The organism is Pseudomonas sp. TH15, assembly GCF_016651105.1.
In the GTDB taxonomy this organism is placed as follows: domain Bacteria; phylum Pseudomonadota; class Gammaproteobacteria; order Pseudomonadales; family Pseudomonadaceae; genus Aquipseudomonas.
Genome location: NZ_JAEKEL010000001.1, coordinates 4,994,393 through 5,050,947, shown reverse-complemented (window position 1 = coordinate 5,050,947; position 56,555 = coordinate 4,994,393). Strand labels below are relative to the sequence as shown.

The following is a 56,555-nucleotide window of genomic DNA, read 5'->3' as shown; positions in this document are numbered from 1 at the left end:
GCAGGCGGATGGTGTCGATTACTGGGACGGCGAATAACGTGCGGGTCCCTGTGGGAGCTAGCCTGCTGGCGATGACATTGGCACATTAAGAGGATGTGTCGCTGAAAGACCGCTATCGCGAGCAAGCTCGCTCCCACATTTTTTGACGATGTGTGCCGGTTATTCGAGGCGCGCCAAGCGCTCTTCCAGCGCCGCTATCCGCGCTTCAAGCTCTTCGATCCGCTCAACCGACACGCCGCCACCGGCACCACGTTCCACTGGGTTCTGCCTTGCCGCGAGAATCACCTCAATATCCGCCGGGTCGCCCAGTGCATGCATATAACGGTCTTCACGCTGACCGGCCTGACGCGGAATCAGCAACGCCAGACCCCGGGCAATCAAACGCTCGAGCTGATGCACCACCTGTTCCGCATCTTCGAATTCATGCATGCGACCGCTGCGGGTCAGCAGTTCATTGACCGTTTGCGGGCCGCGCAGAAACAACAGCCCGGTCAGAATCACCTGGGCTGGCACCAGTTCCAGCGCCTTGTCCACCTTGTGTTCCCAACGGTCGGCACGGCTGCCCATTACCAATTTGGTGAAGCCGCGGCCTTCCAGGGCGCGCAGGCTCTGGCCGACCTGGCCTTGGGTGAGGTTCATCACCGGTTCGCGGCTGGTTTTCTGGTTGCAGGCGATGACCAGGGCATTGAGGGTCAGCGGATAGGTTTCCGGGCTGGTGGCCTGCTTCTCGATCAACGAGCCCAGGATGCGGATTTCCGTGCTGTTGAGGCGCGGTTCGTCGAAGGTCGTTTCTTGCTCAGTGCTCATCGCGCTTTTCCCTTTGCTGTCAAAGCGTGCAGTCGAAGCCGCCTAGCGTAATCCTTGCTGGATAAAAGACAAGCCGCAGGGCGCTCGGGCATGGCTATAATCGGCGCATGTTTCAACCCCGCCACAACACGAGACTGCCATGACCATTTCCCTGTACGCCGCTTCCGTCCCGGTTTTCAAACAAATGCTCAACGCCCTGAGCGACGTTCTGAACAAGGCCGAAGCCCACGCTACCGCCAAGAACATCGACCCGAACGCTTTCCTGCAAGCCCGTCTGTACCCGGACATGTTCCCGCTGGTGCGTCAGGTGCAGATCGCCGTAGATTTCGCCAAGGGCGTTTCCGCGCGTCTGGCTGAAGTCGAGCTTCCGAAGTACGACGACACCGAAACAACCTTCGCCGAACTGCAAGCGCTGATCGCCAAGGTTCTGGCCTTCATCGGCGAGTTCAAGCCTGAGCAGATCGATGGCAAGGAAGGGATCGAGATCATCACCCGTCAAGGCACGCCGAAAGAGAAGCGCTTCACTGGCCAGGCTTACCTGCTGACCTACGGCCTGCCGCAGTTCTTCTTCCACGTCACCACCACCTACGCACTGCTGCGTCACAACGGTGTTGAAGTGGGCAAGCGTGATTACATGGGCGCGTTCTAAACCACCCGGCTACAAAAAAGCCCGCCAAGGTTTACGCCTTGGCGGGCTTTTATTGCTTTTGTGCAGGAGCGAGACTGCTCGCGATCGCGGTGTGTCAGCCAGCGGGTACTTGTCTGACATTCCGCAATCGCGAGCAGGCTCACTCCTACAGGGTCACGCCGTGCGCTGCGCTTTTTCGTCTTCACCCAAACACGCCGCGGCGGTGAACAACACATCGGTGGACGAATTCAACGCCGTCTCCGCCGAGTCCTGCAGCACGCCGATGATGAAACCCACGGCCACCACCTGCATGGCGATTTCACTCGGAATCCCAAACAGGCTGCACGCCAGCGGAATCAGCAACAACGAACCGCCCGCCACACCCGAGGCGCCACATGCGCAGATTGCCGCGACGACGCTGAGCAAAATAGCGGTCGGAATGTCCACGGCAATCCCCAGCGTATGCACGGCGGCCAGGGTCAGCACAGTAATGGTGATCGCCGCGCCCGCCATGTTGATGGTCGCGCCGAGCGGGATCGACACCGAGTAGGTGTCTTCGTGCAGGCCCAGGCGTTTGCTCAATTCCAGATTGACCGGAATGTTCGCCGCCGAACTGCGGGTGAAAAACGCGGTGATGCCGCTTTCCCGCAGGCACATCAGCACCAGCGGATACGGGTTGCGGCGCAGTTTCCAGAACACGATGATCGGGTTCATCACCAACGCCACAAACACCATGCAGCCCAGCAATACCGCCAGCAGGTGCACGTAGCCGATCAAGGCGCCGAAGCCCGAGGTGGCCAGGGTCGAAGCCACCAGCCCGAATATCCCCAGCGGCGCGAAACGGATTACCAGGCGCACGATCAAGGTCACGCCGTTGGATAAGTCGCCGAGTACCTCGCGGGTCGTGTCACCGGCATGGCGAATGGCAACACCCATGCCGATCGCCCACGCCAGAATGCCGATGAAGTTGGCATTCATCAGCGCGCTGACCGGGTTGTCGACCACGCTCAGCAGCAGACTTTGCAGGACTTCACTGATGCCGCCTGGTGCGGTCACCGCAACATCGTGCGTCGCCAGGACCAACGTCGACGGGAACAACGTGCTGGCGACGACCGCGACCACGGCAGCGGCGAAGGTGCCCAGCAAGTACAGAAACAGAATCGGCCGGATGTGGGTTTCCTGACCGTGCTTATGGTTGGCGATCGAGGCCATGACCAGCACGAACACCAGAATCGGCGCAACGGCTTTCAGGGCCGACACAAAGACTTTGCCAATGAACGCGGTGGACTTCGCCACTTCAGGGGCGAACAGGGCCAGGGCAATGCCTGCGATCAAACCGATGATGATCTGCGTGACCAGGCTGGTGCGTTTCAAACGGTGCAATAGGGAAGGGGATGAAGCGCTCATAACGGTATCTCTGATTTTTTTGGGTGCAGGGTTCCGTGGGTCATGCAGCAACAAGCCGGGCAGGCCACATGAAAAGAACCGAGGGGGTAACGCGACATCAATGCCAAAAAACTGGCCGATGAACAGGGTGTACGAATCGCAGGGCGCGGACTTTATCACAGGGTAGTCTTGATCCTTCAGACCTGTGACGATCTGCCGCCCGGTTGTTTAAGCGGATATGTCCGAGCTGAGCCACCGCTGTCGGAAACACTCTGATAAGATTCACCATCCTCATTTTCAAATCCGCCAGTGGGCCTTCAGGCTGTCGCTGGCGTCGTCGTTTTTCTGGAGTTCCACATGCTTCTGCCCATTCTTCTGTTGTCTGCCGCCGGTTTCACGGTGCTGACCACAGAGTTCATCATCGTCGGCCTGTTGCCGGCGCTCGCTCGGGACCTGGACGTCACGATTCCCCAGGCGGGATTGCTGGTGACCTTGTTCGCCTTCACCGTGGCCGCGTTTGGCCCGTTCCTGACTGCGTACTTCGCAAGGTTCGAGCGGCGCAAGCTGTTTATCTCGATTCTGATCATGTTCGGCGTGGCCAACACCGTTGCGGCATTAGCGCCGAATATCTGGGTGATGGCTTTCGCCCGGTTAATCCCGGCGTTGGGGTTGCCGGTGTTCTGGGCTTTGGCCAGTGAGACAGCGGTGGACATCTCCGGACCGGATCATGCCGGGCGGGCCATTTCCAAGATCGGTTTCGGGATTGTCTGCGCGATGGTGTTCGGTATTCCGGTGGGCACGCTGATTTCCGATGCATTCGGCTGGCGCAGCGCCTTCGGCATTTTGGCAGTGATCGCGTTTGCCAAAGCCTTGCTGCTGTATATCTACTTGCCGAGAACCATCCTGCATCAGAATCAGGTGAGCTTTCGTTCACAGTTCAAAATCCTGCGCAGCCCGTTGATGATCGGTCATGTGCTGCTGTCGATCCTGGTGTTTACCGGCATGTTCACTGCTTATACCTACCTGGCGGACATTCTTGAACGCCTGGCCGGTTTCAACGGCACGCTGGTGGGTTGGTGCCTGATGGGCTTCGGTGCGGTGGGGTTGATCGGCAACTGGTGGGGCGGCCGCGCGGTGGATCGTCATCCGCTGATCGCGTCGATGATGTTCTGCGCGTTCTTGATTGCCGGCCTGATTGCCTTGGTGCCGAACATTCAGTCGCCGCTCGGTCTGGCGGCGGCGATGGGCATTTGGGGGATCACTCAGGCTGCGCTGTTCCTGGTCAGCCATGTGCGTTTGATGAAGGCTGCGCCTGAGGCGCCGGCCTTTGCTGCGTCGCTGAACATTGCCGGGGCCAACCTGGGGATCGGTTTGGGCGCCATGGTTGGCGGCCGGGTGATCAACGCTGTTGGTCTGGGCTTCCTCGGCTTTGCTGCCGCCGGATTCATTTTGCTCTCGGTATTCCTCGCCATGGTGTTGATGACACTCAAGCCGCGCGAAGTGTGCGCAGAGGCCTCATAACGCGGTAAACAGCTCGCGTCGGGCACCTTCGGTAATCGCCACAATGCCGGGGTGCTTGACCTTGCGCTCCACCGAAATGGCGTAGAACGACTCGGTGACCGCGTCGGTCTGGCCGATCAACTCCACGCCGTATTGGCGTTTCACCTCGTCGGCAATCACGCTCGGGCCGATAAAAATCCCGCTGCCGGATTGGCCGAAGGCCTGCATCAGCGCGCTGTCGTCGAACTCCCCAACGATACGCGGTTGAATCTGCTGCTCGGCAAACCAACGTTGCAAACGACTGCGCACCACTGTTTCCGCCCCGGGAATCAGCAAGGGTGCGCCGTGCAGGCTACGGGGGAAGTCCTGACCGTACTGCGCCGCCAGTTCTGGAGTCCCGAAGAAGCTGATCCCGCATTCCCCGAGCTTCTGGCTGTAGCCCTTGATGTCCAGGTGCGAAGGCATCGGGCTGTCGGAGATCACCAGGTCCAGGCGCTGGATCGCCAGGTCGGCGAGCAAACGTTCCAGTTTGTCCTCGCGGCAAGTGATGCGCAGCGGCTCGCTCAACTCCATGGTTGGCGCGATCAGCCGATAGACGATGGATTTGGGCACCACGTCCGCCACGCCGACCCGAAACAGAATCTGTTGTTCATTGGGCTGGGCGCGGAGCATCAACTCCAACTCTCCACCGAGCTGGAACATCTGCTCGGCATACGGCAAGGTCTGGCGCCCGGCCTCGGTGAGTTCCAGATTGCGCCCGACCCGCCGAAACAATTCGATGCCGTAGGTTTGTTCGAGCAAGGAAATCTGCCCGCTGATGGTCTGCGGCGTCAGGTTTAGCTGCTCACAGGCGCGCACGATGCTGCCAGTCTTGGCCACCACCCAGAAGTAATGCAGCTGTCGATAATTCAGCATGTGCCAACATCCCCCCGTAGGAGCTGCCGAAGGCTGCGATCTTTGCTTTTAAAAGATCAAAAGATCGCAGCCTTCGGCAGCTCCTACACATCAAGTGTTCAGTTCCAGAAGTTATGAGTTCGTATAAACCGAAGTATAACCGCTAAAAATACGAATTTTCCTGAAGTGTTTGTCTCCCTAGAATGCCTCGCTATCGACAGCGCGCCTTTTCGCGCTTGTCCGTTCTATCGAGGAAAGCCCCATGAAACTTACCGCTACGGCGCTGTTGATCACGTCTTTACTGGTATTGGCCGGTTGCGACCAGGCAGAAAAGAGTGCCCAGCAACTGATGGGCAAAGCCGCCGAAACCGCCAAGCAGGCCATCGACGATACGCATAAAGCCGCAGAGCAAGCGATCAGCGATGCCTCCGGCGGGCTGATTGGCAAGAAAGAACAACCGGAGAAAGAGTCGGAAAAAACCGAATCTTCGTCCCAGGAAATCTAAACCGTCTTAAAACGAGTCAGGACTGACCCATGGAATACCTTTTAGAACTTGCTGCAAGCCTCACCGCCTGGGTCGCCCTGGCCACGTTGATCGTCATGGAGATCGTGCTCGGCATCGATAACCTGATTTTCATCTCGATCCTGACCAACAAGTTGCCGATGCAGCACCGCCAGAAGGCGCGGCGTATCGGTATCGGCATGGCACTGATCCTGCGACTGGCGCTGTTGAGCACCATCGCTTTCATCGTGCAGTTGACTGAGCCGGTTATCGATATCCTCGGCCAGGTGTTCTCCTGGAAGGACATCATCCTGATCGCCGGTGGCCTGTTCCTGTTGTGGAAGGCAACCACCGAGATCCATCACAGCATGGACCCGGCGCCGGAAGATCCGAAGTCGGCCACCTCTGGCGTGAGCCTGGGCTTTGCGGCGGCGATTGGTCAGATCCTGATGCTGGACATGGTGTTTTCCATCGACAGCATCATCACTGCCGTCGGCATGACTGAGCATTTGCCGATCATGATCATCGCGGTGGTGGTGTCGGTGCTGGTGATGTTGTTGGCTGCTGACCCGCTGGCCAAGTTCATCAACGACAACCCGACCGTGGTAATGCTGGCTCTGGGCTTCCTGATCATGATCGGCATGACGCTGATCGCCGAAGGCTTCGGCGCCCACGTACCGAAAGGCTACGTCTACGCTGCCATGGCATTCTCGGCAACGATTGAGGGGCTGAACATGATGTCCCGGCGGGCAAAGCAGAAGCGACTGACTGCTGAAGCTTAACCGGCGCTGAAAAAGAAACGGCCGCCTGTGCTCGAAAGAGCCCAGGCGGCCGTTTTTGTTCGGCTGTCCTTAGTGCGCGGTGGCGGGACGTGTCGCTGGTTGGTCGGCTTTCGCCGCGGGCGCCGATTGCACCGGGTGATGATAGTGACGTCGGGTAATGCGCAGTACTCCCCACAACATGGCGGCGGCGACGGTCAGCCAGCCGGATATCAGCATTACGATTGTCAATGTCAGGCTCATCGGTGCCTCCTCTTTGCCCTGCTGCGGGCGTACACGCTATTCAAATGACAGTCTAGTCGCTGCCATGTTTCAGGCTATTGACCAAAGGTCTCCTGTCACCAACCCGTTCGCTCTATCGAAAGCAAACGACTACCGCTTAAGGCTATACCGCTGCGGCGCGGCATCCTATGATCAACAGCCAAGCCGGGAGTACGGTTGCCTGGCGTCTGAACAAGAGAGTGATGATGGTGCGGGTATTTTCTCGAATTCGAGCTGCGGTACTGGTAATGGGCTGCGTGGCCGGGCTGGCGGGTTGCGCCGGTAGCGTGGCGCCTGAGGTCAAGCGTCTGCCGGAACGTGTGGAGCTCAGCGGTACGTTCTACCGGGGCAAGGCCAATGAAAGCGGGCCACAAGTCCTGGCCAGCCTGCTGTCCCAGCAAGGTGTCGTGATTACGCCAGGGTTGCTCGAAAAGCCCCTGCATTTGCCGGGCGCCGAGGCGCAGTTGCAGCAGAACATGCAGAATCTGGCCCGCGAGTACGGCATGGTGGTCTATCCCGTCGACAGCAATCTGCCTGCGCTATTGACCCAGGTCGCGGCCGGTTATCCGGTGATGGTGCGTTTCACCGAAGGCTCGGCGTTCTGGGCCGAGCCGCGGTACGCCATCCTTGCCGGGTACAACCGTCATAAGCAGACGGTGTTGTTGCGTTCGGGGATGAACCATCGGTTGCTGATGAGCTTCAGTTCATTTGAGTCGTCCTTCAAGGACGCTGGCGGCTGGGCCATTCTGATACAGAAACCGTCGCAGATTCCCGCGGCCGTCGACCGTCAGCGTTGGCTCAAAGCCGCCGATGAGCTGGCGCAGGCCGGTCAGGAAAACGAAGCTGCTCAGGCCAGGAAGGCGTTGGCTGCGCACTGAGTTTCCGTTCGTCATCTGCCGGGCACGTCTGTGCCTGGCAGGCCTCTTACCTCTATAACCCGATTTCGCGGGTGCATCAGGAGGCGAGCATGGCAGATTCCCCATCCCCAAAAGGCCCTCATTCGTCCGAACACTCTACGGGCGACGATTTAGGTTTCGATCCGGATTCGCCGGATCTCGATGATCCGCAGGTCGATCCCGTCGGCCCGGCCAAAGCACCCAAAGACGTGAAGCCGGGTGAGGACGACAAGAAGCCGGCCAAGCCCTATGACCCGTTAGCCAATCTGAAACCTTGATGTGAGGTGCGTATGAGTACCGATTCAAGCTTTGATGATCAAAAACCCGACAGTGTGCCGACAACGCCCGAGACAGAGGTTGATCCGGTGCTGGATCCTGACAGTCCGCTGCGTGATCCGCTGGCGCGGCCGAATGTACTGACGCCGGATTCTGTGCGCGATCCGAGCAAGGGGGATGGCATTCCTGATGATGATCAGATGCCATTGCCGAATGATTGAGTCTTTCAGGTCGTGAGACTTCTCACTGGGACAGTGGATGTCCCCTTGTTAAGAGGCACTATTCACTTAGCTGTGGAGCGGGGATAAATCCCCTCGCCACAGGTGAGGGGATATCCGATGGTGTGCTGGACTACTTCGAGGCTTCAACCACGCCGCTCTGGCGCGACTTGAGGTTTTTCTCCGCTTTGTATTGCTGAGCTACCGCTGGAACGCTGGCGCTCTTGCCGGTTTCGACCCAGCTACGGATCCGCGTGGCATCGGCAAAGTGCGTGTACTTGCCGAACGCATCGAGAATCACCAGGGCAACCGGGCGATTGGCCATGGTGGTGACCAATACCAGGCAGTGGCCAGCGTCGTTGGTGAAGCCGGTCTTTGTGATTTTGATATCCCAGTTGGCCTTGTTCACCAAATGATCGGTGTTGTGGAAGCCCAAGGTGTAGTTGGGTTTACGGAACGAGACAGTCGTTTCCTTGGTGGTAGTCAGTTCGGTCAGCAACGGATACTTACGGGCGGCGATCAGCAATTTGCTCAGGTCGCGGGCCGTCGAGACGTTACGCGGGGAAAGCCCGGTCGGTTCGACGAAGTGAGTGCTGCTCATGCCCAATGCCTTGGCCTTGGCGTTCATTGCCGCAATAAACGCGACGTAACCGCCCGGGTAGTGGTGGGCGAGGGTAGCGGCGGCGCGGTTTTCTGAGGACATCAGGGCGATCAGCAGCATCTTCTTGCGTGGCAGCTCGCTGTTGAGCTTGACCCGGGAGAACACACCTTTCATTTCCGGTGTGTGGCTGATATCGACGTTGATGTATTCCTCCATGTTCTGATGGGCTTCAACCACCACCAGGCCGGTCATCAGCTTGCTGACCGAGGCGATCGGTACAACCACGTCCGGGTTGTTGGAATAAATGATTTTATTGGTCTGCAAATCCATCAGCAAAGCGCTGCCGGAAGCAATCTTCAATTGTGAGGCGTCTCGGGGTGCTGCGGTGGTCTCCGCAGCATCGGACATTGGCGTGATAACAGTCCCTGTAAATGCAAAAAATAGGCTCAGGATGGAAAGACGGATTTTCACGCGGGCGAACTCATAAGGGTGGATATGCCGTTTTTGTAACGGGCTATTTCTTAAAAAGCGACGCATTTTAGGAGTATGGCTGAAGAACTGTCGATGGTTGTTTGATTGACCTGAAAATCTCGTGAAAAGGCCTGTAAAAAGAGGGGTTTCCGGCGAACGGTTATAGTTTTTTCTCAGATATGAAAAACCCCGCACAGGGCGGGGTTTTTGTATTGCCGAAAATACGCTTCAGACGTGCAGGGTTTCGGCTGCGTACAGAGTGTTTTCCAACAGGCAGGCACGTGTCATCGGGCCGACGCCACCCGGTACCGGGGTGATCCAGCCGGCGCGGGGCAGGGCGGTTTCGTAGATTACGTCACCGACCAGTTTGCCGTCTTCCTGACGGTTGATGCCGACGTCGATCACGATCGCGCCTTCCTTGATCCACTCACCCTTGACCAGGCCCGGCTTGCCGGCAGCAACCACGACCAGATCGGCGCGGCCGACGTGGCCTGCCAGATCCTTGGTGAAGCGGTGGGTGACGGTGACGGTGCAGCCCGCCAGCAGCAGTTCCATCGCCATTGGACGACCAACAATGTTGGAGGCACCGACAATCACTGCGTCCATCCCGTAAAGATCCACACCGGTGCTTTCCAGCAGGGCCATGATGCCTTTAGGGGTGCAGGGGCGCAGCAGCGGAATGCGTTGAGCCAGGCGACCGACGTTATAAGGGTGAAAACCGTCGACGTCTTTATCCGGACGAATGCGTTCCAGCAATTTGGACGCGTCCAGGTGGGCAGGTAAAGGAAGTTGAAGCAGAACGCCGTCAATTGCCGGGTCGTCGTTCAGGCGATCGATCAGATCGGTCAGTGCTTCTTGAGTGGTTTCAGAAGGCAGGTCGTAAGCCTGGGAAAGGAAGCCGACCTCTTCACAGTCTTTACGCTTGTGCGAGACATAAACCTGAGAGGCAGGATCGCTGCCGACCAGGATCACCGCGAGGCCGGGGGTGCGCAGGCCTTGCTGGCGACGTTCGGCAACTCGTTTGGCGATCTGCTGGCGCAGGCTGGCGGCGATCGATTTGCCGTCGATTAGTTGTGCAGTCATTGCGCGTGGTTAACCATCGAGAGGGGAAAAAAAGAGAGCGCATTCTCGCATGCCAAGAGGTGAGGGCAAAGGCGCTTGGTCTGCAAATTCCTCTAAGCCCTTTAATTAAATGAATTTTTTTTAAAAAGGATTTGACTGCCTTTGGGGCGCTCTATACTATTCGTCGCACTTGTCGGGCACAGCCTAGCACTGGATGAGAAGGTCGAGCGGGATTACGGTTCTGCAAGACTGGAAGCACTTAGTTTGTAGTCCTCCAAGAGTACAGATTAATAAGGCGCCCGTAGCTCAGCTGGATAGAGCATCCGCCTTCTAAGCGGATGGTCGCAGGTTCGAGTCCTGCCGGGTGCGCCATTAGGCAGCTTTGGCACAAGTAGCGCAATATGGTGGGCGTAGCTCAGTTGGTAGAGCACGGGATTGTGACTCCCGTTGTCGAGGGTTCGATCCCCTTCGTCCACCCCATATTTTAAAAGGCGCCAGATTAATAGTCTGGCGCCTTTGCTTTAAAAGCTTCAAGCGCGGATGTGGTGGAATTGGTAGACACACTGGATTTAGGTTCCAGCGCCGCAAGGTGTAAGAGTTCGAGTCTCTTCATCCGCACCAAATACAGCTTCACTCAGGCCGTTGGCTTGAAGGGGGCGCAGCAAGGAAGTTTTTTGGCTTCTTTGTGAGGCACTATGGTGGGCGTAGCTCAGTTGGTAGAGCACGGGATTGTGACTCCCGTTGTCGAGGGTTCGATCCCCTTCGTCCACCCCATATTTCGAGAGGCGCCAGATTTAACAGTCTGGCGCCTTTTTTGTTTTAGCGGTTCGAGTGATCAGCGGCTGCAGGTTCTGGGTCGCAGGGGCGGGGTGTTTCGTCGTATTTATGTTTCTCGATGATGCCGCGCCACCCGCCGGCCTTGCTCGCAAGATCGGCTGTCAGGGAGATAATTGGCAACTTCTTCTATATAGAAGGGTTGGTGCAGAGCCCTGGTTTCATTGGCTGTATTTGCTAACAGGGCGAGGCGCAACCGTTTGTCCCTCGCCTATAAATTGCCTGCTGCTTTTTTACCCGTTTTCAGTAGGGTGACTTCTTGAGTTTGACCCACTAGAATGCATGCCCTTGATTCTGGGGTCGGAAACGGCCGGCTAACGTCTGTGCAACGAGGAATATCCATGCAAGTTTCTGTTGAAAATACTTCTGCTCTTGAGCGCCGCATGAGCATCACCGTGCCGGCTGAGCGCATCGAGACTCAGGTCAACAAGCGTCTGCAGCAGACCGCGCAAAAGGCCAAGATTGCTGGCTTCCGTCCAGGCAAAGTGCCAATGAGTGAAATCAAGCGTCGCTTTGGCGCTGATGCACGTCAGGAAGCCGTAGGCGATGTGATCCAGTCCTCCTTCTACGAAGCTGTTGTTGAGCAGAAGCTGAACCCGGCTGGCGCTCCTTCGATCGAGCCTAAGTCGATCGAAGCTGGCAAAGATCTGGAATACGTCGCAATTTTCGAAGTGTTCCCGGAGTTCACTGTAGCCGGTTTCGACGGTATCGCCGTTGAGCGCCTGAGCGCTGACGTGGCTGACGCTGATCTGGACAAAATGCTGGACGTGCTGCGCAAGCAGAACACCCGTTTCGAAGTGGCCGATCGCGCTGCTCAGAACGACGACCAACTGAACATCGATTTCGTTGGCAAGGTTGACGGCGAAGTGTTCGCTGGCGGTTCCGCCAAAGGCACTCAGCTGGTTATCGGTTCCGGCCGCATGATCCCTGGTTTCGAAGACGGTCTGGTTGGCGCTAAAGCCGGCGAAGAGCGCGTTCTGAACCTGAGCTTCCCAGAGGACTATCAGAACCTCGACCTGGCTGGCAAAGCCGCTGAGTTCACCGTTACCGTGAACACTGTTTCCGAGCCAAAACTGCCAGAGCTGAACGAAGAATTCTTCGCTCAATTCGGCATCAAGGAAACTGGTCTGGAAGGCTTCCGCACCGAAGTTCGCAAGAACATGGAGCGCGAACTGCGTCAGGCGATCAAATCCAAGGTCAAGAATCAGGTAATGGACGGTCTGCTGGCCACCAACCCGATCGAAGTGCCTAAGGCTCTGCTGTCCAACGAAGTTGACCGTCTGCGCGTGCAGGCTGTTCAGCAGTTCGGCGGCAACATCAAGCCTGACCAACTGCCGGCCGAGCTGTTCGAAGAACAAGCCAAGCGCCGCGTTGTTCTGGGTCTGATCGTGGCTGAAGTGGTCAAGCAATTCGACCTCAAGCCAGACGAAGCCCGCGTTCGCGAAATGATTCAGGAAATGGCTTCGGCCTACCAAGAGCCTGAGCAGGTTGTGTCCTGGTACTACAAGAACGACCAGCAACTGAACGAAGTCCGTTCGGTTGTGCTGGAAGAACAAGTTGTGGATACTGTTCTGCAGAAGGCTAACGTGACCGACAAATCGGTCTCTTACGAAGAAGCAGTCAAGCCGGCAGAAGCTCCACAAGCCGACTGATCGCTTTTTGCGGTAAGAAGTAATCACCATAAGCCAGCCTTCGTGCTGGCTTATGCGTATTCAAGACATAACTATTTGGGAGTGACTGCAGAGCATGTTCCGTAATTCGTATATTCAGCAGAACTCTGATATCCAGGCCGCAGGCGGCCTGGTCCCGATGGTTGTCGAGCAGTCTGCTCGTGGCGAGCGCGCTTACGACATTTACTCGCGCCTTCTCAAGGAGCGAGTGATCTTTCTGGTTGGCCCGGTAGAGGACTACATGGCCAACCTGATCTGTGCGCAACTGCTGTTCCTTGAAGCGGAAAACCCGGACAAGGACATCCATCTCTATATCAACTCCCCGGGCGGTTCGGTGACGGCGGGCATGTCGATCTACGACACCATGCAGTTCATCAAGCCAAACGTGTCGACCACCTGTATCGGTCAAGCGTGCAGCATGGGCGCGTTCCTGCTGACGGCCGGTGCCCCTGGCAAGCGTTTCTGCCTGCCGAACTCGCGTGTGATGATTCACCAGCCATTGGGCGGTTTCCAGGGCCAGGCGTCGGATATCGAAATCCATGCCAAGGAAATCCTCTTCATTCGTGAGCGTCTCAACACGCTGATGGCCAAGCATAGCGGGCACACTCTTGAAGAAATCGAGCGTGACACCAACCGCGATAACTTCATGAGTGCAGAAGCTGCGCGTGAGTATGGGTTGATCGATGAAGTGATCAGCCAGCGCCCCGCTTAAAATAAGCAGCTCAAAATAGGCTAGGTCGGCTGCTCCGATCACCAGCGGGCTTGAAAAAGCCCGCAATAGCCTTCATCTTGTGTTGCAAGCCTATCGGATTTGGATCGAACGAATGACTGACACCCGCAACGGCGAGGACAACGGCAAGCTGCTCTATTGCTCCTTCTGTGGCAAAAGCCAGCATGAAGTGCGTAAGTTGATTGCCGGCCCCTCGGTCTTTATTTGCGACGAGTGCGTCGACCTGTGCAACGACATCATCCGTGAGGAGGTGCAGGAAGCCCAGGCCGAGAGCAGCGCGCATAAATTGCCTTCGCCTAAAGAAATCAGCGGCATCCTTGATCAGTATGTAATTGGTCAGGAACGTGCGAAGAAGGTTCTGGCCGTAGCGGTGTACAACCACTACAAGCGCCTGAACCAGCGTGACAAAAAGAATGACGACGTCGAACTTGGCAAAAGCAACATCTTGCTGATCGGCCCGACAGGCTCGGGTAAAACCCTGCTTGCCGAAACACTGGCTCGTTTGCTGAACGTTCCGTTCACCATCGCCGACGCAACCACCCTCACCGAGGCGGGTTATGTAGGTGAAGATGTCGAGAACATCATTCAGAAGCTGCTGCAGAAGTGCGATTACGACGTAGAAAAAGCCCAGATGGGCATTGTCTACATCGATGAGATCGACAAGATCTCGCGTAAGTCTGACAACCCGTCGATCACCCGGGATGTTTCCGGTGAAGGCGTGCAGCAAGCCTTGCTCAAGTTGATCGAAGGCACGGTCGCTTCCGTTCCGCCACAAGGTGGTCGCAAGCATCCGCAGCAGGAATTCCTGCAGGTCGACACCCGTAACATCCTGTTCATCTGCGGTGGTGCGTTCTCCGGTTTGGAGAAAGTCATTCAAAACCGTTCCACCAAGGGTGGCATCGGTTTCAACGCAGAAGTGCGCAGCAAGGAAGAAGGCAAGAAAGTCGGTGAATCCCTGCGTGAAGTCGAGCCTGACGATTTGGTCAAGTTTGGTCTGATTCCGGAATTCGTCGGCCGTCTGCCGGTACTTGCCACGCTGGACGAGCTTGATGAGGCTGCTTTGATGCAGATCCTCACCGAGCCGAAAAATGCTCTGACCAAGCAGTACGCCAAGTTGTTCGAGATGGAAGGCGTGGACCTGGAATTCCGGGCCGACGCACTGAAATCGGTCGCCAAACGTGCCCTGGAACGCAAGACCGGTGCCCGTGGACTGCGTTCGATTCTCGAAGGTGTATTGCTCGACACTATGTATGAAATCCCCTCGCAGTCCGAGGTGAGTAAAGTAGTGATCGATGAAAGCGTTATCGAAGGCAAGTCCAAGCCACTGTATATCTACGAAAACAGTGAGCCGACTGCCAAGGCTGCGCCAGACGCTTAAGCGTCGCGCTGCTGGAATAAAGGAGGGGCCTTCGGGCCCCTTTTCTTTTAAAGCGTTTTAACACCCTCTTTGCGCTTGTTTTTTTTGAAAGCAGCCCCCATCTTGGTTTCAAGCTTACTTCCATCTGTTTACGGCCTTATGGCCGCCGTAGAGGCGAAATCATGAAGACAACCATCGAATTGCCTCTCCTGCCATTGCGTGATGTTGTGGTTTATCCGCACATGGTTATCCCGCTGTTCGTGGGGCGCGAGAAATCCATCGAAGCCCTCGAGGCTGCGATGACGGGCGACAAGCAGATCCTTCTGCTGGCTCAGAGAAACCCTGCTGACGACGATCCCGGTGAAGAAGCACTTTATCGCGTAGGTACCATCGCGACCGTTCTGCAACTGCTCAAGCTGCCTGACGGCACCGTCAAGGTTCTGGTCGAAGGTGAGCAGCGGGGCGCCGTGGAGCGCTTCAGCGAAGTGGACGGTCACTGCCGTGCCGAAGTCTCGCTGATTGACGAAGTCGACGCGCCGGAACGTGAATCGGAAGTGTTCGTTCGCAGCCTGCTGGCTCAGTTCGAACAATATGTGCAGTTGGGCAAGAAAGTCCCGGCTGAAGTCCTGTCCTCGCTCAATAGCATCGACGAGCCAGGCCGCCTGGTCGACACCATGGCCGCGCACATGGCCCTGAAGATCGAGCAGAAGCAGGAAATCCTCGAAATTATCGATTTGTCGGCCCGGGTCGAGCACGTTCTGGCGTTGCTGGATGCCGAGATCGATCTGCTGCAAGTCGAAAAACGTATTCGCGGTCGCGTCAAAAAACAGATGGAGCGCAGTCAGCGCGAGTACTACCTGAATGAGCAGATGAAGGCCATTCAGAAAGAGCTCGGCGACAGCGAGGAAGGCCACAACGAAATCGAAGAGCTGAAAAAGCGCATCGATGCCGCTGGCCTGCCCAAAGATGCCTTGGCCAAGGCCCAGGGCGAACTGAACAAGCTGAAACAAATGTCGCCAATGTCTGCGGAAGCGACAGTGGTGCGTTCGTACATCGACTGGCTGGTTCAGGTGCCGTGGAAGGCTCAGAGCAAGGTGCGTCTGGACCTTGCCCGTGCAGAAGACATTCTCGACGCCGACCACTACGGTCTGGACGAAGTCAAAGAACGCATCCTCGAATACCTCGCCGTGCAAAAGCGCGTGAAGAAAATTCGTGGTCCGGTGTTGTGCCTGGTCGGTCCTCCAGGGGTTGGTAAAACCTCCTTGGCGGAGTCGATTGCTCACGCCACTAACCGCAAATTCGTCCGTATGGCCCTCGGTGGTGTGCGTGATGAAGCGGAAATTCGTGGTCATCGCCGTACTTACATCGGTTCGATGCCAGGAAGATTGATTCAAAAGATGACAAAGGTGGGGGTTCGCAACCCGCTGTTCCTGCTCGATGAAATCGACAAAATGGGCAGCGACATGCGCGGTGACCCGGCGTCGGCGTTGCTGGAAGTGCTCGACCCTGAGCAGAACCACAATTTCAACGATCACTATCTGGAAGTCGACTACGACCTATCCGATGTGATGTTCCTTTGCACCTCCAACTCCATGAACATTCCACCGGCGCTGCTGGACCGGATGGAAGTGATTCGTCTGCCGGGTTACACCGAAGACGAGAAGATCAACATCGCCGTCAAATACCTCTCGCCCAAGCAGATTGCTGCCAACGGCTTGAAGAAAGGCGAGCTGGAATTCGAAGCCGAAGCGATCCGCGACATCATCCGCTATTACACTCGCGAAGCCGGTGTACGGGGGCTTGAGCGCCAGATTGCCAAGGTTTGCCGCAAGACGGTCAAAGAGCATGCAATGGAGAAACGCTTCTCGGTGAAAGTCACCGCCGAGATGCTGGAACACTTCCTGGGTGTGCGTAAATTCCGCTACGGCCTGGCTGAATCCCAGGATCAGATCGGTCAAGTGACCGGCCTGGCGTGGACTCAGGTGGGCGGTGAGTTGCTGACCATCGAGGCTGCCGTCGTACCGGGTAAAGGCCAGTTGATCAAGACCGGTTCGCTGGGTGATGTGATGGTCGAATCGATCACCGCAGCCCTGACCGTTGTCCGCAGCCGTGCCAAGAGCCTGGGGATCCCCCTGGACTTCCACGAGAAGCGCGACACGCACATCCATATGCCGGAAGGGGCGACCCCGAAGGACGGCCCTAGCGCTGGTGTAGGCATGTGCACGGCCCTGGTGTCAGCATTGACCGGGATTCCTGTACGCGCAGACGTCGCCATGACCGGCGAAATCACCTTGCGTGGCCAGGTATTGGCGATCGGCGGTTTGAAAGAAAAACTGCTCGCTGCACACCGTGGCGGGATCAAGACGGTGATCATTCCTGAAGAGAACGTACGCGATCTGAAGGAAATTCCTGACAATATCAAGCAAGATCTACAGATTAAACCGGTTAAATGGATTGACGAGGTCCTGCAAATTGCGCTGCAATACGCGCCGGAGCCCTTACCGGATGTGGCTCCTGAGATAGTTGCAAAGGATGAAAAACGCGAGTCTGACTCTAAGGAAAGAATTAGCACGCATTAGTACGCATTTGCCTGGGGGGCTTCCTTGACAGCTTTTTAGAGCCCTTGTTATAAAGCGGCTCTTAAGTGTCTGTAGGCCATTCAGCACTCGTTTTTGCTTTCACCAAAAAACTTAGAATCATACTCAAAATAGATATAAGGGGACTTAGAGTGAACAAGTCGGAACTGATTGATGCTATCGCTGCATCCGCTGATATCCCGAAAGCTGCTGCTGGCCGTGCGCTGGACGCTGTAATCGAATCCGTCACTGGCGCTCTCAAGGCTGGCGACTCTGTTGTTCTGGTTGGTTTCGGTACTTTCTCCGTAACTGATCGTCCAGCTCGCATTGGTCGTAACCCACAGACCGGTAAGACGCTGGAAATCGCAGCTGCTAAAAAACCAGGTTTCAAAGCCGGTAAAGCACTGAAAGAAGCTGTCAACTAAGTTCGATTCAGGTTTTTGCCTATCCGGGTCGGGGTCATGCCTGACCTGGCAGCGGAGCGGTAGTCCAGTCAGCATATCGCTGATCTGAGACACCGAGGGTCGCATGTTCGAGCCCTCGGTCCGCTCCGTCAGTTACGAGAAGGCGCATCCTCGGATGCGCCTTTCTTCTATCCGGATTCTACCCACGCTCCACGGTTGCCTAACTTTGAAGTTCAACCGTTTCTGGGGGACGCATGCTGCAGAATATCAGGGACAATTCACAAGGCTGGATTGCCAAGACCATTATCGGGGTCATCGTTGCACTGATGGCTTTGACCGGTTTCGATGCCATTTTCAAGGCCACGACGCACAGCAATGATGCGGCCAAGGTCAACGGCGAAGAGATCAGCCAGAACGAGCTGAGCCAGGCTGTCGACATGCAACGCCGTCAGCTGATGCAACAGCTTGGTAAGGATTTCGACGCTTCCTTGCTCGACGAAAAAATGCTGCGCGAATCGGCCCTCAAAGGCCTGATCGATCGCAAACTGCTGCTGCAAGGCGCAGAGAAATCGAAATTCGCTTTCTCCGAAGCTGCTTTGGACCAAGTGATCCTGCAGACGCCTGAATTCCAGGCTGACGGCAAGTTCAGTTCTGAGCGTTTTGACCAGGTGATTCGTCAGTTGGGCTACAGCCGCATGCAATTCCGCCAGATGCTGGCTCAGGAAATGCTGATCGGTCAGCTGCGCGCTGGCCTGGCGGGTAGTGGTTTTGTCACCGACGCACAGGTTCTGGCCTTCGCCCGTCTGGAAAAACAGACTCGCGATTTCGCTTCCTTGAACATCAAGGTTGACCCGGCAGCTGTGAAGCTGACCGACGATGAGGTCAAGGCTTACTACGACGAGCACGCCAAGGAATTCATGACGCCGGATCAGGTGGTCATCGATTACCTGGAGTTGAAGAAGGCTTCCTTCTTCGACGAAATCAGCGTTAAAGACGAAGACCTGCAAGCGGCCTATCAGAAAGAAACCGCCAACCTGGCCGAACAACGCCGGGCTGCGCACATTCTGATCGAAGTGAACGACAAGGTCACCGAGGCGCAAGCCAAGGCCAAGATCGAAGAAGTTCAGGCGCGTCTGGCCAAAGGCGAGAAATTCGAGGCTCTGGCCAAGGAATTCTCCCAGGATCCGGGTTCGGCGAACAACGGTGGTGACCTCGGTTACGCCGGTCCTGGTGTCTACGATCCAGCGTTCGAAAAAGCCCTGTACTCGTTGACCAAGGATCAAGTATCCCAGCCAATTCGTACCGACTTCGGTTTCCACCTGATCAAGCTGTTGGGTGTTGAAGCGCCGGAAGTTCCAACGTTTGCCAGCCTCAAAGGCAAGCTGACCCGCGAGCTGAAAACCCAGCAGGTCGAGCAGCGTTTCGTTGAGGCGAGCAAGCAACTGGAAGACTCCGCGTTCGAAGCTTCTGACCTGGCCCAGCCAGCGCAGGACCTGAAACTGACCGTTCACACTTCCGCACCGTTCGGTCGTGAAGGTGGCGAAGGTGTTGCGGCCAACCGTGCCGTAGTCACTGCAGCGTTCAGTCAAGAAGTACTGGATGAAGGTGCCAACAGCACCGCCATCGAACTGGACCCGGAAACCGTGATCGTGCTGCATGCCAAAGAGCATTTGAAGCCTTCGCAGTTGCCGTTGGAAAGCGTGGCTGCCAGCATCCGCACGCAATTGGCCAAGGAGCACGCCAGTGCTGCCGCCAAGACCAAGGCTGATGAGCTGATCGCCAGCCTGCGCGATGGCAAGACACCGCTGGACAAGGCGATCGACGGCCAGAACTGGAAAGTCACCGCAGCAGCCACTCGTGCGCAGGAAGGGGTTGACCCAACCGTGCTGCAAGCGCTGTTCCGCATGCCTAAGCCAGCCGCCAAGGACAAGCCGACGTTCAGCAGCGTGACCCTGGCCGATGGTAGCCTGGTGATCGTGCGTCTTAACGGCGTGAACGAAGCCACAGCGCCGACCGATGAAGAGAAGGCTCAATACCGTCGCTTCCTCGCTTCGCGTGTTGGCCAGCAAGACTTTGCGGCCTACCGCAAGCAGTTGGAAAGCGAAGCTGACATCAAGCGTTACTGATGGCTGACTGAGTTTTGCGCGACACAAGGACCCCGGCCGAAAGGCTGGGGTTTTTTGTGGGTGAAGCAAAAGATCGCAGCCTTCGGCGGCACCCACAGACGCGTAGGAGCTGCCGAAGGCTGCGATCTTTTGATTTTTGCCCCTGTCCATCGGGAATCCACAACCCCGCGCGACTTTTCCTGCATATAACGGTCAACACACCTGTAACCGTTTTAAGACACTAATCGATGCGCACCTAAGCATCGTTCTGTAGCACAATACGCCCCGGACCGTTTCCCCTCAGGATGTTCAATGTTTAAGTCAATTCCCATGCGTGTCGTCGGGCTGGCGCTGGTGCTAGCCGCTGCTGCCGGTTGTTCGTCGAAAAAAGCCGCCATCTATGAGCATGAGAACTTCGACGACTCCGGAACGTTTTCACGCAACTACCCGGTGAGCGATGCACAGACCTGCGAAGCCGCTCGTCGCGCCTTGCTCAGCCAGGGCTATATCATCACCAGCAGCGATCCGAAACTGGTCAGCGGGCACAAGAGCTTCCAGCAGACTGGCGAGACCCACATGGAGATCAGCTTCAGTGTGGTCTGTGCCGATGACGGCACCGAGGGGCACCACGCGACCATGTTCGCCAACGCCTTGCAGGACCGCTACGCGCTGAAGAAGACCAACAACTCTGCCAGCCTCGGTGTAGGCGTGTTGGGCTCGGTGTCGATGCCGATCGGCTCCTCCGATGATTCGATGGTCAAGGTCGCCAGCGAAACCGTGTCCTCGGCCAAGTTCTACGAGCGTTTCTTTACTCTGGTGGAGTTGTTCCTGCCGCCGGAAGCGAAGAAAGCGGCGCACATCGTCGAGAAGCCTAAAACTGACCTGGGCGTACCTGAACCCAAAGCTGCTCCTGCGCCAGCGCCGGCGGCATTGGTGCCGACGCCAGCCGCCGAGCCTGCAGCAACGCCTGCTCCGGCTGCTGAACCAGCTCCGGCCCCGGCCGAAGTGGCGCCGGTGAGTTCGGAGCCGGTGGTTCCGCCGGCAGAGACGGCGCCGATCACCCCGGCGCCAGTCGCTGAACCAGCTCCTGCCGCGGAGACCATCACTCCGCCGGCCAACCCGGACATCCCACCGCCGTCCGAGCCGATCCCGGCGATGCCTGCGTCCGGCCAGTGATCCGATCCCGTGTAGGAGCTGCGGCACGCTGCGATCTGTTGATCTTGTCCTAAAAACAAGATCAACGGATCGCAGCGTGCCGCAGCTCCTACGCGAGTATTTCGTTACATTCTCCGGACAAAAGTCCCGCGATAAATTCCTGACCGTCTGCTACGTTTTATTGATGAAGGCCGTGTTTCATTTTTCCTTCATACGGGCACTTTATGCTCGGGGCACGGGTCGATTGATCAGGCCATTTTTCAGCGAGCAGTACGGGGGATTACACGATGGACGATTACCAAGAAGAACTGCTCGAGTACCAGGCCTTTGAACTGGATCCGCCAGAGCCTGCGGAAGACGCTACCGAGCTGTAAGGGTTTGCTTGCCGCTTGTGGCTGTGGGCTTGCAGTTGCTCTTATGCCGTTTTGCGATGACTGCGGCGAAATTCGCCGGGTGTCTGGCCGTTCCAGCGTTTGAAGGCCCGTTGAAAGGCTTCGGCTGAGGCAAAGCCGAGCAGATAAGCGATTTCCCCGAACGCCAGTTCGGTATCGCGGATGTAGGTCATGGCCAGGTCGCGGCGCGTGTCGTTGAGAATTGCACGAAACTGCGTGCCTTCCTCGGCGAGTTTGCGACGCAAGGTCCAGGTGGGCAGCTTCAGGCGTGCCGCCACTTCTTCCAGGTCGGGTTCCCGGCCACCGTTGAGCAACGGCCCCAGTAACTGAGTGATGCGTTCACGCAGGCTACGGGTGCGTGTCAGTTGCTCCAGTTCCCGTTCACATAATTGCAGCAGGTGCCGCCAGGTGCTCGGGCAATGTTGCGGGTTGCGCTGGGCGAGGCTGGCCAGGCTCAGACGCAATTGATTGTGTTCGGCGCCGAACTGGATCGGGCAATCAAACACGTTGTAGGCTTCTCTATACTGCGTTTCTTCGAATTCGATCTCGATGCGTTCGGCCCGCAGCGGGGCAGGGCTTACGCTGGACAATTGCTGCAACCAGCCTGCGATGATCGAGTCCACCACGAAGCGGTTGTAGGCGTTGTAAGGGCTGATGGAATAGAACCGCAGCCATGCGCCCCGGGCGTCTTCGTGGAAACTCGACTGGCCGCGATAGTTGGACCCGTACAAGGCTTCGAAGCGAATCAGGCAACGCGCCGCTTCCCGCACCGTCGGGGCCTGGGCGGCGGTGACACCGGCCAGGCCCGCCTGACTCAAGCGACTGAGTTGACCCATGCGCAAGCCCAGCGCCGGGTCACCGGTCAGTTGAATCGCCCCGTGGCCCAGGCGCATATAGCGCGGGATAGAGAGCCGGGCGCCTGCTTCGCTCAAGCGAGCGGCGTCGAGGCCGTACTGGTCGAGTAATGGCTGAGGGTCAGCGCCATGGCTGCGCACAGCGTCGGCCAGGCTATGAACAAAGCCCACCGACAGATCCCCGAGGCGCATCGGCAGCGGTTTCATCGTTTATAACCAGAGGTTCAACAGGCGCGCACCCCGGACATTGCTGTCGGCGGAGTGCTGGCCGTTGGCGCTGAGAAAGCTCTGACCGGCGCTGCCCTTGTCCCAGAACTGCCCGCGCAGGAACACGCTGATGCCGGCGATGGCCTGGCTGCTGGGTGGTTGGGCGATCAGGGTCAGGCGATGCCAGGCCTGGCCTTCGCTGAGTTCGCCGGCCTTGAGGCTGACGGAGCTTGGCGTCGACAGGCCCTTGTAACCGCGCCACGGCTTGTCCCAGGTTCCGTGGCCGACGATGTACGCCGGGACCGCCACCAGTTGCGCGCCTTGTTCGTCGAGTTTGCGGTAGTTGTCCGGGTACCAACTGTCGCTGCCGATCAAGATGCCCAGGCGTCCGGCCGGGGTATCAACAACGTTGATCGCGTGTTTATCTTCGGCTTCCAGTACATCGCGCTGATCGAAGATCGGGTGCATCTGCCGCTGCGGCTGGCCGATCGGCAAACCGTCGCGACCGAACACCACACTGCTGTTGAACAGTGCGCCGTGGCCGATTTTCAACGTGCCATCGATAACGCTGGGCTCTGGCAGCACGATGGAGCCGGCTACCAACGTCACGTGGAATTCTTTCGCCAAACCACCAAACAGAGCCTGGTAATCCTTGGCCATGCTTTTGGCTTTCATGCGCAGGTGGGCATCATCGAGACGGCTGGCGCCCTTGGCGCTAATCAGGGCGCGGACGAACTGCAATGGATTGCTCGCCGCCAGCCAGTTCATCGCTTCCTGGAGCGTGCTGGCCTGGTACAGCTCATCTTTCTCGCCGCTGACCATCAGCCAGGTGCCGACATGTTCCGGCAGCACGACGATGGTTTTTTCATTCAGCAGGCCCTGGTCCTGGGCTTTTTGCAGATAGGCCGCGAGCTTGCGGTGCAGGCGCTCGGGGCTTTGGTAGTCGGTGGGGAACAGCTCGGGCTGGATACCCAGCAGGTTGCCGCGATCGGCCGGTGTGCCTTGATCGACCGCCAGATTGATTCGCAGGTCCGACAGGTAATGACCCGCCGGACGGTCCGCGGCCCACATGGCGTAGGTCGTGAGGGCGGCGATCAACGCCATGGAAAATGTCAGGTACAGAAGTTTACGCATGGGAAAGCAGTCAACGGCCGTGTGCGGGATTCGTCGACTAGGGTAGGGCCCACGCCGACGCTTGCCAAGGGGCGCTGCACATTTGGATCAATAAGTTGTCAGTTACGGTCATTGAGAGACGGCGGCGCGACTCTTAGTCTGTCCAACATGACTGACGGGGGCCGAAGAGCTCCTGCACTTTTTCCGTGATCGCTCGATGTGGAGTTACCGATGGCCGCCGCTCATTACCCGCACCTGTTGGCCCCGCTGGACCTGGGTTTTACCACGCTGCGCAACCGCACCCTGATGGGCTCGATGCACACCGGGCTTGAGGAAAAGCCCGGTGGCTTCGAGCGCATGGCGGCGTATTTTGCCGAGCGTGCCCGAGGCGGCGTTGGCCTGATGGTCACGGGCGGTATTGGCCCGAACGATGAGGGCGGCGTTTACTCCGGCGCGGCCAAACTGACCACCGAGGAAGAAGCCCTCAAGCACCAGATCGTCACCCGCGCGGTGCATGAGGCGGGTGGCAAGATCTGCATGCAGATCCTCCACGCCGGTCGTTATGCCTACAGCCCAAAGCAAGTCGCACCAAGTGCGATCCAGGCGCCGATCAACCCGTTCAAGCCCAAAGAGCTGGACGAGGAAGGCATCGAGAAGCAGATCAGCGATTTCGTCACCTGCTCGGTGCTGGCACAAACCGCCGAGTACGACGGCGTCGAGATCATGGGTTCCGAAGGTTATTTCATTAACCAGTTCCTCGCGGCCCACACCAACCACCGCACCGACCGTTGGGGTGGCAGCTACGAAAACCGCATGCGCCTGCCGGTAGAAATCGTCCGCCGCGTACGCGAAGCAGTCGGTCCGAACTTCATCATCATCTACCGCCTGTCGATGCTCGACCTGGTGGAAGGTGGCAGCAGTTGGGAAGAAATCGTCACGCTAGCCAAAGCCATCGAGCAGGCCGGCGCGACCATCATCAACACTGGCATTGGCTGGCACGAAGCGCGGATTCCGACCATCGCCACCAAAGTGCCGCGAGCGGCGTTCAGCAAGGTCACGGCCAAGCTTCGTGGCTCGGTGAGCATTCCGCTGATCACCACCAACCGTATCAACACCCCGGAAATCGCCGAGCAGATTCTGGCCGAAGGCGATGCCGACATGGTGTCCATGGCGCGGCCGTTCCTCGCGGACCCGGACTTCGTCAACAAGGCTGCCGCTGGCCGCGCCGATGAAATCAATACCTGCATCGGCTGCAACCAGGCCTGCCTGGACCACACCTTCGGCGGCAAGTTGACCAGTTGCCTGGTTAACCCGCGGGCCTGCCATGAAACCGAGCTCAATTACCTGCCGGTGCAGCAGATCAAGAAAATCGCCGTGGTCGGTGCCGGCCCTGCGGGTCTGTCCGCTGCAACCGTGGCTGCGGAGCGTGGCCATCAGGTGACGTTGTTTGATTCGGCCAGCGAAATCGGTGGTCAGTTCAACATCGCCAAGCGCGTGCCGGGCAAGGAAGAGTTCTTCGAAACCCTTCGCTACTTCAACCGCAAGTTGCAGACCACCAATGTTGAGGTGTGCCTGAACACCCGCGTGGACGTGGCGCAATTGGTCGCCGGCGGTTACGACGAGATCATCCTTGCCACTGGCATCGCGCCGCGTACCCCGGCAATTCCCGGCGTCGACAACGCCAAGGTGTTGAGCTACCTGGACGTGATCCTCGAGCGTAAACCGGTGGGCAAACGCGTCGCAGTGATTGGCGCCGGAGGTATTGGTTTCGACGTCTCGGAGTATTTGGTTCACGAAGGGGTTGCCACCAGCCTGGACCGTGAAGCGTTCTGGAAAGAGTGGGGTATCGATACGCATCTGGAAGCACGCGGCGGCGTGGCCGGCATCAAGGCCCAGCCTCATGCGCCGGCCCGCGAGGTGTTCCTGCTGCAACGCAAGAACTCCAAAGTCGGCGACGGCCTGGGCAAGACCACTGGCTGGATTCACCGGACCGGTTTGAAGAACAAGCAGGTACAGATGCTTAACAGCGTTGAATACCTGAAAATCGACGACGAAGGCCTGCACATCCGCATCGGCGAAACCGGCGAGCCGCAAGTGCTGCCGGTGGACAACATCGTGATCTGCGCCGGGCAGGACCCGTTGCGTGAGTTGCAGGACGGTCTGGTGGCGGCCGGGCAGAACGTGCATTTGATTGGTGGCGCGGACGTGGCGGCGGAGCTGGATGCCAAGCGGGCGATCAATCAGGGTTCGCGTCTGGCAGCCGAACTTTGATTTCGCAGGCCTAGCGTGCCAATGGCTATCGCGAGCAGGCTCACTCCTACAGGTGGACGCATTTCAAATGTAGGAGTGAGCCTGCTCGCGATGGCTGCTTATGAGCGACTAGAATGCTGGCTCTGTCCAGATCGAATCGACGCTCATGTTTTTGCCTCCCTCCGATTGGCTACCCCAAGCCCCTCTCGAATTACTCTCGCTCGACTGGCTGGCCGCCGCCAATGTTGAAGTGGCGATCCTGCGCCTGGACCAAATCGACCCGCTGATCAGCGGCAACAAGTGGTTCAAGCTCATCGAACACCTCAACGCCGCCGACCGTACCGGTGCCGACGGCATCATCAGCCTCGGCGGCGCTCACTCCAATCACCTGCACGCATTGGCTGCAGCAGGCAAACGCTTCGGCTTCAAAACCGTTGGCCTGCTGCGCGGTCATCCGCAAGACACTCCGACCGTAAAGGATCTGCAAGACTTCGGCATGCAGCTGCACTGGTTGGGTTACGCCGGTTACCGCGCGCGGCACGAGCCGGGTTTCTGGCAGCCGTGGCAGGTGCAGTACCCGACATTGCAAGCGGTGCCTGAGGGAGGCGGCGGAATACCCGGGGCATTGGGCTGCGCAGCGCTTAAGGTTCAGGTCGATGCGCAATTGCGCAATCTGGGCTGGAGCGATTACCACGGTTGGTGGCTGGCTTGCGGCACGGGGACGACATTGGCGGGGCTGGTGCTGGCCGAGGGCGGTGAGCACCCGGTGTATGGCGCGTTGGCGGTGCCGGAGGCTCACGGTGTGGCGCCGCAGGTTGAGGCAATCCTCCAGGAAGCAGGGATGGCCAATGCAGGGTATGAATTGATCGATGCCTGTCGTGGCGGTTTTGCCAAGGTCGATGCCGGACTGCTTGAATTTATCGACCGTAGCGAGCAGGCGAGCGGTGTGCCGCTGGAACCGCTTTACACCGCCAAGGCGTTATTGGCGCTCAAGAGTCACGTCGAGGCGGGCGGATTTGCCTGCGGCACTCGGCTGATTTTCGTCCATACCGGCGGATTGCAAGGGCGCCGGGGATTCAACCGCGTCCCCTGATTGCAGCGTATTTCTGTCATGAGTGGATTTATTGTGAAGAGGGGATAAATCCCCTCTTCACAATGAATCCAGCTGTTCCAAAAGCGTTTTAGCCGCGTTTGGGCATCATCCGCAGCAGCGTGTTATCGCCCACCACGTAATGGTGATAAATCCCCGCCAGCGCATGCAGGCCGATCAGCCAGTACCCGATGGTGGCGATCAGCACATGCCAGTGCTCCACTTGCTTGGCGTAGGCCTTGTCCTCACTCACCAGCAGCGGCAGGTCGAAACCGTAGAACATCACCTGATGCCCCTCGGCGCTGGTGATCAGCCAGCCGAGAATCGGCATGCTGATCATGAACAGGTACAACGCCCAGTGCATCAGCCGCGCGAGCACGGTCTGCCATTGCGGCGAAGCCGGGAAGATCTTCGGCGCCGGGCCGAGGCTGCGCGCGAGCAGGCGAAACCATACCAGCACGAACACGGTCAGGCCGAGCATGTAATGCACTTCGCGGATCAGCGTGCGCCCGCCACTGCCCTTGGGAAAGATGCCGCGAAATTCCATGCTGGCGTAGACCAGCACCAACAACACCAGCATCAGCCAGTGCAACAGGACCGACACGGTGCTGTAACGCGATTCGGAGCTTGTCCACGGCATACGGTGTTTCCTCACAGATCAGGGTCGATACCGGCCGTTCTTGTGCGACGGCATGCTTTAACTGTAATCCGCTTTGGCGGATTTGCCTGAAGCTGATCGGACTTTCAATGCTCTGAATCACGGGTTTCATCAAAAAAACGCCAGCGTCGTGTGGACGCTGGCGTTTTTGTTTGCAGTGGGCAGGGCAATCAGTTGGTTTGCGGCATTTCGCCGTTGGCCAGACGCTTGTTGATATCGGCTATCACTTGCGGCAAATCGCCGATGGTGTCGATCATGTAATGCGGGCGTGAGCCTTCGAACATGGCGTGGATACGCTTGCGCTCGCTGGCCAGTTCCTCGCTGCCGAGGGCCTGATAACCCGCGTAGTCCAGGCCCAGCGCGTTACCGGAGCAGATCAGCGCCACGGTCCACATGCCGGCGCGGCGACCTTCAAGAATGCCCGGCACGGTATCGTCGATCTTCACGCAGGCCGCAACATCATCGATCCCCAGGGCAATCACGTTGGCCAGGGCCTGAGCCGGCCATGGACGGCCGTTCGGCACCTCGTCGGTGGCGACCACGTGATCGGCGATGTAGCCGTTGGTGGCGGCCAGTTCCACGACTTTGTCCATGACCTGTTTCGGGTAGCCGGAGCAGGAGCCGATCTTGATGCCTTGCTGGCGCAGATTGGCGATAGTTGCCAGAGCGCCGGGGATCAGCGCCGAGTGCTCGGCGATTTTTTCGATTTGCAGCGGCATGAAGCGCTTATAGATGGCGGTGACGTCATCGTCGGTCGGTGTGCGGCCGAACGCCTTGCGATAACGCTCGGCGACTTGCGGCTGATCGCACAGGGTGCGGATGTGGTCCCACTTGCCCATGCCCATCGGCCCGCGAGCTTCTTCAATGGAAACCTGAACGTCGAACTCGGCGAAGGCTTCGACAAAAATCTGGGTCGGCGCGAACGAACCGAAATCGACCACGGTGCCGGCCCAGTCGAGGATGGCGGCTTGGAGTTTGGTTGGGTTGGTGTAGTTCATGGTGATCAGAATCCTGTGGCAACTGGCTAATGAAGGGCTGCTTTTGGTGGGAGCGGGCTTGCTCGCGAAAGCTGTGTGTCAGTCGACATCAATGTTGAATGTCAGACCTCTTTCGCGAGCAAGCCCGCTCCCACAAGGGATGGCGGTGTGATTTAGATTTCGAGGACTTCCATTTCCTGCAGCACCTCGGCAATCGCCGCCACGGCCGCGTGCATCTCTGGCGGATTGACGTGGCCGATGCAGCCGACACGGAAGGTCTCGACCTGGGTCAATTTGCCCGGATACAGAATGAAACCCTTGGCCTTGACCCGTTCGTAGAATTCCTTGAACTGGTAGCGCGGGTCTTTCGGCGCATGGAAGGTGACGATGATCGGCGCCTGGATCGCGGCCGGCAGGAAGCTGCGCAAACCAAGTTTGGCCATGTCATCGAGCAGCACCTGGCAGTTGTTGGCGTAGCGCTGATGCCGCGCCGGCAAACCGCCTTCTTCGTTGTATTGCAGCAGGGCTTCGTGCAGCGCCGCGACTACGTGGGTCGGCGGGGTGAAGCGCCATTGGCCGGTCTTGGCCATGTAGGTGTGCTGGTCGAACAAGTCCATCGCCAACGAATGCGAGTTGCCGGCGGCATTCGCCAGGGATTCTTTGCGAGCGAAGACGAAACCCATCCCCGGCACACCTTCCAGGCATTTGCCCGAGGCGGCGATCAGCGCGTCGAACGGCACCTGCTGCGCATCGATTGGCAGGGCGCCAAAGGAACTCATCGCGTCGATGATCAGGCGCTTGCCCTGTTGCGCAATAACCTGAGCGATTTCCGGCAGCGGGTTGAGGATGCCGGTGCTGGTTTCGCAATGGATCAGCGCGACGTGAGTGATGCTCGGATCAGCCCGCAGCAGGCGATCAACGTCAGAAGCGGTGGTCGGTTCGTCTTCGGCGGTTTCGAAGGTGCTGAACGGGCGGCCGAGCACTTCGCAGATCTTCGCCAGGCGTTTGCCGTAGGCGCCGTTGATCAGCACCAGGACTTTACCGTCGCGAGGCACCAGCGTGCCGATCGCTGCTTCGACGGCGAAGGTGCCGCTGCCTTGCAGGGGTACGCAGTGGTGACTGTCGGCACCGTTGATGATCGCCAACAGTTGCTCGCAGAGGCTGGCGGTCAGTTGGTTGAAGCGGTCATCCCATGAACCCCAGTCGACCATCATCGACTGACGGGTGCGGCGCGACGTGGTCAATGGGCCGGGGGTGAGCAGGATGGGTTCGGCAGTACTCATTCTCGTGTCCTCGCAATCGATGGGATGAACCTACGGGGCTTAAATTGCAATTTGCCGTCGCATCAATCAAATTGTTTGTTGTTATGCCAGCCATCAGCGAGATTTATTCATGAATCTGTTTCAGCTTCGCGCATTCGACGCGGTGGCCCGCGAGGGCAGCTTTACCCGGGCCGCCGCGCGACTGTTCATCAGCCAGCCGGCGGTCACCGGGCACATCAAGGCGCTGGAGGAGCACTACCAGATCACCCTGTTGCGCCGTACCGCCCGGCGGGTGGAGTTAACGGAGGAGGGCACCAAACTGGCGGCGATCACCCGGGCGATGTTTGGTCTCGCCGAAGAGGCGCAGGTGATGCTGGAAGCCAACCGGCAATTGCTCACCGGGCGTCTGGAAGTGGCGGCGGACGGGCCGCACATGGTCATGCCGATGCTCGCCAGTTTGCGGGCGCGGTATCCGGGAATTACCGTGAATTTGCGCTTGGGTAACGCTCAGGAAACCTTGGCGGCGTTGTTGTCCGAGCATGCCGACGTGGCGGTGCTGACCGAGGTCGAACCGCGCAAGGGCCTGCATCTGCAAGCGTTGAGTGAATCGCGCATTTGCGCGCTGGTGCCGGCGGCGCACCCGTGGGCGACGCGATCTTCAGACGTGAAACTCAAAGAGTTGGATCAGGTGATCATGGTGTTGCGCGAGCCGAGTTCGATTACTCGGCGTACATTTGATGAGGCGTGCAGTCAGGCGAAGGTCAGCCCGCGGGTGTTGCTGGAACTGGATAGCCGTGAGGCGGTGACCGAGGCTGTCGCCGCTGAATTAGGCGTAGGGGTGGTGTCGTCGGTGGAAGTCAGCCATGACCCGCGGGTGGCGGCGGTGCCGATTTTGGGGGAAGGGTTGGTCAATCGGCACATGATCGGGTGCATGGAACGGCGGCGGGATTTGCGCTTGATTCAGGCCTTCTTCGGCTTGGCCCCAGCCTGAAACACCGTGGCGCTCCTTTCGCGAGCAGGCTCGCTTGTATGTTTAGACTTGAAGGGGTGGGCTGGACTACAGACTCGATTCTGACTCTGACCAGTACAGACCGTGGGAGACTTCTCGTCCCGCCCTTTCTACCCAAAGCGCCGATAAGGAATTCATCGGTAAACCGACGATAGAGACAAGCCAGCGCAACGGTAGACCCCAACAAGCTCTTAAACCCTAGCTCCGAGGATTCGTCATGACAATCCTTACTTCGCAGACGGTTGTTGGTATCGATATCGCCAAGGCCGAAGTCGTTGTCTATCGTGCTGACCTGGAAACAATTGAGTCGGTCAAAAATGATCGAGCCGCCCTCAAACGTTGGCTCAAAACTTTGCCTGCGCAAAGCGCTATCGCTGTTGAAGCCACCAACATCTACCACTTGGAGACTGTTGATCTGGCTCATGCGATGGGGCATCAGGTCTATGTCGTAGATGCCTATCGAGTTAGCCATTATCGTCGCGGGGTCGGTCAACGGGCCAAAAATGATCCCTGCGATGCCCGCGTGCTCGCGCGTTATTTGACGAATGAGCAATGTAAATTGCGGCTTTGGAACCCGCCACCCAAGGCCTATACCGTACTGAAAAGCTTGCTGCACAGACGCGCGACGTTAATTCAGAACCATACGGGGCTTATGTTGAGCTGGGCCGATGAACCCTTGCTGAAAAAAGAGCGTGCCGCTCAGCAAAAAGCATTCGAACGATCCGATCAGGTCATTCAGAAACTGCTGCGCAAGGTCAGCAAAGAGGCGGGTATTGAAGACAATATTGACCGCTGCAAAGCGATCGAAGGCGTGGGAGAACTGACGGCGACTGGGTTGGCAACGACCTATATGCGCGGTGACTTTGCCAATAGCGATGCCTTCATCGCGTTTTTGGGTATGGATCTGACAGTGGACGATTCGGGTAAAAAGAATGGCCCGAGATTCCTGACCAAAAAAGGAGACCCGGAGATCCGTCGGTTGACGTACAACGCCGCGATGGCGGCGAGTCGCTCAACGAAGTGGAAACCATTTTACGAGTCTTACCTGGCCAGAGGCTTCTCGAAAACACAGGCGTTAGTGGCCCTTGCTCGCAAGCTCTGTCGAGTGGCATTCGCCCTGATGAAAAATCAGGGCGAATACCGATTAGCCTGAGATTTTAGGGTTGCTGGCCAACATAGAATCTCCCACATTCGACCGCGTTTTTTCTGGAGGAACCGGTTCCAACGTGGGAGCGAGCCTGCTCGCGAAGGGGCCGGCCCTGATTACGCCAGGCTCTCGCGAACCATGTCGAGAAACGTCGCCACAACACGCCGCGAACTCTGCTCACGCAAACACACCAGTGTCTCCGTCAGCCGTCGGGTGCAGTCGATGATGGGCAACGCACACACCCGCGAATCCGCACCAAATTCCGCCGCCGACACCACCCCGACGCCAATGCCGACGACAACCGCCTCGCGCGCCGCTTCTCGGCCTTCGACCTGAATCGCCGGACGAATGCGAAACCCCGCCCGGGCCATTTCCTCTTCCAGTGTCTGCCGCGTCACCGAACCGTGCTCACGCAACACCAGCGGTGTGTCATCGAGATCCGCCAGGCAGATTGATTCACGCTCGGCCCACGGATGATTGCGCGACACGAACGCCACCATCGGATCGTTACGCAGTGGCACGCACAGCAAGCGTTCATCGCTGACATCGCGCCCCAGCAACGCCAGATCCGCCTGATAGTTGAACAGGCGAAACAGCGACTCATCGGTGTTGCCGGTTTCGATTTTCACGCTGATGCCCGGATAGCGTTCGCAGAACCGCGCGATCTGCGGCAACACGTGCACCGGCGCATCCACTGCCAGAATCAGGCTGCCAGTCTGCAAGGCCTGGGACTCCTGCAACAGCTCCTGGGCCTCTGCCTCAATCACAAACAGGCGCTGGGTGATCGCCAGCAAACGCTCGCCGAGGTCCGTCAGGCGCACGGAACGCTTATTGCGGTGAAACAGCAAGACGCCAAAACGCTCTTCGAGTTTGCGCACCTGGTCGGAAATCGCCGGTTGCGTGAGGAAAAGGCGCTCGGCGGCTTTGGTGAAGCCGCCGTGCACGGCCACGGCGTGGAAGGCTTTGAGCTGGGCGTGGGAGACCGACATCGAACCTCCAGTAACAAGCTGAACTTATATTGGAAATACGATAAATCGATTTCACTTATTAATCAGTAATTGTTTTTATCGGCCTCAGCCCCGGTGACTGGTCAGTCGAACAGCATCGGGCGCCATGAGTCTGTGCGTGCAACAGCAGGACTCATCTGACCGATATCGCCTCAGGGAAGCAGCGATATCGAAGTGCTCAACAATAAAAAAACAGGCGTTATTTCTTAATTTCTGCCGGCACACTCACACCCTGAGGTCAGAACCACAATGAACAATCCCATCGGCACCATCAAGCGTTGGCGCGTGCAGATCTTCGCGATCACCTGGCTCGCTTACGCCGCTTTCTACTTCACCCGCAAAGCGTTTTCCGTGGCCAAACTGGGGATCGGCGAAGACCCTACCTTCCTGCTCGACAAAATGGCCATGGCCAACCTCGACGCGATCTATCTGGCGGCCTACGCCATTGGCCAATTCACCTGGGGCATCCTCGCCGATCGCTTTGGCCCACGGGTCGTGGTGCTCGGCGGGTTGCTGATTTCCGCCGCGGCCGCGGTGGTGATGGGCAGTTTTGCCACGTTGCCGATCTTCGCTACTTGCATGCTGATTCAAGGGTTGGCCCAGTCCACCGGATGGTCGGGACTGTGCAAGAACCTCGGCAGTTTCTTCCCCGCCGAACAGCGCGGGCGGGTGCTCGGGTTGTGGAGTTCCTGCTACGCCTTTGGTGGATTGGTGGCTTCACCATTCGCCGGTTGGTGGGCCTACACACTGATCGGCACCTGGCACGCGGCGTTCTTTTCCAGTGCGGCGGTGGTCGGCGTGGTGGCGGTGCTGTTCTTCTTTCTTCAGCGCAACAAGCCTGAAGACGTCGGCTTGCCCGCCGTGGAGCCAGAACCGGAGTTGAGCGTCGAAGCGGCCTACGCACAAAGCCAGATCAGCGTTTGGGAGCCGTTAAAGGAAATCCTGCGCAACCGCACCGTGCTGGTACTCGGGCTCTCGTACTTCCTGCTGAAACCGGCGCGTTACGCGATTTTGCTCTGGGGGCCGGTGATTGTTTTCGAACAAATGCCCTCGGTGGGCAAGGTCGGCGCGGCGATCATTCCCACGTCTTTTGAACTGGCCGGGCTACTCGGGCCGATCATGATCGGTTTGGCCTCCGACAAGCTGTTCGGCGCCCGGCGGATGCCGGCGTGTGTGATCAGTCTGTTGGCGCTGACGGTTTCCCTGGCGCTGTTCATGGGTGCCTTGCACACCGGCAGCGTGTTGATGGTGGTGGCGCTGTTGTTTGTCATGGGCCTGACCCTTTACGGGCCGGACTCGATGATCAGCGGCGCGGCGGCGATTGATTTCGGCACGGCCAAGGCCGGCGCCACGGCGGCGGGTTTTGTGAACGGCTGCGGTTCGGTCGGGGCGATTCTCGGTGGTTTACTGCCGGGCTATTTCGATTCGGTCACGGTGTTCATCGTCTTCGCCGGTTGCGCGATGTTCTCGGCGTTCGTGCTGATCCCGCACTGGAACAGCCGCCCGGCGGGCTTGCAAACCGACTCCACCTTCGTGCCCAACCAGCCGATCAGCATCAAACCCCTGCGTACCTGAAACCCTTTTCCTCGCGGCCTGCTGCACTGGCGGCAGGTTGGCGTGTGGACATCTGACTGGAGAATCCCGATGAGACCCTTTTGGCTGGAGCAAGCCTTGAAGGCCGATGCATCCGCAACTTGCCCGGCGCTGGACGGCGACACCCGCGCCGACGTCTGCATCGTCGGCGGCGGCTACACCGGGCTGTGGACCGCGATCATACTCAAGGAGCAAAACCCCGAACTCGACGTGCTGCTGATCGAAGCCGACATCTGCGGCGCCGGCGCCAGTGGGCGCAACGGCGGATGCGCACTGTCGTGGTCGGCCAAGTACTTCACTCTTGAACGGTTGTTCGGCGTCGAAGAAGCGGTGCGGCTGGTCAAGGAGTCGGAGCGCAGCATCCACGCCATCGGTGCGTTCTGCGAACAGTACGGAATCGATGCCGATTACCGCCTCGACGGCACTCTTTACACCGCGACCAATCGCGCCCAGTGCGGCTCGACCGACGCGGTGATCGCCGCGCTGGAACGCAACGGCATCAACTCCTTTACTCAGCGACCGGTGGCGGATGTGCAGCGCATGGCCGGGTCCGGCAAACACCTGGAAGGCTGGTTTTCCCCGGCAGCGGCTAGCGTACAACCGGGCAAACTGGTGCGCGGCTTGCGCCGGGTGGCGTTGCAACTCGGTGTGCGGATTCATGAAAACACCGCGATGACCGGGCTGGAGGAGGGCACGCCGGCGGCGATTCACACTCCGAGCGGCGCCGTCCGTGCAGATCGAGTGGTGTTGGCGATGAACGCCTGGATGGCCCGGGCCTTCCCGCAGTTCGAACGCAGCGTGGCGATTGTCTCCAGCGACATGCTGATCACCGAACCGCGCCCGGAGTTGCTCAGTGAAATCGGCTTGACCAGTGGCGTCACGGTGCTTGATTCGCGGATTTTCGTGCACTACTACCACAACACCCCGGACGGCCGGATCATGCTCGGCAAGGGTGGCAACACCTTCGCCTACGGCGGGCGGATGTTGCCGGTGTTCGATCAACCGTCGCCCTATGCCGGTCTGTTGCGCAGCAGCCTGACGGACTTCTTTCCGGCATTTGCCGAGGTCAAGGTCGAGGCCACCTGGAACGGTCCCTCGGATCGTTCGGTCACCGGTTTGCCGTTCTTCGGCCAGATGAGCGCCAGCGGCAACGTGTTTTACGGGTTTGGTTATTCCGGCAGTGGCGTCGGTCCGTGCCACATGGGCGGGCAGATTCTCGCCTCGCTGGTGCAGGGCCTGGACAACCCGTGGACCCGCTCACCGCTTATCAACGGCCCGCTGGGCTATTTCCCGCCGGAGCCGATCCGCTACCTCGGTTCGCTGATGGTGCGCAACGCGATCCGCCGCAAGGAACATGCGGAAGACCACGGCCGGCGCCCCCGTCATCTGGACGTGCGCCTGGCAAAATTTGCGGCAGCTGCCGGCAAAGCCGACAAAGGCTGAGCGCTGTAAACACTCAAAAAATGCTCCGCGTTGCACCGATAAACACAACCCTGCTCCTGCGTGGATTCAGGAGCGGTTGATCAGCCACTCGAGTAACAAGCTGCTGTCGCTGGCTGGCGGCGCTTCCCTCGGTGGATCGTCGCGTAGCGCTCCCATGCACAGAATTGGTCGATCCGGGTCACTGTCGAGAAAGCTCACCCAGACTTCGCTGCCTGCGCGGGGCAGTTCGTGTGCAGCAATCCGGCCATGGGCGGTGGTCAAGGCGATTGGCAGCCAGATCCCTTGCTCACACCGGGCCGTTGGTGCTGGCCACAGACTGACATGGATTCGTCCTTGTTCATCAAGCGTGGTCGGCTGCCCAAGGGCACCGAGGACGCGGGCCAGGTGATAACCGGGAATGCTCGGTCGCGGCTGTTTAAGCGCCGGGCGAAAATCCGTTGACCAGGGCAGGGCGGTGAAGTCGTTGTGATAGCGATACGCGATGGGCGTCGGGTCAAGAATCGACGGCTGTTGCCCTTTGTGGCGCAGTTCGGTGATCAACCACTGTTCGTTGAACCCGCTGACAGGGTGGTCGGTGACTTGCAGCAAGTGACCACTGCGCAAATCGGTAGCGTCGCTGCGGCCATGGATCGAACGATATTGGCAGCGCTGGCGTTCGAGATGGCGACGACTGCGTTGTTCCGCATGGCGTTGTTGCGCAGACACCGACGTCACACCTGGCTGGGCCACGGTTTGATTGGCGGCATCTTCGCTGACGGCCTGTTGCCCGCGGTTGCGCACCGGATGCAGGACCGTGAGCTGGGTACTGTCATGGCGTTGAAACAGGCTGCTGACACCCGGCGATTGCTCTTGGTCATCGCTATTGAAGGGGATCATTGTGGGGGCTTGAGGCAGGCTCAGGCTGTCGTCGGCAAACACCACGACATGCCCGCCGGGCCCATGTTCAAAGTGATAGTGAATGCCTTCTTCCTCGCACAACCGTTGCAACAGCGCCAGGTCGTTTTCCTCGTACTGGATACAGAACTCACGACACGGATAGGTACCGACGCTCATCTCGATGCGCCAACTGCCTGCCGGCAGGCCATGTTCGGCGAGTAACTGCGCGAGGATCGATGGCACGCTCGACTGCACAAATAGGCGACGTCGCAGCGCCTGCGCCAGGCCTTGCAGATAGGGCACCAGCACCAATCGATAGCCGACGCGGTGGGTGCCGCGATGTTCGCACGAGACGTTGTGGATCAGGCCATGCACGCCGTGATGTTCGCCCATGCGCAGAAACGCCGGCTGATTCAGCAGCGTATCTGGCGTGACGGCAGGCGCCAGGCCCATCACTTCCACTTCGAACCGGAACGGCTGATTCAGCGCTTCCTCGCCACGAAAGCGCAGCACCGGCAGGCATAACCCGCTATCGGTCAGGGTCAAGGTGAAGGGACTTTCCTTGTCGTTGTGCATCGCGTGTGCTTCTGCCATGTCATACGGGGCGCAGAGGGTACGAAACCACAGCCCTGAATAGTCATCGCAAATCGACTTTTCAGAATCCTCCTACAAGCACTGTTGAAGATGTCGACGCGTCCTGTCGGTGTACAGGATGGAATTTTTGGTCGATTGCCGACTTTAGGCCGTATAAACTTGCCGCCATGCGTCGGCCAATAGATGTCTCGGCGCCACAGATCAAGAGAGTGAGTAATGGGCGCACAGTGGAAGGTTAAACACAAAGAAGCGGCATCCAACGCCAAGGGCAAGATCTTCGGCAAACTGGTGAAAGAAATCACCATTGCTGCGCGTAACGGCGCTGATATCACCACTAACGCACACTTGCGTCTGGTGGTTGAACAGGCCAAGAAAGCCTCGATGCCCAAGGAAACCCTCGATCGCGCGATCAAGAAAGGCGCGGGCCTGTTGGGCGAAACCGTGCAATACCATCGCGTGACCTACGAAGGCTTCGCCCCGCATCAGGTGCCGCTGATCGTTGAATGCGTGACCGACAACATCAACCGTACCGTCGCTGAAATCCGCGTGGCATTCCGCAAGGGCCAATTGGGCGCGTCCGGTTCGGTGTCCTGGGACTTCAACCATGTCGGCATGATCGAGGCGTCCCCGGACAGCCCTGACGCCGATCCGGAAATGGCCGCCATCGAAGCCGGCGCCCAGGATTTCGAACCGGGTGAAGAAGAGGGCACGACCCTGTTCCTGACCGAGCCTGCAGACCTGGACGCGGTGCAGAAAGCCCTGCCTGAGCAAGGTTTCACCGTGTTGTCGGCCAAATTGGGCTACCAGCCGAAGAACCCGGTCAGCGGTTTGAGCGACGAGCACATGGCTGAAGTTGAAGCCTTCCTCGAAGGCCTCGATAACCATGATGACGTGCAGGACATGTTTGTCGGGTTGGCGGGTTAAGCGTTTACAGCATTGACAGCTTTGTTGTTTGACAGGCCGTCTTCGCGAGCAAGCCCGCTCCCACAGTTGATCTGTGTTGGTCACACATTATGTGCACGACACAAAACCACTGTGGGAGCGGGCCTGCTCCGGGCGGCGATCCGACGAATGACTGCGAAGCGGTCACCGGCCATTCAATTCCCGCACAATCTCGCTAAAGCCCGGCCGCGCCAGTACATCTGGCTGACAGCAACGCTGCTCAAGGTCCTCCAGCGTCACCCGAGCTTCGTCGCTCAAGCCTGAGTCGATGCGCGCCAGCAGTTCCCCTAACAGCACCCCGAACGCCCGCACTTCGATCCGTTGCAGCGCGCGAGTTTCAAGGTTGTCCGTGGTGGCGTGGAAAGACGCACCGCCAAAGTCGCCCAGCAGACAGTCACCGTGCTCGTTCCACATAATGTTGTGGCCGTAGAGATCGCCGTGGGTGATGCCTTGTTCGTGCAAGTGCTCTGCCGCGCTAGCGATGCCACGGGCGATGCGCAATGCCACGTCCGCGCTGAACCGAGTGTCATCGGTGTAAACGTCACGGCTGCAGGACGCCAGGCTTGGCAACGCCGCGAGGTTGCGATAACTCGGGTCAATCAAATGCATCACCAGCCCGGCCTGGGCTTGCGGATGGTCGACAATTCGCCCTTCGATGCGGATCAGGTTGGGGTGCAGGCCTGCGGTGATGCAGGCGTTCATTTCGTGTAGCGGCGAGCCATCGCTGGTCATTTCGCCTTTGTACAGTTTTACCGCGACCTGAGTATCCGCTTGCCCCGGTCGTTGCCAGGTAGCGCGATGAATCACCCCCGAAGCGCCTTCACCGAGTTTTTGCTCAAGGTGCAGCTCTGACCACGGGATGCTCGGCGTGGCCTCAAGGGCGGCCGCATCGGCTTCGGTTTCCAGCGGGTTACCGGCGTAGGCCAGCCAGGTCAGGGCCGGCAGGCTCAGCAGCCACTCAGGCAGTTCGGTGAAGCGGTTGGCCGAGATGCGCAACAGTTCCAGTCGATGGCATTGAACCAGGCTTTCGGGCAATTGCTGCAAGTGGTTGCCGGCGAGCATCAGTTTTTGCATGAGCGGACGTTCACCCAACTCGGTCGGCAGTTCGCTGATGCGGTTGTCGGTCAGGATCAGCCAGCGCAGCAGCGGCGGCAGGGCGGCGGCCGGCACCTGTTCGATGCGGTTGGCCCTGAAGCCGATCATGCTCAGCGCGGCGCATTGACCCAGGCAGGCCGGCAGCTCGGTGAACTGGTTGTCCGAGCAGAACAGAATTCGCAGACGAGTCAGGCGGTGCAGGTCGTCCGGCAGGCTGCTCAAGGCGTTGCCGCTAAGGTTGAGTATCTCCAGCGAATCCGCCAGGTCGAAGATTTCCCGGGGGAACTCGGTCAGGCCGCAGACCAGGTCCAGACGGGTGATGCCTGCCAGCTCACCGGCTCGCAGTTGTGCAAGGGTGTGCATGTAGGTGTTCACTTTTGAAAAGGACAAGCGCAAGGCGCCGAAATGGCCAACATGATAACGGCAGATGCCAATGCAGGTGTAGGCGCTGCCGCAGTCTGCGATCTTTTGATTTGGCGGCCCCGAGGATCAAAAGATCGCAGCCTCGTTGCACTCGACAGCGCCCACAGATGCTGGCGTCAGGCTATTGGGGGGACCACCTGCAACTGCCCTAACCGGCTGCGCGTGCGGCCCATGTCGATGGCATCGCCGCCGAGGCTTTCGCATAGCGACAACCGACCAAGCAGCGTCAGGTGTTTGTCCTGATCGTAGAGCACGTCGATCAGATTGATGAAGCGTTGTTGCGCGGCGATCGAGCAATCAGCCAGTTCGGGCAAGTCGTCGATGATCCAGTGATCGAAACGCTGACACAATTCCAGATAATCCATCACCGCTGTCGGCTGCTCGCACAGATCATCGAAGCTGAAACCGATACGCCGGCCCTCGCAAAACCGCGCTTGAAAATGCCGTGTGCCGACCATTATCGAGCGTGGCGCTGCATCCTGCGGCGGCAGGTTCAGGGTCGCGCGCTGCGCCGCTGTGCCCGGCCACACGTAATGGCCATGGGTAAAGACTTGATGCACCCGGTTGCGCGCCTGACTTCGGTAATCGTGCTCGCCACCCACTTCCAGGACCTGCATGCGCGTGTTGATCAGGTCGATCACCGGTTTGAAACGCGCATGGTAGAGCGGGTTCGGCAGCAAACCTTCGGGTGGGTAGTTGGAGGTCACCAGCAGCAGGATGCCACGGCGGAACAACGCCTTGAACAGCCGGGTGATGAGCATCGCATCGCCGATGTCGTGGACGTGAAACTCGTCGAAACACAACACCCGACAATCCAGCAACAACTCATCAAGGGTGTTCGCCAAGGGATCAGGTTGGTCACGATGGCTGAACATGCCCTGATGCAGCTGCGCGAAAAACTCATGAAAGTGCAGGCGCTGTTTTTGCGCGAGGGGGATGGCCTGGAAAAACCCGTCCAGCAACCAGCTTTTACCGCGACCGACAGCGCCGTACAGGTAAAGGCTTGGCGGTCTTTGTGCGGTGGCCGCGAACAGCAGGCTGGCTTGCTGCGCCATACAGTCGATGACCCGCTGCTGGCTGTGACTGAGCGTGTAACCCTGGCTGTGAGCCTTGTTGCGGAAATAATCGCGGATCGACTGGGCGCTGGCGTCATGGCCCACATTGGCGGGCAAACCTTTGCCGAACAAGCGGCGCAACGCCGGCCAGCGCTGGGTCAGTCGCGAACGTTTTGGCAGTCGAACGGGCACTGTCCGGTTACTCCGAGTGGGTCAAGCCGGCTTACCGAGCGCGGCGGCACAGTGTAACCAGACGTGGAATCGTCCTTCCAGCACCGGCAGGCGAGACTGGGCGATCACTGAACAGGATTGCATAAGACGTCTGGCTATTTTGCGCGACATCGTTTGCTGGGTTGCCAACCTTTCGAAACATATCCCGGCCGATAGATGGATCCAATACGACTGGCGGATTCGTCGACCGTTGCTAACCTGAAACACAGTAACGACATCCGGACGGTCCCTCACAAGGAGTGAGGCAGTGAATGTACGTGGGGTCATGGGTCTGCTGGGCGTGCTGATAGCGCCAGTTGATGCGGCGGATCTGCAGGTCGAAGTGCGCGTTGACGTGCTGCGCGGCTGCCAGTTGATCGGCCAGCAGCGCGGGGCCGGTATCGAGCAACTCGGCGTGCTTGATTTCGGCAGCACGGCGCGGCTCGATGACCCGGCGGGGCCACTGGGAGCGGCGTTGACCCATCAACGCTTGCCGCGCCTGGAGTGCAATCCGGACACGCCTTATCAGATGCGGGTCGATGGCGGTTTGCATGGCGGTGTGGGAGAGGTGCGCTATATGGCCGGAGCGGCTGGCAGCAAGCCGATTCCCTATCGTCTATTTCAGGACGCCGCACGGCGGGTGCCACTGGTGGTGGATGTACCGATCAGTGGACGGGTGCCGGACAGCGGCACGGTGGAGTTGCCGCTGTATGCGCGGATCGAACAACTGGCTGAAGTGCCGCGGGTCAGCCGTTATTCCGATCTGATCAAGGTGACGGTCACGTGGTGACCGCAGGTTTTAGTCAGCAACCCGCAGGATTGGGTTGTGCACGGAAGGGGCGTTCAAAGAACGCAATGGTCGGATGAACCTGAAGGAGTAGGGACAGGCGCAATGACAAGCAAGCACTGGATGGTTATCGCCGTGGGCGTACTGTTTTTGCTCGCCGAGGGCGCCCAAGCGGCGGTCAGCGGGCAGATCCACGCGCGGCTGGTTATCATCGCCGGTTGCGAAGTGACCAATGGCGCCAGCCCCGGCAGCCCGGTCAGCGATTTCGGCAGCCTGGATTTCGGCCAGCAAGGCCCGACCTGGACCAAGCCGATCAAGGCCAGCCTCAGCGACGATGGCAGCGGCAAGCTGAATGTCGCCTGCAACCCTTCGGTCACCGGGTTCACCGTCAGCATCGACGGCGGCGCCCATGGTGACGGTACGACCCGACGCCTGAGCAACGGCAGCCAGACCCTCCCTTATCAATTGTTCCTCGATGCCTCGGGCAGTCAGAGCTACAGCATCGGCCAACAACACAATTTCGCTGTGAACAGCGCTGCGCGGATACCTATCCCGGTATTTGGCTCGGTGGTGGCGAATACCCGCGCGGTTCCGGCCGGTGTCTACACCGACACCCTGACGGTGACGCTCGATTGGTAAACCCGTAGAGGACGGACACCATGCACATGCTTGTATCAAGGATCGGTTTGTCATTGCTCGGCCTGGCGCTGGTGTCCAGCGCTCAGGCCGCAACCACCGTTACCGGGCAGATCAGTTCCACGCTGATCCTGACCAGCAGTTGTCTGGTCAACGGCACGGCCGGTACCACTGGACTTAATTTCGGTACCGTGAACTTCGGCACCACCACCAGTTTGTTCACCGAAGCCGACGGCCAGGTGCTGGGCGGTGGTGGCGGGGCGCTGTCGGTTCAGTGCTCCAGTGGCACCTCGCCAACCATCACCGTCGGCGCTGGCAGCCATGACGCGCAGTCCACGGGTGGCACCCGAGCGTTATACGACGGCGTCGCCAATTACGTGCCTTACGACTTCTATACCGACGCCGCTCACTCTCAACTGCTGGCCATCAACGGTGTGATCAACCTGACCGCCAGTACCGGCCAGACGCAGGCGGTGAACATCTATGGCAAAGCCGTGGGCAAGGCGGGACTGCCGGCCGGCACCTACACCGATACCGTTTCAGTCCAACTGACCTTCTAGTGCGATGGCCCGCCATGGCTGTGCGGCGCTGCTCCTGCTGTGTGCGGGCAGTGTGCCGTTGCCGCTGGCGGCGGTGACGAGCCAGAGTTTCCAGGTCAGTGCCACGGTGACCGCCGGTTGCCTAGTGGTGGGCGGGGTCTCGAACTACGGCAGCCTCAACTTTGGCAGCCAGTTGGCCTTGGCCACCAGCACGGTGCAGGTGTCATTGACCGGTGGCGTGCAGTTGCAATGCACGCCAGGGGTGACCCTGAACATGACGGTCGATGGCGGTCAGTACAACAGCAGCGGGCGGCACATGCAGCTCACGACCGGCAGCAACCGGGTGGCGTACTCGCTGTTTAGCGATGCGGCATTCAGCCAGAGCCTGGGGATCGGCCAAAGCGTGGCGGTGGCTTACACCGATGCGAACAACATCAGCCTGCCGATTTACGGTCAGGTGCAGTTGCCGGGCAATCAGCCTGGGGGGACGTACAGCGATGTGCTGCAGGTGCAGCTGTCGTGGTAATGCGGCGTTTTGAAAAGGAGCAGCACATGTGGTCACAGGTCTTGCGCTGTACGGGGCTGGCGATGGTGTTACTCGGGACGGTCAAGGCACAGGCCGCCAGTTCGGTGCTGATCTGGCCGATCGATCCGGTGTTGGAGGCCGATCAACAGGCCAGTGCCTTGTGGCTGGAAAACCGTGGCAGCGAGACCGCCAACCTGCAAATCCGGGTGTTCGCCTGGAGCCAGAGCGGCTTCAACGACCAGTACCAGAACCAGCGCGACGTGATCGGCAGCCCGCCAGTGGCGAAGATCGAACCGGGCCAGAAACAATTGGTACGACTGACCCGCACCCGGGAGATACCGCCGGGGCAGGAGCTGGCTTACCGCATCATCATCGACGAAATCCCCTCGGCCAAACCGCCTGCTGCTGAAGATGGCAAGACCGCTGCGGCGATCCGTTTCCAGATGCGTTATTCGGTGCCGTTGTTTGCCTACGGTGCCGGGTTGTGGAGCAAGGAGGACACCACCCGCCAACGTGATCCCAAGGGCATCGGCCTGCCGGACCTGAGCTGGCGCACCGTGGCGGTGGACGGTCGTTCGTATGTGGAGGTGCGCAACCAAGGCGCGGTACATGCGCGATTGACCGATGTCGCGCTCAAGCAGGGCGGCCAGACCAAACCGCTGGTGGAAGGTTTGCTCGGTTATGTGTTGCCCGGCGCAATCATGCGCTGGCCCGCGCCGGGGTCGATGGCCGGGGACCCGGCGTTGCAGGTGCGGGTGAATGGGGCGAGCCAGGTGCAGAGCATCACCCCGGCGAAGTAAAGGCTCGACCTGGTTTTGTGCCGGATGAATTCGTGGTCAGCGGCCACAGGGGCGTGGCCAGCCTGCCATCGAGGGTGGATGTATCAGGAGGATTGAGTCCATTGACGGACATAAAGCGCGAATGAGCCAGCGTTGGGCTCGCAGTTTCCAGTGTCCGTTGTGGGCGGCGACCTGCGCGTGTTGGCTGGTGATCATCCCTCTAGCCGAGGCCGGCGACTTGCCGCCTCCGCCCAGCGGCATGGAGGCCGTGGCCGATGCACAGTTGTTTCTGGAGTTGGTGGTCAATCAGATGAATACCGGGCGAGTCGTGGCGGTGGATCAGCGGGGCGGGCGATTTTTTCTGCCAGCCTCGGCGCTGCGCGACAGTGGCATGAAACTGCCGGAAAACATCAGCGCCGAAGTTGACCTCGACAGCTTGCCGGGCCTGCACAGCGAGTACGACAGTGTCGGTCAAAGGCTACTGCTCAACGTGCCGCCGGACTGGTTGCCGGAGCAATTCGTCGGCAACCGCCAAGCCTACCCGCGCACCCCGGCACTCAGCAGTTTCGGGGCCTTGCTCAACTACGACCTGTACCTCAACGACACCGATGATGCCGGCACCTACCTCGCGGCATGGAACGAAGTGCGGCTGTTCGACAGTTGGGGTACGCTGTCCAACACCGGGCAGTACCGCCGCACCTTGTCGGGGGAGGCGGTCAGCACGTCGAACAATGGCTATCTGCGCTACGACACCACTTGGCGATACTCCGATGACGAGCGGCTGCTGACGTATGAGGCCGGGGACCTGGTCAGCGGCGCCTTGCCCTGGAGCAGTTCGGTGCGCCTTGGCGGGGTGCAGTTGTCCCGTGACTTCGGTGTGCGCCCGGACCTGGTGACCTACCCGTTGCCGCAGTTTGCCGGTGAAGCGGCGGTGCCGTCCTCGGTGGATTTGTTCATCAATGGCTACAAATCCAGCAGCGCCGACCTGCAACCGGGGCCGTACACCCTGACCAATATTCCGTTCATCAATGGCGCCGGCGAAGCGGTCGTCGTCACCACCGATGCCTTGGGCCGGCAGGTCTCGACCACGGTGCCGTTCTACGTCACCAGCAGTTTGCTGCAAAAGGGCTTGAGCGATTTTTCCGTGGCCGCCGGGACCTTGCGTCGGGACTACGGCCTTCGAGATTTCGGCTACGGACCAGGCGTCACGTCCGGCAGTTTGCGTTACGGCCTGAGCGACAACTTCACCCTCGAAAGCCACGCCGAAGCCTCGGACTCCCTGACCCTTGGCGGCTTGGGCGGCAACCTGAGGCTGGGCAATTTCGGCGTCCTCAATACCGCGCTTAGCCAGAGCCAGTTCGACGGCGAAAGCGGCCAGCAATTGAGCCTCGGCTATCAGTACAGCAGCCAGCGCTACAGCTTCTCGTATCAACGTATGCAACGACGTGATCAATACGCCGACCTGACGGTGATCGACACCCCTTACACGACCCTGAGCAAACGCAGCGAACAGGCAACCCTGAGCCTTAACCTTGATTCCTGGGGCAGCCTCGGTGTCGGTTATTTCGACGTGCGTGCAGCGGACGAATCGCGTACCCGTTTGCTCAACCTGACCTGGAGCAAACCGCTGTGGCGCGATACCAGTTTCTATCTGTCGGGCAACCGCGAAATCGGTGACAGCAACTGGGCGGTGCAGGCGCAACTGGTGATCCCGTTCGACCTGCACGGCAGTCTGGCGATCAGCAGCGAACGCAGTAAGACCGGGCAAACCCAGCAGCGGGTCAATTACAGCCGAGCCGTGCCGACCGAAGGCGGGGTGGGTTTCAACCTCGGTTACGCTCAGGGCGACGCGCCGACTTATCGTCAGGCCGACCTGACCTGGCGCCTGCAATCAGTGCAACTGCAAGCCGGGGTCTACGGCACCAGCGAGGCTGAAACCCGTTGGGCCGATGCCAGCGGCTCGTTGGTCTGGATGGACCGTCAGTTGTTCGCTGCCAACCGGATCGACGATGCATTTGTAGTGGTCAGCACCGACGGCTATGCCGACATTCCCGTGCGTTACGAGAATCAGTTGGTCGGCCAGACCGACCGCAACGGCCACCTGCTGGTGCCGTGGAGCAGCGCGTATTACCGCGGTAAATACGAAATCGACCCGCTGAACCTGCCAGCCAACGTGCGCAGCCCTAACGTCGAACAGCGGATTGCAGTGCGGCGCGGCAGCGGTTATCTGCTGGAGTTTCCGTTGAGCCGGATAGTCGCCGCGAGCATCGTGCTGGTGGATGCACGGCAGCAAGAATTACCCCTGGGCAGTGGCGTCGTGCATGAGCAAAGCGGCACGCAAACCGTGGTCGGTTGGGACGGGCTGGTGTACCTGGAAAATCTTCAGGCGCAAAACAGTCTGCGGGTGACCCTGGCCGACGGGAAGACCTGTCAGGTGCAGTTTGCCGTGGACATGAAACAGGATCAGATTCCGTTGATCGGGCCGTTGGTGTGCAAATGAAGGGGTTGGCACTGCTGGCGCTCTGGCTGCCGGGTTCGGCGTGGGCGTTGTGTTCGGTGGTCAGCACCTCGCCCGTGGCGTTCGGCTCGTTGAGTTCGATTGCGGTGCGCACCACGTCGCAGTCCAGCTCCACCACCAATGCGGGGTTGAGTTGCACCGGGTCGTTGCTTTCATTGTTAACCAGCACCGACCATTTCTATGCCACGGTCACCTCCACGCAAACCGGGTTGCTCGGTCCGACCGGCGACATCATTGGCTACACGCTGTACGGCAACAACTCCACCAGTTACCCACTGACCCGCGGTGTGGCGTTCGACTTCGCCCGTAACGGCATTATCGATTCGCTGGGTTTGCTCGGCAGCGTGGTGCCGAAAACCGTGCCGATTTATCTGGGGACGACCATTGGCAGCAACGTCGCGGCGGGCATCTATAGCGAAACCCTGAGCATTGCCTGGAGCTGGAATTACTGTTCCGGCATCGGCATTGGCAGCGTGTGCCTGGGGCGTGACATCGGCAGTGGCAACACCACCCTGACGGTTAACCTGACCGTGGCCAACGACTGCACTATCACCGCGCCGAACATCAGCTTCGGCAGCGCCCCGGTGATCAGTGCGTTTACTGCGGTCACCGGCCAGACCATCAACCTCGCTTGCACCAAGGGCAGCGCTTATACCGTGGGCCTGAGTGATGGTCAGCAAGCGATCAGTGTCGGTGGGCGACGGCGGATGATATCCGGCAGTAATTACCTGGCCTACGACATCTTCAAAAGCGCCGGCACCACCCGTTGGGGCAGTGTCGGCACTGCGCGCCGGGCCAGTTCCGATGCCGAGGTCAACCCTGGCAACGGTTTGGGCGCCGGGAGTCAGGTCTTCAATTACAACGCCAAAATCTACACCGACCAGACCACACCGCCAGCGGGGACGTACCTCGACAGCGTAGTGCTCGACGTCGGTTTCTGACGTCACGCGATCCTTTGCAAGCGCGAGCAGGCTCACGCCTACAGGGAACCGCAGTGGTTTCAGAATGGCAGGGATGGCGCCGCCGGGGAATCGCTCGGGCTGACCATCGCGTAGTTGTACCCGGCCCCCGACCAATACTCGGCCTGCAAGTCCCCGTCACTGCGACTGCCCCGCGGCAGCAAGTAATTTCTCGGTCCCGGTGGTCGCACGTAGAAGCTGATTTTGTGCCCTGTCGGGTCTTCGTAGACCACCATCGCCGCCGGCCCTTGTTCGGTGCTGAGCAAGCGCCCGCTCACCGGTTTGAAGCCTGCGCCCGAAAGGTCAGGCAGGCGATTGGCCTTGGTGAAGTAACGGTCGAGCCAGCCTTGCATGTCGCCGTCGTCGCTGACTTTATAATCGGCCGGCAGCATGCCTTGCTGCGCAATCAAGCGGTAAGCCTGGATCGCATCGGTCATCGGCGCCTGGGTACTGACGAGGGTCATTTCCCGAGCCTGCCAGCCACTGAGTCCGCCAATGCTGACGGCGATCAGCAGCATGGCAGCGCTGGCCAGATGTCGTCGCGACTGACGCTTGAGGCGCTGGCGAATCAGCGCCGGGTCCAGTTCCGGGTTGGCCGGTCGCTGCAAGGCGCCACCGAGGGCTGCACGCAGTTGTTGGGCATCCTGCTGCCAGGCGCGGACCTGGGCGGAAATTTCCGGGTTGCTGGCCAGAAAAGTCTCCACCAGGCGTCGGTCATCATCGCTGAGTTGGTGATCGACGTAGGCGTGCAGGTCACGCTCGCTTGGGGGCATGCTGATCATTTGAGTCTCCGCAGAGAAGGACGGGTGATTTCGCCGTCGCTGAGTTCGCGCAAGGCCTGGCGGGCGCGGGACAGACGGGACATCACGGTGCCAGTCGGGACACCGAGGATCTCGGCGACCTCTTTATAAGTCAGACCTTCCACCGACACCCAAAGCAGCAGGGCGCGCTGCTCAGTGCTGAGCTGATCGAAGGCTTGCAGGGTCGATTGGGCTATCACCGTGCGCTCGGCTGACGGCTGGGAATCGTCTCGACCGGTAAAAAACTCGAGCATCCGTGCATAGCGTCGGGAGCGTCGGTGAGCGTCGAGAAACTGTCGATACAGAATCGAAAACAGCCAGGCGCGCAGGTCGCCGTCGGGGCGTTTGTCGCTCCAACTCGACAGCGCCCGCTCAAGGCTGGCCTGGACCAGATCGTCGGCGCTGCTAGGGTTGCGCGTCAACGACACGGCAAACCGGCGCAATCTGGGAATGATTTCTCTCAGTTGTTCGTCGATATCGTTCATGAAGTTCTGACTAGTCACTACGCTGTGGACTAGGAAGACGCCCGGCACTCGAGGTTATTCCACGCCTGTAAAAATAAATACGGTGCGATGGAATAAACCGGTTTGGGGCGCGTCTGCTTGGTTCTTCTCACTTGTGGCCGATGGCCCTGGAGTCTTTCATGGTAGATCGCTCATCACCGCCCACCCGGCCGCCGCTGAGTACCGCCAGCCTGATCTTGCGCGTGGCCGGCATCGGCGTCATTGTCGCGGCCGCGGCTGGGGCTTTTGCCTACGTCAACGGCACCTTTGACCCACAGCGCCTGACGCCGAACAAGCTGATCAATGTGCTGGAAACCAACAACGGCGTGCATCCGGGGTTCCGACGTAACCACTCCAAAGGCGTGTGCGTAATCGGGCACTTTGAAAGCAGTGGCGAGGCGCGCAGCTATTCCACGGCCCAAGTCTTCAATGAAGCACAGACTCCGGTGGTCGGGCGTTTCGCGTTGCCTTCCGGCAATCCTTACGCGCCGGACACCGCCGTGCCGATCCGCAGCATGGCGTTGCGTTTCACCCAGGCCAACGGCCAACAGTGGCGCACCGGGATGAACAGCATGCCGGTGTTCCCGGTGGGTACGCCCGAAGCGTTCTATCAACTGCAACAGGCCCAGTCGCCCGATCCGGCCACAGGTAAACCGAATCCGGCTGCCGTGCCGGCATTCTTTGGTTCGCATCCGGAAACCGCGCCATTCCTGGCGTGGGTCAAGACTGCCAAACCGTCGGCCAGTTATGTGACGGAAACCTACAACAGCGTCAACGCGTTTTACCTGGTGAACGCGGCCGGGCAGAAGCAGGCGGTGCGTTGGAGCATGGTCCCGGTGGTTAAAGACGCAGCGGGTGCCACGGCCCCTGAGGGTGGCGATTTCCTTGAGAAAGATTTGGTGCAGCGGATTTCCGCAGGACCGCTGCGTTGGCAGTTGAACATCATCCTGGCCAACCCAGGCGACCCGGTGAATGACGCCAGCAAGGCCTGGCCCGATGGCCGCAAAGTCCTGAACGCCGGGACGTTGGTGCTCGAAGCGACCCAGCCGCAACTCAACGGCGAGTGCCGTGACATCAACTACGACCCGCTGGTGCTGCCGGCCGGGATCGAAGGTTCCGACGACCCATTGCTCGCCGCGCGTTCAGCCGGTTACGCGAGTTCCTACCTGCGTCGCACCAGCGAAGTCAGCCAGTTGCCCGCCGCCAAACAGGAGGCTCAACAATGAGCGCCCAACCGAAGCATTTCGCCCCGCTGGCGCGGCTGTTGCACTGGCTGATGGCGCTGATGATCATCGCGATGCTGTTTATCGGCGCGGGCATGGTGGCCTCGGTGTCCGAGCGCCATGAGTGGCTGATTCACTTGCACAAACCCTTGGGCATTGCGATTTTGCTGTTGGTGATCGTGCGCCTGGCGGTGCGTTTCTCGACTCAACAGCCACCGTTGCCAGCGGATCTGCCGGGTTGGCAGGCGCTGGCGGCCAAGGCGTCCCATGTCTTGCTGTATGCGTTGATGCTGATATTACCGCTGCTGGGTTGGGCGATGATTTCTGCGGCCGGGGACCCGGTGATGCTCAGTAGTTCGTTGCAGTTGCCATCGATACTGCCGGCAAATGCACAGGTATTTGCGTTTTTGCGCAAGGCTCATAGGTATCTGGCGTATCTATTACTCCTGACGGTGCTGCTGCATTTGGCTGCGGCGTTGTTTCATGGCTGGGTACGCCGGGATGATGTGCTGGACAGCATGTTGCGGGGCAAGGATCGCCGTTAACCGGCTGGCGTGGCGCACTGGGCCGGTGCGCCGCTTTTCAGGGTCAGCCACCAGTACGCCAGGGCAACGGCGTTGATTCCGGCGCCGAGCCAGCACACGCCAATCCACCCAGCCCACGCGTACATGGCCGTCGAACCAATCGACCCCAGCGCACTGCCAATCGAGTAAAACAGCATGTACCCGGCAGTGAGGCGACTTTGCGCTTCGGGCCGCACGTTGTAGATCATGCTCTGGCTGGTGACGTGCACTGCCTGCAAGCCCAGATCCAGCGTGATCACCCCAAGCAGCAACGCCCACAGCGACGATTGGGTGAACGCGATAGGCAACCACGAAGCCAGCATCAACAACAGCGACAGGCCGCTGGTCCATTGCCCCAGACCGCGATCGGCCAGATGTCCGGCGCGGGCCGCCGCCAGTGCTCCGGCGGCACCGGCCAGTCCGAATAATCCGATTTGCGTGTGGGACAACGACAGCGGCGGGGCGCTCAGGGGTAACACCATGGGCGTCCACAACACCATGGCGCTGGTGAAGGTCTGCAGGGCGAGGATCGCCCGTTGCCGCAGCACCGGTTCTTCCTTGAACAAAGTGAAGACCGAGCCGATCAGTGCGCCATAGGTTGTCACTGGTTGCGCAGCTTCATGCCTGGGCAGCACGCGCAGCAGCAACAATGCCATCAACAACGTCAGGCCCGCCGAGAGGAAATAGATGGCCCGCCACCCGGCCAGATCAGCCATCCCACCAGCGACTGTGCGCGCCAGCAGAATCCCGACAACGATGCCACTGGTGACCACGCCGACCACTCGACCGCGTTGGGCGGCAATCGCCAGCGTCGCGGCGTAAGCCACCAACACTTGCGTCACGACCGCGAGCAAACCGGTCAACGTCATACCGAGCAACAGCCACAGGCTGTTGGGTGCCAGCGCAATCATCAGCAAGGCTACCGCCGACAGCAGAGTCTGGGTGACGATCAAACGGCGACGATTGAGCAAATCGCCGAGCGGCACCAACAACACCAGCCCGACGCCGTATCCCACCTGAGTCAAGGTGATGACGATGCCAATGGACGCCGCAGACAGGCCAAACGCCTGGGCCATCGCATCGAGCAACGGCTGAGCGTAGTAAACGTTGCCGACGGCGAGACCGCATGCCACAGAGAACAGCAAAACGGCACCGCTGCTTAGAGATTTCATGGCCTCAGTCCTTTTAGGTTTCAAAATAAAACCTTATCGCAATGTGGTTTTATTTTGCAACCTGATTGCGCAAGGCAGTGGACTGCACAAAGCAAAAGATCGCAGCAAGGCTGCGATCTTTTTCTCAGACGAGGAGGGGAATCAGCGCAACGTATCAACCATATCCGCGACGGTCGTCAGCACATCCTTGCCCAATTGCTTCGAGCGCTTACCAGACCAACCCGTCAGCGCATTCGGCGCATCGTTGTTGTCCTTGAACGGCATCTCCAGCGTTAGCGACAGGCAGTCGAACTTCTGGCCAACGCTGTTGCAGGCCAGGGTCATATTGGCCAGGCCTGGCTCGTCGCGGGTGTAGCCGTGCTTGGTCTGGAAGTCCTTGGTCAGGTGCTTCAGGTGATCACGGAAGTGGGTTTCCAGCTTTTCGATCCGCGGTGTATAGCCGGGGTTGCCTTCGCAACCGGCGGTGAACACGTAGGGGATTTCTTCATCGCCATGGATGTCGAGGAACAGATCGACGCCGTACTTTTCCATTTGCTGCTGTACGAAAAGGACTTCCGGGCTGACTTCCTGACTGGCGCTCTGCCAGGCGCGGTTAAGGTCCTGGCCATTGGCGTTGGTGCGCAGGTGACCGTGAAAGGCACCGTCCGGGTTCATGTTCGGCACCAGGTACAGGTCGGCGCTGGCCAGCAGTTTTTTCAGTACAGGGTCGTCATGTTTTTCCAGGCGTTCGATCACGCCTTCCATGAACCACTCGGCCATGTGCTCGCCTGGGTGCTGTTGCGCGATGATCCAGACCTTGCGTTGACCTTCGGCGCCACTGCCTTTGCGCAGCAACTGGATATCGCGGCCCTCAACGCTTTTGCCGGTGGCCAGCAGTTCGGTGCCGGCCTTGGTCAGCGCCTGCTCGATCAGCCAGTCATGGCGACCGCGGCTGTAGGGTTCGAAATAGGCAAACCAGGCGTGGGTGGCCGTAGCTTCCAGGCTGAAACGCAGGCAGTCGCCTTCGAAGATCGTCGGTACGCGGAACCAGTTGACGTGGTCGTAGGACGCTACCGCTTGATAACCGTCCCAGGCTTTGTTGTACGAGGATTTGCTGGCGTTACTCAGGCGAAACCAGTGCTCTTGACCGACATGCAAACCACTGGCCTTGAAGTGAAACCACTGGAAATGCTGGCTGCGGGTGTCTGGCTTGATCGCCAAAAGGGCTTGAAGCGGATTGCTGATGTCCAGCACTTCAATGTTGCCGCTGTCGAAATTGGCGCTGATGTCGAAAGAGGATTTAGCCACGGTCATAGTCGATTCCTGATTATGATTTATGGCAGCTACTTTACACGCAAGAGGGGGATAAATCGGGGGGAAATTGCGGGGTGAAATGAGGGGGGCGTCCTCCTTGACGCCGAAGCAGCTTAGAGGCTGTAGAATTGATTCTCAAGTGCTATTTTTCATTAGTTTGACCCCTATGCTGCCGGGGTTCGCTTGCCAATAGATGTTCTTTTGATATCATGCCCGCCATCGAATTAGCAGCACCTACAGTCTTCATTAGCCTGAAGCCAAAGCCAGAATAACTGGCAAAAAAAACCCGGCAAAAAGCCGGGTCAAAAACCGTGATTAGCCTGATGAGGAGATAGTCCAGGAGACCGACCTAAGGTCCTCTGGTCCATCGACTGATCTCGCGATCAGCTGCATGCAATAATAATCATTCTCGTTTGCAAGTCAAATGATTTTATCTGTGCGATTGGAAAACTCTTTCCTGTCCTCCTCGAAAACACTTCCGTCTCAGTCGTTCTGATCACCATCCAGGGATCGGTCGACCATTGCCTGCGCCATATCGATCATGTGCACCACCGAAAACGCCAGCGCACGCCCCGTGCCTTGCTGGTTTCCGGCTGATTCCTGTGCGGTGGCGGCGGCACAGCGCAATAGATCGGACGCATGAACCAACGCCTCTTCACTGCTGATGTTGCGGTTGACATCGAAAAAGCGCGACTCGACTTCCACCTCTGAAACAGCTGGTTTCAAGTAATAATCCAGCGCCCGCTGTGCGGCGGCGCAGCCCTTTGGCGAGGTGAAAGTGGTGTCGAACTGCATGTCCTGCATGTCGTTGCTGGGGTTTGTCATGGTGATAGTGAACTCCGTGATAGATTCAGATCCGTGAACCCATCCTAGTACGTACTGTATTTGTGACGAGAATTTAAATACTACAATTTGTGTTTTGTGGGTCGGAGTCCCCCACGTATCGTGCCGCACATGGATAAATGGATTGAATTGGTCAAGGCCAAGATGAGTGAACTCAACCTCACTCAAGAGCTACTCGCTGACCGCCTCGGGATGTCCCAGGGCGGGGTCGGCCACTGGCTGAATAAACGTCGCGATCCCGGGATCGTCAACATGAACCGCGTCTTGAAAGCCCTTGGAATGGATTTTCTCGAAGTGGCGATGGTGATTCGCGAACCCCTGGTCTCGGAAGATGAAGAGATGCCGCTGGCGCTCAAGTACAACCCGTACTTCCGCTACCCGGTCAGCGATTGGCGAGAGCCGGCCGAAGTTCGCGACGGTGAGCTGACTGTGTATGGCAAGGAGCGTTTCGAGCTGACCGACTACCACGCTCAGGGCCCGGCGTTCTGGCTCGTGGTGGTGGGTGATGCGATGACGGCGCCCAGTGGCATCAGCATTGCCGAGGGCATGATGATCCTGGTGGACCCGGCCATTGTGCCGGAGCCTGGAAAACTGGTGATCGCCCAGTGGCCGGACAGCGCCGAGGCGACGTTTCGCAAGCTGATCGAAGAGGGCGGGCAGCGTTACCTGGTCCCGCTCAATCCGACGTATCCGAAAGCCCTTTTCACCGAGGAATGCCGAATTATCGGCGTAGTGGTTCAGGCAACAGCCAAATTCTAATCAGATCGGTCCTCGCAATGCGTAGGACCGATCTTCATTTCACGCTTCTTCCAACTCCACCAACGCACTGCCTTCGCTGACCATTTCACCTTCCTGGCAATACAACGCCTTGATCACCCCGGCATGGGGCGCACGAATGCTGTGCTCCATTTTCATCGCTTCCAGCACCACCAATTGCGCCCCGGCTTCGACCGTTTGCCCGGCCTCCACCAACACTCGCACGATGCTGCCGTTCATTGGTGCGGTCAGGCCGCCCTGATGGCTGTGGCTGGACTCGACGGCAGCGATTGGATCGTAAGTCTCGATACGGCGCAGTTCACCTTCCCATTGCAGATACAGCACGTCGCCACGGCGGATGGCCCGATGCTGGCGGCGCACGCCGTTGTGTTCGATCAGCAGTTGTTCGCCCTTGAGTTGCGCAGTACTCACATCGCCCAACGTCAGCGCGTGATCCTGATCTTCGCAACTCAAATGCAGGGTGATTTCCTTGGGCAGCCCGGCGCGGAAACCGTTGTTGAAGGCCCATGGCGAACTCGGGTCATCGGCACGCAACACCGACGCTTGGCTCTGCGCAAACGCCTGTGCCGCGGCTTGCCAGAACTCATCGCTGAGGTTGGCAGGCGCTGGCAGCAGTTGCTCCTGATAACGTGGAATGAACCCGGTATCCAGTTCCGCCGCAGCGAATGCTGGATGGCCGACGATCCGGCGCAGGAAGTTGATGTTGGTCTTGAGCCCACCAATGGCGAACTCATCCAGCATGCTCAACAACCGCAGCCGAGCCTGTTCACGGTCTTCGCCCCAGGCAATCAGTTTGCCGAGCATCGGGTCATAGAACGGCGAAATCTCATCGCCTTCTTCAACACCGCTGTCCACCCGCCGCCCCGGACCTTCGGCTGACTCCCGATACAACTCCAGCCGCCCGGTGGCCGGCAGAAAATCATTGCCCGGATCTTCGGCGTACAGCCGCACCTCGATGGCATGTCCAATCAGCGGCACCTCAGCCTGAGTCATCGGCAATGCTTCACCGCGCGCCACGCGAATCTGCCAGGCCACCAGGTCCAGGCCTGTGATGGCTTCGGTGACCGGGTGTTCGACTTGCAGGCGCGTGTTCATCTCCATAAAGAAGAACTCGCCGCGCGAATCCAGCAGAAACTCCACCGTGCCGGCGCCGACATAACCAATGGCTTGCGCCGAGCGCACAGCCGCTTCGCCCATGGCGCGACGCAGTTCTGGGCTCAGGCCTGGTGCGGGTGCTTCTTCGACGACTTTCTGGTGCCGGCGCTGGATCGAGCAATCCCGTTCATTCAGGTACAGGCAGTTGCCGTGTTGATCGGCAAAGACCTGGA

At 59.1% G+C, this 56,555-nt stretch carries 53 protein-coding genes and 4 tRNA genes (2 of these 57 running past the window's edge); 36 read left to right on the top strand and 21 right to left on the bottom strand.

From position 1 onward, the window contains the following. On the top strand, positions 1-37 hold the final stretch of the coding sequence (locus JFT87_RS22805; protein ID WP_201204743.1) for a cupin domain-containing protein. Its footprint begins 482 nt before the window's first position; only the last 37 of its 519 coding nucleotides appear in the window; its start codon lies off the left edge, out of view; its stop codon occupies positions 35-37. 122 nt (positions 38-159) lie between these two features. Here JFT87_RS22805 and JFT87_RS22800 read toward each other — a convergent pair whose 3' ends face one another. Beyond that, positions 160-807, bottom strand: a complete 648-nt coding sequence (locus JFT87_RS22800; RefSeq protein WP_201204742.1) for a YceH family protein — start codon at positions 805-807, stop codon at positions 160-162. Positions 808-946: 139 nt separating this feature from the next. On the opposite strand from JFT87_RS22800, the gene JFT87_RS22795 reads away from it, so the two are divergent. Then, a complete protein-coding gene (locus JFT87_RS22795) occupies positions 947-1,456 on the top strand; it encodes a DUF1993 domain-containing protein (RefSeq protein WP_201197038.1) in 510 nt (169 codons plus the stop codon). Positions 1,457-1,609: 153 nt separating this feature from the next. Here JFT87_RS22795 and sstT read toward each other — a convergent pair whose 3' ends face one another. Then, a complete protein-coding gene (gene sstT / locus JFT87_RS22790; RefSeq protein WP_201204740.1) occupies positions 1,610-2,842 on the bottom strand; it encodes a serine/threonine transporter SstT in 1,233 nt (410 codons plus the stop codon). Positions 2,843-3,178: 336 nt separating this feature from the next. Here sstT and JFT87_RS22785 point away from each other — a divergent pair, with 336 nt between their 5' ends. Further along, positions 3,179-4,342: an MFS transporter gene (locus tag JFT87_RS22785; RefSeq protein WP_201204738.1), complete on the top strand. Its 1,164-nt coding sequence runs from the start codon at positions 3,179-3,181 to the stop codon at positions 4,340-4,342. Here the strand turns inward: JFT87_RS22785 and nhaR are convergent. Then, positions 4,337-5,236, bottom strand: coding sequence for a transcriptional activator NhaR (gene nhaR / locus JFT87_RS22780; protein WP_201204736.1), 900 nt, complete (start codon positions 5,234-5,236; stop codon positions 4,337-4,339). The genes JFT87_RS22785 and nhaR overlap by 6 nt on opposite strands. A 241-nt stretch (positions 5,237-5,477) precedes the next feature. On the opposite strand from nhaR, the gene JFT87_RS22775 reads away from it, so the two are divergent. Beyond that, the gene (locus JFT87_RS22775) at positions 5,478-5,720 is read left to right on the top strand and encodes a hypothetical protein (RefSeq protein WP_201204734.1); all 243 of its coding nucleotides are present in this window, start codon (positions 5,478-5,480) and stop codon (positions 5,718-5,720) included. Positions 5,721-5,749: 29 nt separating this feature from the next. Beyond that, positions 5,750-6,499, top strand: coding sequence for a TerC family protein (locus JFT87_RS22770; RefSeq protein ID WP_201204732.1), 750 nt, complete (start codon positions 5,750-5,752; stop codon positions 6,497-6,499). Between the two features lie 69 nt (positions 6,500-6,568). Here the strand turns inward: JFT87_RS22770 and JFT87_RS22765 are convergent, their stop codons facing one another. After that, a complete protein-coding gene (locus JFT87_RS22765; RefSeq protein WP_201204730.1) occupies positions 6,569-6,739 on the bottom strand; it encodes a hypothetical protein in 171 nt (56 codons plus the stop codon). A 167-nt stretch (positions 6,740-6,906) separates the two neighbouring features. On the opposite strand from JFT87_RS22765, the gene JFT87_RS22760 reads away from it, so the two are divergent. The 3 genes from JFT87_RS22760 (at position 6,907) to JFT87_RS22750 (ending at position 8,150) form a co-directional block, all read left to right on the top strand. After that, positions 6,907-7,635, top strand: a complete 729-nt coding sequence (locus tag JFT87_RS22760) for a peptidase C39 family protein (protein ID WP_201204728.1) — start codon at positions 6,907-6,909, stop codon at positions 7,633-7,635. Positions 7,636-7,724: 89 nt separating this feature from the next. Then, the gene (locus JFT87_RS22755; RefSeq protein WP_201204726.1) at positions 7,725-7,931 is read left to right on the top strand and encodes a DUF6021 family protein; all 207 of its coding nucleotides are present in this window, start codon (positions 7,725-7,727) and stop codon (positions 7,929-7,931) included. A 12-nt stretch (positions 7,932-7,943) separates the two neighbouring features. Further along, entirely contained in the window at positions 7,944-8,150 is a 207-nt protein-coding gene (locus JFT87_RS22750; RefSeq protein ID WP_201204724.1) for a hypothetical protein, read from the top strand. 130 nt (positions 8,151-8,280) lie between these two features. On the opposite strand, the gene pbpG is transcribed toward JFT87_RS22750, so the two are convergent. Then, positions 8,281-9,219, bottom strand: a complete 939-nt coding sequence (gene pbpG / locus JFT87_RS22745) for a D-alanyl-D-alanine endopeptidase (RefSeq protein WP_201204722.1) — start codon at positions 9,217-9,219, stop codon at positions 8,281-8,283. A gap of 228 nt (positions 9,220-9,447) precedes the next feature. Beyond that, positions 9,448-10,302 (bottom strand): bifunctional methylenetetrahydrofolate dehydrogenase/methenyltetrahydrofolate cyclohydrolase FolD, encoded by an 855-nt coding sequence (gene folD, locus JFT87_RS22740; protein ID WP_201204720.1) that lies wholly within the window; start codon positions 10,300-10,302, stop codon positions 9,448-9,450. 274 nt (positions 10,303-10,576) lie between these two features. Between folD and JFT87_RS22735 the strand changes: the two genes are divergently transcribed. The 11 genes from JFT87_RS22735 to JFT87_RS22685 all read left to right on the top strand — a co-directional run bounded on the left by JFT87_RS22735 (position 10,577) and on the right by JFT87_RS22685 (position 21,133). Then, positions 10,577-10,653 (top strand) — tRNA-Arg (locus JFT87_RS22735). Positions 10,654-10,685: 32 nt separating this feature from the next. Beyond that, positions 10,686-10,761 (top strand) — tRNA-His (locus JFT87_RS22730). 56 nt (positions 10,762-10,817) lie between these two features. Further along, positions 10,818-10,902, top strand: a tRNA-Leu gene (locus JFT87_RS22725). Between the two features lie 77 nt (positions 10,903-10,979). Beyond that, positions 10,980-11,055: transfer RNA gene (locus tag JFT87_RS22720), tRNA-His, on the top strand. Between the two features lie 401 nt (positions 11,056-11,456). Continuing rightward, a complete protein-coding gene (gene tig, locus JFT87_RS22715; protein ID WP_201204718.1) occupies positions 11,457-12,767 on the top strand; it encodes a trigger factor in 1,311 nt (436 codons plus the stop codon). Between the two features lie 94 nt (positions 12,768-12,861). Continuing rightward, entirely contained in the window at positions 12,862-13,497 is a 636-nt protein-coding gene (gene clpP / locus JFT87_RS22710) for an ATP-dependent Clp endopeptidase proteolytic subunit ClpP (RefSeq protein ID WP_054053844.1), read from the top strand. 112 nt (positions 13,498-13,609) lie between these two features. Beyond that, positions 13,610-14,893, top strand: coding sequence for an ATP-dependent Clp protease ATP-binding subunit ClpX (gene clpX, locus JFT87_RS22705; protein WP_007901798.1), 1,284 nt, complete (start codon positions 13,610-13,612; stop codon positions 14,891-14,893). A gap of 161 nt (positions 14,894-15,054) precedes the next feature. Next, positions 15,055-17,451: an endopeptidase La gene (lon, locus tag JFT87_RS22700; RefSeq protein WP_201204716.1), complete on the top strand. Its 2,397-nt coding sequence runs from the start codon at positions 15,055-15,057 to the stop codon at positions 17,449-17,451. Positions 17,452-17,600: 149 nt separating this feature from the next. Then, positions 17,601-17,873 (top strand): HU family DNA-binding protein, encoded by a 273-nt coding sequence (locus JFT87_RS22695; RefSeq protein WP_002552737.1) that lies wholly within the window; start codon positions 17,601-17,603, stop codon positions 17,871-17,873. Between the two features lie 233 nt (positions 17,874-18,106). Further along, positions 18,107-19,978 carry a SurA N-terminal domain-containing protein gene (locus JFT87_RS22690; RefSeq protein WP_201204714.1) on the top strand — a complete coding sequence of 624 codons (1,872 nt, stop codon included), beginning with the start codon at positions 18,107-18,109 and terminating at the stop codon, positions 19,976-19,978. A 291-nt stretch (positions 19,979-20,269) separates the two neighbouring features. Further along, positions 20,270-21,133 carry a DUF2242 domain-containing protein gene (locus tag JFT87_RS22685; protein WP_201204713.1) on the top strand — a complete coding sequence of 288 codons (864 nt, stop codon included), beginning with the start codon at positions 20,270-20,272 and terminating at the stop codon, positions 21,131-21,133. A 394-nt stretch (positions 21,134-21,527) separates the two neighbouring features. Here JFT87_RS22685 and JFT87_RS22680 read toward each other — a convergent pair whose 3' ends face one another. Further along, the gene (locus tag JFT87_RS22680) at positions 21,528-22,565 is read right to left on the bottom strand and encodes an AraC family transcriptional regulator (RefSeq protein ID WP_201204712.1); all 1,038 of its coding nucleotides are present in this window, start codon (positions 22,563-22,565) and stop codon (positions 21,528-21,530) included. A 3-nt stretch (positions 22,566-22,568) separates the two neighbouring features. Then, a complete protein-coding gene (locus JFT87_RS22675) occupies positions 22,569-23,699 on the bottom strand; it encodes a carbon-nitrogen hydrolase family protein (protein WP_201204711.1) in 1,131 nt (376 codons plus the stop codon). Positions 23,700-23,909: 210 nt separating this feature from the next. Here JFT87_RS22675 and JFT87_RS22670 point away from each other — a divergent pair, with 210 nt between their 5' ends. After that, on the top strand, positions 23,910-25,949 hold the full coding sequence (locus tag JFT87_RS22670) for an NADPH-dependent 2,4-dienoyl-CoA reductase (protein WP_201204710.1): 2,040 nt from the start codon (positions 23,910-23,912) through the stop codon (positions 25,947-25,949). A 145-nt stretch (positions 25,950-26,094) separates the two neighbouring features. Continuing rightward, a complete protein-coding gene (locus JFT87_RS22665) occupies positions 26,095-27,021 on the top strand; it encodes a 1-aminocyclopropane-1-carboxylate deaminase/D-cysteine desulfhydrase (protein WP_201204709.1) in 927 nt (308 codons plus the stop codon). An 88-nt stretch (positions 27,022-27,109) separates the two neighbouring features. Here JFT87_RS22665 and JFT87_RS22660 read toward each other — a convergent pair whose 3' ends face one another. The 3 genes from JFT87_RS22660 to JFT87_RS22650 form a co-directional block, all read right to left on the bottom strand. After that, positions 27,110-27,658 carry a cytochrome b gene (locus JFT87_RS22660; RefSeq protein WP_201204708.1) on the bottom strand — a complete coding sequence of 183 codons (549 nt, stop codon included), beginning with the start codon at positions 27,656-27,658 and terminating at the stop codon, positions 27,110-27,112. Between the two features lie 188 nt (positions 27,659-27,846). Next, complete coding sequence (gene phnX / locus JFT87_RS22655; RefSeq protein WP_201204706.1) at positions 27,847-28,674, bottom strand: phosphonoacetaldehyde hydrolase; 828 nt, start codon at positions 28,672-28,674, stop codon at positions 27,847-27,849. A gap of 152 nt (positions 28,675-28,826) precedes the next feature. Further along, positions 28,827-29,936 carry a 2-aminoethylphosphonate--pyruvate transaminase gene (locus JFT87_RS22650; protein ID WP_201204704.1) on the bottom strand — a complete coding sequence of 370 codons (1,110 nt, stop codon included), beginning with the start codon at positions 29,934-29,936 and terminating at the stop codon, positions 28,827-28,829. Positions 29,937-30,045: 109 nt separating this feature from the next. On the opposite strand from JFT87_RS22650, the gene JFT87_RS22645 reads away from it, so the two are divergent. Next, the gene (locus JFT87_RS22645) at positions 30,046-30,906 is read left to right on the top strand and encodes a LysR substrate-binding domain-containing protein (RefSeq protein ID WP_201204702.1); all 861 of its coding nucleotides are present in this window, start codon (positions 30,046-30,048) and stop codon (positions 30,904-30,906) included. 235 nt (positions 30,907-31,141) lie between these two features. After that, positions 31,142-32,077 carry an IS110 family transposase gene (locus JFT87_RS22640; protein WP_201202023.1) on the top strand — a complete coding sequence of 312 codons (936 nt, stop codon included), beginning with the start codon at positions 31,142-31,144 and terminating at the stop codon, positions 32,075-32,077. A 110-nt stretch (positions 32,078-32,187) separates the two neighbouring features. Here the strand turns inward: JFT87_RS22640 and JFT87_RS22635 are convergent, their stop codons facing one another. Then, positions 32,188-33,060: a LysR family transcriptional regulator gene (locus tag JFT87_RS22635; protein WP_201204700.1), complete on the bottom strand. Its 873-nt coding sequence runs from the start codon at positions 33,058-33,060 to the stop codon at positions 32,188-32,190. Positions 33,061-33,327: 267 nt separating this feature from the next. Between JFT87_RS22635 and JFT87_RS22630 the strand changes: the two genes are divergently transcribed. After that, positions 33,328-34,653 (top strand): MFS transporter, encoded by a 1,326-nt coding sequence (locus JFT87_RS22630; protein ID WP_201204698.1) that lies wholly within the window; start codon positions 33,328-33,330, stop codon positions 34,651-34,653. 63 nt (positions 34,654-34,716) lie between these two features. After that, positions 34,717-36,114 (top strand): FAD-dependent oxidoreductase, encoded by a 1,398-nt coding sequence (locus tag JFT87_RS22625; RefSeq protein ID WP_201205319.1) that lies wholly within the window; start codon positions 34,717-34,719, stop codon positions 36,112-36,114. Positions 36,115-36,180: 66 nt separating this feature from the next. Here the strand turns inward: JFT87_RS22625 and JFT87_RS22620 are convergent, their stop codons facing one another. After that, positions 36,181-37,566: a type VI secretion system Vgr family protein gene (locus tag JFT87_RS22620; RefSeq protein WP_201204696.1), complete on the bottom strand. Its 1,386-nt coding sequence runs from the start codon at positions 37,564-37,566 to the stop codon at positions 36,181-36,183. Positions 37,567-37,800: 234 nt separating this feature from the next. Between JFT87_RS22620 and JFT87_RS22615 the strand changes: the two genes are divergently transcribed. After that, positions 37,801-38,508, top strand: coding sequence for a YebC/PmpR family DNA-binding transcriptional regulator (locus tag JFT87_RS22615; RefSeq protein WP_201204694.1), 708 nt, complete (start codon positions 37,801-37,803; stop codon positions 38,506-38,508). 162 nt (positions 38,509-38,670) lie between these two features. Here the strand turns inward: JFT87_RS22615 and JFT87_RS22610 are convergent, their stop codons facing one another. Next, a complete protein-coding gene (locus JFT87_RS22610) occupies positions 38,671-39,984 on the bottom strand; it encodes a leucine-rich repeat-containing protein kinase family protein (RefSeq protein WP_201204692.1) in 1,314 nt (437 codons plus the stop codon). 176 nt (positions 39,985-40,160) lie between these two features. Continuing rightward, positions 40,161-41,291, bottom strand: coding sequence for a cell division protein ZapE (gene zapE / locus JFT87_RS22605; RefSeq protein WP_201204690.1), 1,131 nt, complete (start codon positions 41,289-41,291; stop codon positions 40,161-40,163). Between the two features lie 304 nt (positions 41,292-41,595). On the opposite strand from zapE, the gene JFT87_RS22600 reads away from it, so the two are divergent. The 7 genes from JFT87_RS22600 to JFT87_RS22570 all read left to right on the top strand — a co-directional run bounded on the left by JFT87_RS22600 (position 41,596) and on the right by JFT87_RS22570 (position 48,035). Then, positions 41,596-42,099 carry a Csu type fimbrial protein gene (locus JFT87_RS22600; RefSeq protein ID WP_201205316.1) on the top strand — a complete coding sequence of 168 codons (504 nt, stop codon included), beginning with the start codon at positions 41,596-41,598 and terminating at the stop codon, positions 42,097-42,099. Between the two features lie 102 nt (positions 42,100-42,201). Then, complete coding sequence (locus JFT87_RS22595; protein WP_201204688.1) at positions 42,202-42,735, top strand: Csu type fimbrial protein; 534 nt, start codon at positions 42,202-42,204, stop codon at positions 42,733-42,735. Positions 42,736-42,755: 20 nt separating this feature from the next. Beyond that, complete coding sequence (locus tag JFT87_RS22590; protein WP_201204686.1) at positions 42,756-43,292, top strand: Csu type fimbrial protein; 537 nt, start codon at positions 42,756-42,758, stop codon at positions 43,290-43,292. A 4-nt stretch (positions 43,293-43,296) separates the two neighbouring features. After that, complete coding sequence (locus JFT87_RS22585; RefSeq protein WP_201204684.1) at positions 43,297-43,797, top strand: Csu type fimbrial protein; 501 nt, start codon at positions 43,297-43,299, stop codon at positions 43,795-43,797. Between the two features lie 26 nt (positions 43,798-43,823). Then, positions 43,824-44,597 carry a fimbrial biogenesis chaperone gene (locus tag JFT87_RS22580; protein WP_201204682.1) on the top strand — a complete coding sequence of 258 codons (774 nt, stop codon included), beginning with the start codon at positions 43,824-43,826 and terminating at the stop codon, positions 44,595-44,597. A gap of 121 nt (positions 44,598-44,718) precedes the next feature. Beyond that, on the top strand, positions 44,719-47,076 hold the full coding sequence (locus JFT87_RS22575) for a fimbria/pilus outer membrane usher protein (protein WP_201204680.1): 2,358 nt from the start codon (positions 44,719-44,721) through the stop codon (positions 47,074-47,076). Next, positions 47,073-48,035: a Csu type fimbrial protein gene (locus JFT87_RS22570; RefSeq protein WP_201204679.1), complete on the top strand. Its 963-nt coding sequence runs from the start codon at positions 47,073-47,075 to the stop codon at positions 48,033-48,035. The genes JFT87_RS22575 and JFT87_RS22570 overlap by 4 nt, the downstream gene beginning before the upstream one ends. 59 nt (positions 48,036-48,094) lie before the next feature. Here the strand turns inward: JFT87_RS22570 and JFT87_RS22565 are convergent, their stop codons facing one another. Further along, positions 48,095-48,835 (bottom strand): anti-sigma factor family protein, encoded by a 741-nt coding sequence (locus JFT87_RS22565; protein WP_201204678.1) that lies wholly within the window; start codon positions 48,833-48,835, stop codon positions 48,095-48,097. Continuing rightward, positions 48,832-49,338 carry an RNA polymerase sigma factor gene (locus JFT87_RS22560; protein WP_201204677.1) on the bottom strand — a complete coding sequence of 169 codons (507 nt, stop codon included), beginning with the start codon at positions 49,336-49,338 and terminating at the stop codon, positions 48,832-48,834. Before JFT87_RS22560 ends, JFT87_RS22565 begins: the two co-directional genes overlap by 4 nt. A 158-nt stretch (positions 49,339-49,496) precedes the next feature. Between JFT87_RS22560 and JFT87_RS22555 the strand changes: the two genes are divergently transcribed. Together JFT87_RS22555 and JFT87_RS22550 are read left to right on the top strand one after the other, a co-directional pair. After that, complete coding sequence (locus tag JFT87_RS22555) at positions 49,497-50,582, top strand: catalase family peroxidase (protein ID WP_201204676.1); 1,086 nt, start codon at positions 49,497-49,499, stop codon at positions 50,580-50,582. Then, positions 50,579-51,124 (top strand): cytochrome b, encoded by a 546-nt coding sequence (locus JFT87_RS22550; protein WP_201204675.1) that lies wholly within the window; start codon positions 50,579-50,581, stop codon positions 51,122-51,124. The genes JFT87_RS22555 and JFT87_RS22550 overlap by 4 nt, the downstream gene beginning before the upstream one ends. Here the strand turns inward: JFT87_RS22550 and JFT87_RS22545 are convergent. The 3 genes from JFT87_RS22545 to JFT87_RS22535 all read right to left on the bottom strand — a co-directional run bounded on the left by JFT87_RS22545 (position 51,121) and on the right by JFT87_RS22535 (position 54,432). After that, the gene (locus JFT87_RS22545) at positions 51,121-52,314 is read right to left on the bottom strand and encodes an MFS transporter (protein WP_201204674.1); all 1,194 of its coding nucleotides are present in this window, start codon (positions 52,312-52,314) and stop codon (positions 51,121-51,123) included. The genes JFT87_RS22550 and JFT87_RS22545 overlap by 4 nt on opposite strands. A gap of 141 nt (positions 52,315-52,455) precedes the next feature. Next, on the bottom strand, positions 52,456-53,607 hold the full coding sequence (locus tag JFT87_RS22540) for a M14 family metallopeptidase (protein WP_201204672.1): 1,152 nt from the start codon (positions 53,605-53,607) through the stop codon (positions 52,456-52,458). A gap of 483 nt (positions 53,608-54,090) precedes the next feature. Beyond that, entirely contained in the window at positions 54,091-54,432 is a 342-nt protein-coding gene (locus JFT87_RS22535) for a DUF6124 family protein (RefSeq protein WP_201204670.1), read from the bottom strand. 129 nt (positions 54,433-54,561) lie between these two features. Here JFT87_RS22535 and JFT87_RS22530 point away from each other — a divergent pair, with 129 nt between their 5' ends. Beyond that, positions 54,562-55,209, top strand: a complete 648-nt coding sequence (locus JFT87_RS22530; RefSeq protein WP_201204668.1) for a LexA family protein — start codon at positions 54,562-54,564, stop codon at positions 55,207-55,209. Between the two features lie 39 nt (positions 55,210-55,248). Here JFT87_RS22530 and JFT87_RS22525 read toward each other — a convergent pair whose 3' ends face one another. After that, on the bottom strand, positions 55,249-56,555 hold the 3' portion of the coding sequence (locus JFT87_RS22525) for an acetyl/propionyl/methylcrotonyl-CoA carboxylase subunit alpha (protein ID WP_201204666.1). The gene runs 643 nt beyond the window's last position; only the last 1,307 of its 1,950 coding nucleotides appear in the window; its start codon lies beyond the right edge, outside the window; its stop codon occupies positions 55,249-55,251.

Bases quoted from the DNA above. Each gene is read 5' to 3' on its own strand.
- JFT87_RS22645 (WP_201204702.1), top strand. From the start codon at position 30,046: ATGAATCTGTTTCAGCTTCGCGCATTCGACGCGGTGGCCCGCGAGGGC.
- tig (WP_201204718.1), top strand. From the start codon at position 11,457: ATGCAAGTTTCTGTTGAAAATACTTCTGCTCTTGAGCGCCGCATGAGC.
- JFT87_RS22610 (WP_201204692.1), bottom strand. From the start codon at position 39,984: ATGCACACCCTTGCACAACTGCGAGCCGGTGAGCTGGCAGGCATCACC.
- JFT87_RS22565 (WP_201204678.1), bottom strand. From the start codon at position 48,835: ATGATCAGCATGCCCCCAAGCGAGCGTGACCTGCACGCCTACGTCGAT.
- JFT87_RS22530 (WP_201204668.1), top strand. From the start codon at position 54,562: ATGGATAAATGGATTGAATTGGTCAAGGCCAAGATGAGTGAACTCAAC.
- JFT87_RS22770 (WP_201204732.1), top strand. From the start codon at position 5,750: ATGGAATACCTTTTAGAACTTGCTGCAAGCCTCACCGCCTGGGTCGCC.
- JFT87_RS22580 (WP_201204682.1), top strand. From the start codon at position 43,824: ATGTGGTCACAGGTCTTGCGCTGTACGGGGCTGGCGATGGTGTTACTC.
- JFT87_RS22620 (WP_201204696.1), bottom strand. From the start codon at position 37,566: ATGCACAACGACAAGGAAAGTCCCTTCACCTTGACCCTGACCGATAGC.
- JFT87_RS22755 (WP_201204726.1), top strand. From the start codon at position 7,725: ATGGCAGATTCCCCATCCCCAAAAGGCCCTCATTCGTCCGAACACTCT.
- JFT87_RS22560 (WP_201204677.1), bottom strand. From the start codon at position 49,338: ATGAACGATATCGACGAACAACTGAGAGAAATCATTCCCAGATTGCGC.
- JFT87_RS22800 (WP_201204742.1), bottom strand. From the start codon at position 807: ATGAGCACTGAGCAAGAAACGACCTTCGACGAACCGCGCCTCAACAGC.
- JFT87_RS22585 (WP_201204684.1), top strand. From the start codon at position 43,297: ATGGCCCGCCATGGCTGTGCGGCGCTGCTCCTGCTGTGTGCGGGCAGT.
- JFT87_RS22680 (WP_201204712.1), bottom strand. From the start codon at position 22,565: ATGAAACCGCTGCCGATGCGCCTCGGGGATCTGTCGGTGGGCTTTGTT.
- phnX (WP_201204706.1), bottom strand. From the start codon at position 28,674: ATGAACTACACCAACCCAACCAAACTCCAAGCCGCCATCCTCGACTGG.
- JFT87_RS22640 (WP_201202023.1), top strand. From the start codon at position 31,142: ATGACAATCCTTACTTCGCAGACGGTTGTTGGTATCGATATCGCCAAG.
- JFT87_RS22590 (WP_201204686.1), top strand. From the start codon at position 42,756: ATGCACATGCTTGTATCAAGGATCGGTTTGTCATTGCTCGGCCTGGCG.
- folD (WP_201204720.1), bottom strand. From the start codon at position 10,302: ATGACTGCACAACTAATCGACGGCAAATCGATCGCCGCCAGCCTGCGC.
- JFT87_RS22550 (WP_201204675.1), top strand. From the start codon at position 50,579: ATGAGCGCCCAACCGAAGCATTTCGCCCCGCTGGCGCGGCTGTTGCAC.
- JFT87_RS22540 (WP_201204672.1), bottom strand. From the start codon at position 53,607: ATGACCGTGGCTAAATCCTCTTTCGACATCAGCGCCAATTTCGACAGC.
- JFT87_RS22570 (WP_201204679.1), top strand. From the start codon at position 47,073: ATGAAGGGGTTGGCACTGCTGGCGCTCTGGCTGCCGGGTTCGGCGTGG.
- JFT87_RS22575 (WP_201204680.1), top strand. From the start codon at position 44,719: ATGAGCCAGCGTTGGGCTCGCAGTTTCCAGTGTCCGTTGTGGGCGGCG.
- JFT87_RS22760 (WP_201204728.1), top strand. From the start codon at position 6,907: ATGATCAACAGCCAAGCCGGGAGTACGGTTGCCTGGCGTCTGAACAAG.
- JFT87_RS22785 (WP_201204738.1), top strand. From the start codon at position 3,179: ATGCTTCTGCCCATTCTTCTGTTGTCTGCCGCCGGTTTCACGGTGCTG.
- JFT87_RS22630 (WP_201204698.1), top strand. From the start codon at position 33,328: ATGAACAATCCCATCGGCACCATCAAGCGTTGGCGCGTGCAGATCTTC.
- JFT87_RS22555 (WP_201204676.1), top strand. From the start codon at position 49,497: ATGGTAGATCGCTCATCACCGCCCACCCGGCCGCCGCTGAGTACCGCC.
- JFT87_RS22535 (WP_201204670.1), bottom strand. From the start codon at position 54,432: ATGACAAACCCCAGCAACGACATGCAGGACATGCAGTTCGACACCACT.
- JFT87_RS22775 (WP_201204734.1), top strand. From the start codon at position 5,478: ATGAAACTTACCGCTACGGCGCTGTTGATCACGTCTTTACTGGTATTG.
- lon (WP_201204716.1), top strand. From the start codon at position 15,055: ATGAAGACAACCATCGAATTGCCTCTCCTGCCATTGCGTGATGTTGTG.
- JFT87_RS22650 (WP_201204704.1), bottom strand. From the start codon at position 29,936: ATGAGTACTGCCGAACCCATCCTGCTCACCCCCGGCCCATTGACCACG.
- JFT87_RS22600 (WP_201205316.1), top strand. From the start codon at position 41,596: ATGGGTCTGCTGGGCGTGCTGATAGCGCCAGTTGATGCGGCGGATCTG.
- clpX (WP_007901798.1), top strand. From the start codon at position 13,610: ATGACTGACACCCGCAACGGCGAGGACAACGGCAAGCTGCTCTATTGC.
- nhaR (WP_201204736.1), bottom strand. From the start codon at position 5,236: ATGCTGAATTATCGACAGCTGCATTACTTCTGGGTGGTGGCCAAGACT.
- JFT87_RS22635 (WP_201204700.1), bottom strand. From the start codon at position 33,060: ATGTCGGTCTCCCACGCCCAGCTCAAAGCCTTCCACGCCGTGGCCGTG.
- JFT87_RS22750 (WP_201204724.1), top strand. From the start codon at position 7,944: ATGAGTACCGATTCAAGCTTTGATGATCAAAAACCCGACAGTGTGCCG.
- JFT87_RS22690 (WP_201204714.1), top strand. From the start codon at position 18,107: ATGCTGCAGAATATCAGGGACAATTCACAAGGCTGGATTGCCAAGACC.
- sstT (WP_201204740.1), bottom strand. From the start codon at position 2,842: ATGAGCGCTTCATCCCCTTCCCTATTGCACCGTTTGAAACGCACCAGC.
- JFT87_RS22765 (WP_201204730.1), bottom strand. From the start codon at position 6,739: ATGAGCCTGACATTGACAATCGTAATGCTGATATCCGGCTGGCTGACC.
- JFT87_RS22675 (WP_201204711.1), bottom strand. From the start codon at position 23,699: ATGCGTAAACTTCTGTACCTGACATTTTCCATGGCGTTGATCGCCGCC.
- JFT87_RS22545 (WP_201204674.1), bottom strand. From the start codon at position 52,314: ATGAAATCTCTAAGCAGCGGTGCCGTTTTGCTGTTCTCTGTGGCATGC.
- JFT87_RS22615 (WP_201204694.1), top strand. From the start codon at position 37,801: ATGGGCGCACAGTGGAAGGTTAAACACAAAGAAGCGGCATCCAACGCC.
- clpP (WP_054053844.1), top strand. From the start codon at position 12,862: ATGTTCCGTAATTCGTATATTCAGCAGAACTCTGATATCCAGGCCGCA.
- JFT87_RS22795 (WP_201197038.1), top strand. From the start codon at position 947: ATGACCATTTCCCTGTACGCCGCTTCCGTCCCGGTTTTCAAACAAATG.
- JFT87_RS22595 (WP_201204688.1), top strand. From the start codon at position 42,202: ATGACAAGCAAGCACTGGATGGTTATCGCCGTGGGCGTACTGTTTTTG.
- JFT87_RS22685 (WP_201204713.1), top strand. From the start codon at position 20,270: ATGTTTAAGTCAATTCCCATGCGTGTCGTCGGGCTGGCGCTGGTGCTA.
- JFT87_RS22670 (WP_201204710.1), top strand. From the start codon at position 23,910: ATGGCCGCCGCTCATTACCCGCACCTGTTGGCCCCGCTGGACCTGGGT.
- JFT87_RS22665 (WP_201204709.1), top strand. From the start codon at position 26,095: ATGTTTTTGCCTCCCTCCGATTGGCTACCCCAAGCCCCTCTCGAATTA.
- JFT87_RS22660 (WP_201204708.1), bottom strand. From the start codon at position 27,658: ATGCCGTGGACAAGCTCCGAATCGCGTTACAGCACCGTGTCGGTCCTG.